The 55745-nt window shown below is 73.1% G+C and carries 51 protein-coding genes (2 of these 51 running past the window's edge); 31 read left to right on the top strand and 20 right to left on the bottom strand.

What is annotated here, in order from left to right; genetic code table 11:
• Positions 1–207: the final stretch of a DUF6114 domain-containing protein gene (locus ACGFZP_RS16040; RefSeq protein ID WP_392933482.1), read on the top strand. 294 nt of this gene lie to the left of the window's left edge; only the last 207 of its 501 coding nucleotides appear in the window; its start codon lies off the left edge, out of view; its stop codon occupies positions 205–207.
• Between the two features lie 187 nt (positions 208–394).
• On the opposite strand, the gene ACGFZP_RS16045 is transcribed toward ACGFZP_RS16040, so the two are convergent.
• From ACGFZP_RS16045 to ACGFZP_RS16070, 6 genes are all read right to left on the bottom strand, one after another.
• On the bottom strand, positions 395–538 hold the full coding sequence (locus ACGFZP_RS16045; protein WP_392932745.1) for a hypothetical protein: 144 nt from the start codon (positions 536–538) through the stop codon (positions 395–397).
• A 486-nt stretch (positions 539–1024) separates the two neighbouring features.
• Positions 1025–1714, bottom strand: a complete 690-nt coding sequence (locus tag ACGFZP_RS16050; RefSeq protein WP_392932747.1) for a DUF6294 family protein — start codon at positions 1712–1714, stop codon at positions 1025–1027.
• Positions 1715–1807: 93 nt separating this feature from the next.
• Positions 1808–2050 (bottom strand): hypothetical protein, encoded by a 243-nt coding sequence (locus ACGFZP_RS16055; RefSeq protein WP_392932750.1) that lies wholly within the window; start codon positions 2048–2050, stop codon positions 1808–1810.
• Between the two features lie 27 nt (positions 2051–2077).
• Complete coding sequence (locus tag ACGFZP_RS16060) at positions 2078–2584, bottom strand: hypothetical protein (protein WP_392932752.1); 507 nt, start codon at positions 2582–2584, stop codon at positions 2078–2080.
• 423 nt (positions 2585–3007) lie between these two features.
• Positions 3008–3553, bottom strand: coding sequence for a hypothetical protein (locus ACGFZP_RS16065; protein WP_392932754.1), 546 nt, complete (start codon positions 3551–3553; stop codon positions 3008–3010).
• Positions 3554–4368: 815 nt separating this feature from the next.
• Complete coding sequence (locus ACGFZP_RS16070) at positions 4369–5484, bottom strand: NAD(P)-dependent alcohol dehydrogenase (RefSeq protein WP_392932756.1); 1116 nt, start codon at positions 5482–5484, stop codon at positions 4369–4371.
• Positions 5485–5631: 147 nt separating this feature from the next.
• Here ACGFZP_RS16070 and ACGFZP_RS16075 point away from each other — a divergent pair, with 147 nt between their 5' ends.
• From ACGFZP_RS16075 to ACGFZP_RS16090, 4 genes are all read left to right on the top strand, one after another.
• On the top strand, positions 5632–6597 hold the full coding sequence (locus ACGFZP_RS16075) for a helix-turn-helix domain-containing protein (protein WP_392932758.1): 966 nt from the start codon (positions 5632–5634) through the stop codon (positions 6595–6597).
• 743 nt (positions 6598–7340) lie between these two features.
• Complete coding sequence (locus ACGFZP_RS16080; RefSeq protein WP_392932761.1) at positions 7341–14678, top strand: amino acid adenylation domain-containing protein; 7338 nt, start codon at positions 7341–7343, stop codon at positions 14676–14678.
• 1 nt (position 14679) lies between these two features.
• Positions 14680–15900 carry an FAD-dependent monooxygenase gene (locus ACGFZP_RS16085; RefSeq protein ID WP_392932764.1) on the top strand — a complete coding sequence of 407 codons (1221 nt, stop codon included), beginning with the start codon at positions 14680–14682 and terminating at the stop codon, positions 15898–15900.
• Positions 15901–15979: 79 nt separating this feature from the next.
• On the top strand, positions 15980–16417 hold the full coding sequence (locus tag ACGFZP_RS16090; RefSeq protein WP_392932767.1) for a nuclear transport factor 2 family protein: 438 nt from the start codon (positions 15980–15982) through the stop codon (positions 16415–16417).
• Positions 16418–16565: 148 nt separating this feature from the next.
• Here ACGFZP_RS16090 and ACGFZP_RS16095 read toward each other — a convergent pair whose 3' ends face one another.
• Positions 16566–17978, bottom strand: coding sequence for a selenium-binding protein SBP56-related protein (locus ACGFZP_RS16095; protein ID WP_392932769.1), 1413 nt, complete (start codon positions 17976–17978; stop codon positions 16566–16568).
• Between the two features lie 209 nt (positions 17979–18187).
• On the opposite strand from ACGFZP_RS16095, the gene ACGFZP_RS16100 reads away from it, so the two are divergent.
• The 3 genes from ACGFZP_RS16100 to ACGFZP_RS16110 all read left to right on the top strand — a co-directional run bounded on the left by ACGFZP_RS16100 (position 18188) and on the right by ACGFZP_RS16110 (position 21528).
• Positions 18188–19144: an alpha/beta hydrolase gene (locus tag ACGFZP_RS16100; protein WP_392932772.1), complete on the top strand. Its 957-nt coding sequence runs from the start codon at positions 18188–18190 to the stop codon at positions 19142–19144.
• A gap of 89 nt (positions 19145–19233) precedes the next feature.
• A complete protein-coding gene (locus ACGFZP_RS16105) occupies positions 19234–20028 on the top strand; it encodes a spermidine synthase (RefSeq protein ID WP_392932774.1) in 795 nt (264 codons plus the stop codon).
• A 669-nt stretch (positions 20029–20697) separates the two neighbouring features.
• Positions 20698–21528 (top strand): class I SAM-dependent methyltransferase, encoded by an 831-nt coding sequence (locus ACGFZP_RS16110; RefSeq protein WP_392932777.1) that lies wholly within the window; start codon positions 20698–20700, stop codon positions 21526–21528.
• A gap of 54 nt (positions 21529–21582) precedes the next feature.
• Here the strand turns inward: ACGFZP_RS16110 and ACGFZP_RS16115 are convergent, their stop codons facing one another.
• The 5 genes from ACGFZP_RS16115 to ACGFZP_RS16135 form a co-directional block, all read right to left on the bottom strand.
• Complete coding sequence (locus ACGFZP_RS16115; protein WP_392932779.1) at positions 21583–21801, bottom strand: DUF6296 family protein; 219 nt, start codon at positions 21799–21801, stop codon at positions 21583–21585.
• 85 nt (positions 21802–21886) lie between these two features.
• Positions 21887–22795: a Rieske 2Fe-2S domain-containing protein gene (locus ACGFZP_RS16120; protein WP_392932782.1), complete on the bottom strand. Its 909-nt coding sequence runs from the start codon at positions 22793–22795 to the stop codon at positions 21887–21889.
• A gap of 165 nt (positions 22796–22960) precedes the next feature.
• Positions 22961–23188, bottom strand: a complete 228-nt coding sequence (locus tag ACGFZP_RS16125; RefSeq protein WP_392932783.1) for a hypothetical protein — start codon at positions 23186–23188, stop codon at positions 22961–22963.
• A 123-nt stretch (positions 23189–23311) separates the two neighbouring features.
• A complete protein-coding gene (locus ACGFZP_RS16130; RefSeq protein ID WP_392932786.1) occupies positions 23312–24889 on the bottom strand; it encodes a CHAD domain-containing protein in 1578 nt (525 codons plus the stop codon).
• A 197-nt stretch (positions 24890–25086) separates the two neighbouring features.
• Entirely contained in the window at positions 25087–26460 is a 1374-nt protein-coding gene (locus tag ACGFZP_RS16135; RefSeq protein WP_392932787.1) for an MFS transporter, read from the bottom strand.
• Between the two features lie 554 nt (positions 26461–27014).
• Here ACGFZP_RS16135 and ACGFZP_RS16140 point away from each other — a divergent pair.
• From ACGFZP_RS16140 to ACGFZP_RS16150, 3 genes are all read left to right on the top strand, one after another.
• Positions 27015–27680, top strand: a complete 666-nt coding sequence (locus ACGFZP_RS16140) for a DedA family protein (protein WP_392932789.1) — start codon at positions 27015–27017, stop codon at positions 27678–27680.
• Positions 27681–27812: 132 nt separating this feature from the next.
• Positions 27813–28481 (top strand): O-methyltransferase, encoded by a 669-nt coding sequence (locus ACGFZP_RS16145; protein ID WP_392932792.1) that lies wholly within the window; start codon positions 27813–27815, stop codon positions 28479–28481.
• 62 nt (positions 28482–28543) lie between these two features.
• Positions 28544–29443, top strand: a complete 900-nt coding sequence (locus ACGFZP_RS16150; RefSeq protein ID WP_392932795.1) for a Gfo/Idh/MocA family protein — start codon at positions 28544–28546, stop codon at positions 29441–29443.
• A 50-nt stretch (positions 29444–29493) separates the two neighbouring features.
• On the opposite strand, the gene ACGFZP_RS16155 is transcribed toward ACGFZP_RS16150, so the two are convergent.
• Positions 29494–30588 carry a hypothetical protein gene (locus ACGFZP_RS16155; RefSeq protein WP_392932797.1) on the bottom strand — a complete coding sequence of 365 codons (1095 nt, stop codon included), beginning with the start codon at positions 30586–30588 and terminating at the stop codon, positions 29494–29496.
• Between the two features lie 133 nt (positions 30589–30721).
• Between ACGFZP_RS16155 and ACGFZP_RS16160 the strand changes: the two genes are divergently transcribed.
• From ACGFZP_RS16160 to ACGFZP_RS16170, 3 genes are all read left to right on the top strand, one after another.
• Positions 30722–31762: a phosphotransferase family protein gene (locus ACGFZP_RS16160; RefSeq protein WP_392932800.1), complete on the top strand. Its 1041-nt coding sequence runs from the start codon at positions 30722–30724 to the stop codon at positions 31760–31762.
• A gap of 3 nt (positions 31763–31765) precedes the next feature.
• The gene (locus tag ACGFZP_RS16165; protein WP_392932802.1) at positions 31766–32983 is read left to right on the top strand and encodes an acyl-CoA dehydrogenase family protein; all 1218 of its coding nucleotides are present in this window, start codon (positions 31766–31768) and stop codon (positions 32981–32983) included.
• Positions 32984–33141: 158 nt separating this feature from the next.
• Entirely contained in the window at positions 33142–34428 is a 1287-nt protein-coding gene (locus ACGFZP_RS16170) for an alpha/beta hydrolase family protein (RefSeq protein ID WP_392932804.1), read from the top strand.
• 31 nt (positions 34429–34459) lie between these two features.
• Here ACGFZP_RS16170 and ACGFZP_RS16175 read toward each other — a convergent pair whose 3' ends face one another.
• Positions 34460–34873 carry a winged helix-turn-helix transcriptional regulator gene (locus ACGFZP_RS16175; protein WP_392932807.1) on the bottom strand — a complete coding sequence of 138 codons (414 nt, stop codon included), beginning with the start codon at positions 34871–34873 and terminating at the stop codon, positions 34460–34462.
• A 128-nt stretch (positions 34874–35001) separates the two neighbouring features.
• On the opposite strand from ACGFZP_RS16175, the gene ACGFZP_RS16180 reads away from it, so the two are divergent.
• A complete protein-coding gene (locus tag ACGFZP_RS16180; RefSeq protein WP_392932810.1) occupies positions 35002–35865 on the top strand; it encodes an NAD(P)H-binding protein in 864 nt (287 codons plus the stop codon).
• Positions 35866–35939: 74 nt separating this feature from the next.
• On the opposite strand, the gene ACGFZP_RS16185 is transcribed toward ACGFZP_RS16180, so the two are convergent.
• Genes ACGFZP_RS16185 through ACGFZP_RS16195 form a run of 3 tightly spaced genes read right to left on the bottom strand, consistent with a single transcriptional unit; the run spans position 35940 to position 38466 of the window.
• Positions 35940–36926, bottom strand: a complete 987-nt coding sequence (locus tag ACGFZP_RS16185; RefSeq protein WP_392932812.1) for an NADPH:quinone oxidoreductase family protein — start codon at positions 36924–36926, stop codon at positions 35940–35942.
• Positions 36923–37711 carry an SDR family oxidoreductase gene (locus ACGFZP_RS16190; protein WP_392932814.1) on the bottom strand — a complete coding sequence of 263 codons (789 nt, stop codon included), beginning with the start codon at positions 37709–37711 and terminating at the stop codon, positions 36923–36925. Before ACGFZP_RS16190 ends, ACGFZP_RS16185 begins: the two co-directional genes overlap by 4 nt.
• The gene (locus tag ACGFZP_RS16195) at positions 37708–38466 is read right to left on the bottom strand and encodes an SDR family oxidoreductase (protein WP_392932815.1); all 759 of its coding nucleotides are present in this window, start codon (positions 38464–38466) and stop codon (positions 37708–37710) included. The genes ACGFZP_RS16190 and ACGFZP_RS16195 overlap by 4 nt, the downstream gene beginning before the upstream one ends.
• Positions 38467–38601: 135 nt before the next feature.
• Here ACGFZP_RS16195 and ACGFZP_RS16200 point away from each other — a divergent pair, with 135 nt between their 5' ends.
• Positions 38602–39231 (top strand): TetR/AcrR family transcriptional regulator, encoded by a 630-nt coding sequence (locus ACGFZP_RS16200; protein WP_392932817.1) that lies wholly within the window; start codon positions 38602–38604, stop codon positions 39229–39231.
• Between the two features lie 83 nt (positions 39232–39314).
• Here ACGFZP_RS16200 and ACGFZP_RS16205 read toward each other — a convergent pair whose 3' ends face one another.
• From ACGFZP_RS16205 to ACGFZP_RS16215, 3 genes are all read right to left on the bottom strand, one after another.
• The gene (locus ACGFZP_RS16205; protein WP_392932820.1) at positions 39315–40379 is read right to left on the bottom strand and encodes a M14 family metallopeptidase; all 1065 of its coding nucleotides are present in this window, start codon (positions 40377–40379) and stop codon (positions 39315–39317) included.
• Positions 40380–40385: 6 nt separating this feature from the next.
• A complete protein-coding gene (locus tag ACGFZP_RS16210) occupies positions 40386–40700 on the bottom strand; it encodes a hypothetical protein (RefSeq protein ID WP_392932823.1) in 315 nt (104 codons plus the stop codon).
• A 95-nt stretch (positions 40701–40795) separates the two neighbouring features.
• Positions 40796–41536, bottom strand: a complete 741-nt coding sequence (locus ACGFZP_RS16215) for a TetR/AcrR family transcriptional regulator (RefSeq protein ID WP_392932826.1) — start codon at positions 41534–41536, stop codon at positions 40796–40798.
• 294 nt (positions 41537–41830) lie between these two features.
• On the opposite strand from ACGFZP_RS16215, the gene ACGFZP_RS16220 reads away from it, so the two are divergent.
• From ACGFZP_RS16220 to hypE, 15 genes are all read left to right on the top strand, one after another.
• The gene (locus tag ACGFZP_RS16220; protein WP_392932829.1) at positions 41831–43507 is read left to right on the top strand and encodes an enoyl-CoA hydratase-related protein; all 1677 of its coding nucleotides are present in this window, start codon (positions 41831–41833) and stop codon (positions 43505–43507) included.
• A gap of 285 nt (positions 43508–43792) precedes the next feature.
• Positions 43793–44848 carry a hydrogenase expression protein HypE gene (locus ACGFZP_RS16225; RefSeq protein WP_392932832.1) on the top strand — a complete coding sequence of 352 codons (1056 nt, stop codon included), beginning with the start codon at positions 43793–43795 and terminating at the stop codon, positions 44846–44848.
• 91 nt (positions 44849–44939) lie between these two features.
• Entirely contained in the window at positions 44940–46721 is a 1782-nt protein-coding gene (locus tag ACGFZP_RS16230) for a nickel-dependent hydrogenase large subunit (RefSeq protein WP_392932835.1), read from the top strand.
• Entirely contained in the window at positions 46718–47212 is a 495-nt protein-coding gene (locus ACGFZP_RS16235) for a hypothetical protein (protein ID WP_392932837.1), read from the top strand. Before ACGFZP_RS16230 ends, ACGFZP_RS16235 begins: the two co-directional genes overlap by 4 nt.
• On the top strand, positions 47209–47862 hold the full coding sequence (locus tag ACGFZP_RS16240) for a DUF5947 family protein (protein ID WP_392932839.1): 654 nt from the start codon (positions 47209–47211) through the stop codon (positions 47860–47862). Before ACGFZP_RS16235 ends, ACGFZP_RS16240 begins: the two co-directional genes overlap by 4 nt.
• The gene (locus tag ACGFZP_RS16245) at positions 47859–48521 is read left to right on the top strand and encodes a DUF6084 family protein (RefSeq protein ID WP_392932842.1); all 663 of its coding nucleotides are present in this window, start codon (positions 47859–47861) and stop codon (positions 48519–48521) included. The genes ACGFZP_RS16240 and ACGFZP_RS16245 overlap by 4 nt, the downstream gene beginning before the upstream one ends.
• The gene (locus ACGFZP_RS16250) at positions 48518–49894 is read left to right on the top strand and encodes a hypothetical protein (protein WP_392932845.1); all 1377 of its coding nucleotides are present in this window, start codon (positions 48518–48520) and stop codon (positions 49892–49894) included. The genes ACGFZP_RS16245 and ACGFZP_RS16250 overlap by 4 nt, the downstream gene beginning before the upstream one ends.
• Entirely contained in the window at positions 49891–50490 is a 600-nt protein-coding gene (locus ACGFZP_RS16255; RefSeq protein ID WP_392932848.1) for a hydrogenase maturation protease, read from the top strand. Before ACGFZP_RS16250 ends, ACGFZP_RS16255 begins: the two co-directional genes overlap by 4 nt.
• Positions 50475–50576, top strand: coding sequence for a DUF6893 family small protein (locus tag ACGFZP_RS16260; RefSeq protein WP_392932851.1), 102 nt, complete (start codon positions 50475–50477; stop codon positions 50574–50576). Before ACGFZP_RS16255 ends, ACGFZP_RS16260 begins: the two co-directional genes overlap by 16 nt.
• Positions 50577–50700: 124 nt before the next feature.
• A complete protein-coding gene (gene hypA, locus ACGFZP_RS16265; protein WP_392932854.1) occupies positions 50701–51072 on the top strand; it encodes a hydrogenase maturation nickel metallochaperone HypA in 372 nt (123 codons plus the stop codon).
• Between the two features lie 5 nt (positions 51073–51077).
• A complete protein-coding gene (gene hypB / locus ACGFZP_RS16270) occupies positions 51078–51890 on the top strand; it encodes a hydrogenase nickel incorporation protein HypB (protein WP_392932857.1) in 813 nt (270 codons plus the stop codon).
• Positions 51887–54211: a carbamoyltransferase HypF gene (gene hypF / locus ACGFZP_RS16275; RefSeq protein WP_392932860.1), complete on the top strand. Its 2325-nt coding sequence runs from the start codon at positions 51887–51889 to the stop codon at positions 54209–54211. Before hypB ends, hypF begins: the two co-directional genes overlap by 4 nt.
• A 14-nt stretch (positions 54212–54225) precedes the next feature.
• The gene (locus tag ACGFZP_RS16280; RefSeq protein ID WP_392932863.1) at positions 54226–54588 is read left to right on the top strand and encodes a HypC/HybG/HupF family hydrogenase formation chaperone; all 363 of its coding nucleotides are present in this window, start codon (positions 54226–54228) and stop codon (positions 54586–54588) included.
• Positions 54585–55709 (top strand): hydrogenase formation protein HypD, encoded by a 1125-nt coding sequence (gene hypD / locus ACGFZP_RS16285; protein ID WP_392932866.1) that lies wholly within the window; start codon positions 54585–54587, stop codon positions 55707–55709. Before ACGFZP_RS16280 ends, hypD begins: the two co-directional genes overlap by 4 nt.
• A 19-nt stretch (positions 55710–55728) precedes the next feature.
• Positions 55729–55745 carry the beginning of a hydrogenase expression/formation protein HypE gene (gene hypE / locus ACGFZP_RS16290; protein WP_392933484.1) on the top strand. It continues 1069 nt past the right edge of the window, so 17 of the gene's 1086 nt are visible here — the first part of the coding sequence; the start codon lies at positions 55729–55731; the stop codon falls past the right edge of the window.

Raw genomic sequence — 55745 nt, forward strand, 5'->3', positions numbered from 1 at the left:
GCCCAGCGGCTGTTCTACTCGATCCTCGCCGTGCTGGGCTCGCTGGGCAGCTGGGTCACCTCCAACCTGGGCGGTTTTCTGCTCGGGATGATCCTCGGCGTCCTCGGCAGCTGCCTCACCTTCGGGTGGCTGCCCGACCAGCCCCCGCGCCGCCGACGGCTGCGCGGCCGCGCAGCCCGGACCAAGGCGGGCCCGGCCAGGGCGTGAACGGGCCGGGCCACGAAAGCGGCGCCCCGCCCCCGGTGATGGGAGAGCACCGGAGGCGGGGCGCCGTGACCGATTCTCTTCGCTCAAATGGCTTCCAGGGGAGCCGAGTTCATTGCAATCAACGAGATGCGCATCCGCTTCATTTGCTGGGCGTGTCACAATTTGTCACGAACCTTGGTGATCTTGCTTAGCCCAGCAGCTGGCCCAGCTTGTCCGAGCCGGCCTGAAGACTCTGCGGGTCAGGATGGACATAGACCCGCTTGGTGAAGGACAGGTCAGCGTGACCGGCCCAGGCGGAGACGACGGGGTCAGGGACGCCGTTGTTGGCCATCCACGAGAGGACGGCATGGCGGGCGTCGCAGAGGCGGACCTTACGTACGCCGGGCCTGCTGCATCAGACGGTGGGCCTCACGGCGGAGCTTGTCGGTCTTGAAGGGACGGCTCAGCTCGTCAACCAGGACATAGCCGCCGTCCTCGTAGGCCTCCCCTGCCGTGAGCTCTTCCCGCAGTTGCAGGGTTAAGGGTGAGACACCGGTCTTCTGGTGCGCAACCGCCCAACGCCGCGGGGGCGAAGCCCCGGGCGAGACGAAAACGATATCCATCGCATTTTCGAACCGGACAGGAGCTTCCTGGGCGAGAGGGGATAAAACCGTGACGGTGCCTGCTCAGGCAGTCACAACCTTCCTCCCAGAAGGCCCATTCATAGCATTTTCGGACGCACAACAAAACAGCATAAACCAGCATGTCAACAACACGAACGTCCTCTGAGACTTCACTCCGTGATCAACAACGAACGCCTCCAGGACCGTCGCTCCTCTCAACAATGGTCACGCCTGTTGACAATCGCAATCGATTCGAAGAATTGTTGCGGGAAAGTGAGGTTGTCATTTGTCCATACCTGTAGGCCTTGCCACAACGTTTGTGAGCAGAATCTTGGCCAGGCGAATAGCTCGCGACCGCCACTGTTAAGGAATGACAGTGTTACACAATAAGAATCGTTGTGGTAGATTGAGTTGACAACGCCTCGCCATGACGCACTGCCGTCGCTCCTGAGAGTCAAGTGGGCGCCGGCTAGGCCGCATCCGCCCAAATCACTCGGCGCTTCCCAATAAAAATCCGCCGAAGGCAGGTCGTGTTGGCCCGAGGTTGCCGACCTGCTAGCCGTGGCTAGATGACCAGGCTGAATGGCGGAGAGCCGCGAGTTGGCAGATGCGATCAGCTGGCTGGCCATCATATGCAGGGGATTCGACTCATCGAGTTTGAATTGTATGCGAACAAGCGGATGACTGTGCTCGCGGCAGGGCACTTGATCGATTACTTCGACCTTCCCGATGACCTCGGCGGGAACGTCTATCCATCCACTGTCGCAGGAGCCCGGGGCAAACGCGACGTATTTGTCCTTGTCCGACGCCTTGACCATGCCGGTGTACTGGTGATCGGACCGAAGCTTCCCGTCGGCCAGCGCTGCCGCCAGTGCCTCGCCGGAATCAAACCTATTCTCGGCCATAGCGATTCCTCTCGGCTAATAGCAGACTCCGCTAATGGTTCGCGGCTGGCGGCGCCGACGACCGGCCACGTCTCGATGCGCCTGTCAGGAGGTTTACTCCTTCAGCGGGGGCAGTGGCTGCGGGTTGAGAGCCACTTTCTCGGCTGCGGTCTCGTAGAGGCGAGCGGCGGCGAGGTATAGGGAGCGGCCCTCGTCAGCACCGCTCATGTTGGCCGAAATCTCAGCCAACACCACCGCAGTGAGGATGTCGCGCAACCAGGGCGGGCGGGGCGGCCGACCGGGCGCGGGTGTTCCGCACCAGTCGTCCATGTTCTGCACCAGCATGGTCAGGCTCATGTCTCCTCCTGGTGTCCTGCTGTCATTTCAAGATATCGGGGTGCCATCCGGGATGCCGACTCCGCCTACCAGAGACTCTGCATTGGTGCCACCGCCGACCGGGCTGAGCGAATCAACCATGAATGTGTGGTCGTGTGGGGCCACTGCGAACTCAGTATTTATGCTGCCGGCGGCGCTTTGTCGCAGGAAGTAAATCTGTGGACGAAATTGCATCAGCCCAGAACCCGCAAAGAGTGTTTGTCCGGCCCGTCCCAGGGCGAGGCCGAGCCATATCTGGGTTGCAGGGGCGCCGGGCATCTGCTGCCGTGTGTCGCCGTCGTGGTCGAACTGCTTGGTCAGTGCGCCGAACCGGTAGACGCAGAACTGCACGAAGAACTCCGAGGTCTGGAACGATGACCAGAAGCTCTGGTCCAGATTGAGGCCGAAGCGCAGCTCGACCTCTTCGTCCAAGCCAAACGTCGAATGCTGAGTGCCGTGAACGACGTCGGTCCACGAGATGCGGCAAAGTGGGCTGTTGAAGGTAGGACCTGCCATGACCATCCGCTTCCCTATTCGACTGAGCACGCCGATCCATAGGGCAGTAAGAGGGAGGTGTGAGCGTGCTCCTGGCGCCGCCACGGTGCCTGCCGGGCTGTAGTGGCTGTCGAAACTGCCGTGTCCAGAGACCTGGTCTAAGCGCCTTACCACACGACCGTATATCCGCAGTCTACGGTCTGCATCTTGACGCCGAACTCGGGCGCGGGGCGGTGTCCGCACCGGATGTTCAGGGGAACGGTTTCTGGCTGACTTCCGTGCGGCGGCCGCACTTCGCCCTCTCTGTCAACACGCCTCGTCATGATCGCGGTGGCCACTGTCATCCCCGCAGACACCCACCCGACACCCACCTCCGCGCTGACCAGCATCGCTCAGATCACGAACTACAGCTGCCCTGTTAGGCTGAGCCCCTTCATTGCGATCTCACTGCGTACTCGCAACCCGAGTCACATCCAGAATCCGACACGTCAACTTGGTGTCGGCCGGAATCGCCTTGAGCCCGTGGGCATCCTCGTCCGCGTTGTTAACGCTCTGACCAGGAGCAAGCTTGCTAACAATGCTCGCGCCAGTATCGAGCCTGTCTCCCTGGGTGTTCACAAACTCCACTTCAATGATGTAGTCAGACACCTTGCTTGAGTGGTTGGTGATCTTAAGATCCGCCACCCCGACGAACTTCCCACTGTGCGATCCGGAGTGATACGGGTCATCGGTGAGCACGCAGCCAACAAGCTGGACATCATCCTTGGGTGGGTTGAACTCGGTGGCACCTGGCGAGGCCGTCACGGTCTGGCTGGGCAGCGTGGGCGTGGCCGTCACGGTCACCGTCGCAGTGGGAAGTAGTGAGGCCTGGGCGGACTGACCAGTGTTGGTGGCACCTACCTCGTGCCCGCCAGAACCACAGGCAGCAAGCCCGAGGCCAAGTGCCCCGCTCGCCACGCTGAGAACAAGCCGTCCACACTTGCTGGTCATGGTTCTTCCTTCTACTCACAGGCTCCTGAGTACCGCTTCGCACTCCCGACACCGCCGGTCGTAGAGCTCAGGCGGGTACCAGGGCTCACCAGGCGCTGCTGGACGGTAGGGCTCATGCGCCATCCCACCTGTGTCCAGCCCGCAGAGCGTTCGAGCTAACGGATCCTCGGGAACATCAAGATCAGCGCCGGCTGCGTGTACCCACCGCACCCGAGCACTGAGGTCAGCCTCGGCTGGCTCGATCACCTCGGCGGAGGGATCCAGCTCCAGGAGGACGATGACGCTTCCCATACCTTTGAGGCTGCACTGCAGGCGGGCGCGGCGCATCCCGACGGGCTGAGCTCTGAACGGGCAACGTTAGGCTCTACTTGGGGCGCGGGGTGCTCATCCTGGATTCGACCCCTTGCCGGCTCTCGCGCCCCATCTGCAAAGCCGCCCCTGAGGCCGTGTAGATCCACTAAGCAGGCGCGAAGCGCCTTCATGATCACTAGCTCATCGTCGCCCCTGCTTGCGTCAGGGATGGTCTGATGGCTCCACACGACAATGTCAGAGCGCGAGACGACGAACAGCCCCTCCTGTAATAGGAAGGGCTGTCGCCTCTATACGGGGTGACCTTGACGGGAGAGGTCCGAGCGTCCGGCTGTGTCACGCATTTGTCGCGGACTCCGACTTGCCGGCTGGAGCACACCCCTCTGGCCCGGACGTTTGCCGGACCTCCTGGACAAGCTGGACGCCGGAATCCGGTAGTCCTGCCATGGGAGAGCACCGGGGCCGGGGCGTCGTGGCGGACGTCCGAGGGCTGGCGCCGCAGGGCGTCAGATCGTGGAGGCGTCGATCACGAAGCGGTAGCGCACGTCGCCGTCCAGTACTCGCTTGTACGCCTCGTTGATCCGGTCGGCGCTGATCAGCTCGACCTCGGCACCGATCCCGTGAGCCGCACAGAAGTCCAGCATCTCCTGGGTCTCCGGCAGCCCGCCGATCATCGAACCGGCCAGCGACCTGCGGCCGGTGAGCAGCGCGTGCGCGTTCACCGAGACCGGCTTCGACGGGGCGCCGACCTGGACCATCGTCCCGCCGGTCCGCAGCAGGCCGAGGTAGGCGCTCAGGTCGAGATCGGCGGAGACGGTGTTGACGATCAGGTCGAAGGTGCCGGCCAGTTCGGTGAAGGTGGCCGGGTCGGAGGTGGCGCGGTAGTGGTGCCCGCCCAGCCGCAGGCCGTCCTCCCGCTTGCGCAGCGACTGGCTGAGCACGGTGACCTCGGCGCCCATGGCGCGGGCGATCTTCACGCCCATGTGGCCGAGCCCGCCGAGGCCGACGATCGCGATCTTCCGGCCCGGACCGGCCTCCCAGTGGGAGAGCGGCGAGTACATGGTGATCCCGGCGCAGAGCAGCGGCGCCGCGACGTCCAGCGCCAGCGTGTCGGGGATGCGCAGCGCGTACCCCTCGTCCACCACCAGCTGTGCCGAGTAGCCGCCGTGGGTGGGCGCGCCGTCGCGGCCGACGCCGTTGTAGGTGAACACCATTCCGGTGCAGTAGTTCTGCAGTCCGGCCCGGCAGTTGTCGCACTCGCGGCAGGAGTCGACGAAGCAGCCGACCCCGACCCGGTCGCCCACCGCCCAGCGGGTCACGCCCGGGCCGACCTCGGAGACCACGCCGGCGATCTCGTGGCCGGGCACCATCGGGAAGATGCCGTCGCCCCAGTCCTCGTCGACCTGGTGGATGTCGGAGTGGCAGATGCCCGCGTACCGGACGTCGATCAGGATGTCGTGCTCGCGCAGTGCCCGGCGGGTGATGACGGTCCGCTCCAGCGGGGCCTTCGGCACGGGGGCCGCGTACGCGGCGACGGTCCTCGCCCCGGTCGTGCCCGCCGCATCGGTCGTGCTCGTCGTGCTCGCAGGGATCGTGCTGTTCGTGGTGGTCGTGTTCGTCATGTGCCCAAGGCTGCGCCCGTCGGGACGGGCCAACCAGACCAGGGATCAACGTACGCAGCACGTCCGTACCAGGCGCCCGCGTACGTCCGCCGTGCGTACCACCGGTGGTATCACCCTCGCCCGGGCGACCGCCCGCATACTGCTGGGATGGACCAGCGCACCGAACTCAGCGAGTTCCTCCGTTCCCGTCGCGCCCGACTGCGGCCCGAGGACGTGGGCCTGCCCGACCACGGCGGCCGCCGCCGGGTGCCCGGACTGCGCCGCGAGGAGCTCGCCATGCTGGCCGGAGTCAGCACGGCGTACTACACCCGCCTCGAACAGGGCCACGGCGAGAGCGTCTCGGCCGCCGTCCTGGACGCGATCTCCCGGGTCCTGCGGCTCACCCCCGCCGAGCGCGAGCACCTCGACCGGATCACCAAGCCCACCCGGCGCCGCCCGGCCCGCGCCGCCGCCCGCCCGCAGCGGGTCCGGCCCGCCCTCCAGCAGCTGCTCGACGCGATGGAGGGCGTGCCCGCGTACGTGCTCGGGCGGCGGCTGGACATCATCGGCTGGAACCGGCTCGGCAACGCGCTGGGCGGCGACTTCTCCGCGATGCCGGCCGAGCAGCGCAACATGGCCTGGCACGTCTTCCTCGACCCGGCGGCGCACGAGCTGTACACCGACTGGGAAGGCAAGGCCACCGACGTGGTCGGCATCCTGCGGCTGGACGCCGGACGCGATCCGGACGACCCTCGGCTGGCCTCGCTGATCGGCGAACTCTCCCTGAAGAGCGAGGACTTCAGGAGGCTCTGGGCCGCCCACGACATCCGGGACAAGGGGCACGGCACCAAGGAGCTGCACCACCCGGTGGTCGGCCGGCTGACCCTGCAGTACGAGACGCTGCGCCCGGCGGGCGACCTCGACCAGGTCCTGGTGACGTACCACGCGGAGCCGGGTTCGACCTCGGCCGAGTCGCTGCGGCTGCTGGCGAGCTGGGCGGCGACCGCCGCGACCGCCGGGTCGAGCGGGCCGGGCGACCCGGGCGGGCCGGGCGACCCGGCGGTCGCGGCGGTCGAATCCCTGGTGGACCACTCCCCGCAGAGCGGGCCGTCCGCACCGGGCTCGGCGCGATAGGGGTCGACAGCAGGCCGGTAGGGGGGTCCCCTCCGTCACGCGGCCGAATCCGCCGGTCGGCGCAGCGCCAACGGTAGGTTGGACGGGAGCCAATACATGGTTGGACGTCGGCCAATGCATCCGATTGCCCGAGGTCCAACAGGGATTCGGCCGGTGCCGCCAGGCATAGGGGGCCGCATTCGTTGCATCCCTCCGGCGGCCCCGGATAGGCTCCGGACCAGCCCGGTGAGTGGGCGAATAGCACGGGTTCCGGTCGCGGGGGCCCGCTGTTACGGGGTGAGTCGCGATATCCGTCGTGCCAGTTTCCGGGGGCCACAGTGAGTTTCTCGATGTTCGCTTAGCATGTCCCGGTCTTCCCGGGTCGGTGACACCGCCGGGCTCCTTCCGGCATGCCGAAAACTCCTCAACAGGACGCTCCGAAAAGAGCCGCTCAGAAAAGAGCGCTCGGAAAAAGAGCGCTCGAAACAGGGGTGCTTCGAAACGGCGCCCGGTGCCCGTGGCAGGCTCGAAGGCCGCGTCAGGGCCCGGGTGCCGGCCGCTCCGCCGCCCCGGGAGGGCGAGCCGGTTCATCGCCATGGATCCGCGGCCCCGTTGACGGCCGTCAAAGTGCGATCCGTTCCGCGTCGGCCGACGACATTTCGGCGGAATTCCCGACGACCGCCTTCGCCGAATGCGCCCCGTGCCGTCCGGCCGGCGCCGACCCCGACTTCACCGCGTCACACCACAGCTCAAGGGGGCCATCAATGACGAGGTCAGCAGTATTTCCGTTAACGGCTTACCAGCGGGATGTCTGGGCCGCCGATGCGCAAACCGATAATCTGCCCCAGTTCAATGTGATCGCCCATGAACGGATCGTCGGAAATCCGGACGTCGACGCCCTGCGGGCCGCCCTGCTGCACACCGTCCTGCGCAACGACGCGCTCCGGCTGAGGATCGACGAGGTCGACGGCACCCCGGTCCAGTGGACGGAGCCCGGCGCACCCGGGATCGAGCTGGTGGACCTCACCGCGGCCCCCGACCCCGCCGCCGCCTGCCGCGACTGGATCGACGCCACGCTGCACCGCCCGATGCCCCTGCTGCGCAGCCCGCTGTTCGAGGCCACCCTGCTCAGGGAGGGCGCGGACACCGTGCACATCGTCGCGAAGGCGCACCACATCGCGTCCGACGGCTACGGCGTGAGCACCATCCTGACCCAGGCCCGCGCGGCCTACGAGCGGGCGACGGGCGCGGACGTCCCCGAGCTCCCGGCCCCCTCCTACCAGCGGTTCCAGGAGGACGACGAGCGGTACCGGCACTCGGCCGAGTACGAGCAGGACCGCGGCTTCTTCCGGCAGTACCTCGACGGGGTCTCGCCCGCGCTCTTCACCCGGCGGGCCGCGCCCGGCGCCCGGCGCAGCGCCCGGCACTCCTTCCTGATCGAGAGCGCCGACCTCGCGCGGATCCGCGCCGGCGGGACGTCGGTCTTCGCGTACGTCGCCGCCGCCTTCGGCGAGTACCTCAACCGGATCCACCGGGGCGAGGAGGTCGTCCTCGGCGTGCCCTTCCTCAACCGGCGCACCGCCGTCGAACAGCAGATGGTCGGCCAGTTCGCCAACACCCTGCCGCTGCGGGTCGCCGCCCAGGGCGACCGGCCGCTCCGCGACAGCGCCGCCGTGATCAGCGGGGCGACCAGGCTGCTCAGGCCGCACGAGCGGCTCGCCCTGGGCGACGTGCTGCGGGACGCGGGCCCGGGCGACGGCGGGCCCCGGCGGCTGTTCGACGTCACGATCTCCTTCCTGAGCCTTCCCGGGGTCGAGAGCACCGGGGGCCTGTCCCGCGAGCGGACGGGGTACGCGCCCGCTCACGAACAGGACGCGCTGGCCGTCCTCGTCGTCCACTTCCGGGGATCCGACCAGGTGCGGGTGGATCTCAACCACGCATGCGACGTCTTCGACGAGGACCTCCCGATCGCGGAGGTGGCCGGACACCTCCGGTCGCTGATCAGCAGCGGTCTCGACCGGCCGGACGTCCCGGCCCGGGACCTTCCGCTGCTCACCGCCGCGCAGCGCGAGGCCGTGCTCGACGGCGGCCGCGGCCCGCAGGTGGCGTACGCCTCCGAGGCGACCCTGCACGGCCTGTTCGAGCAGCAGGCCGTGCGCACCCCGGATCGGACCGCGGTCATCGGGAGCGGCGCGGACGGGGAGCTGACCTACGCCGAGCTGGACGCCAGGGCCAACCAGGTCGCGAGGGCGCTGCGCGCGGCCGGCGTCGGCCCCGACGAGCGGGTGGCCGTCGTGCTGGAGCGCGGCCCGCAACTGCTCTGCGCGCTCCTGGGCGTGCTGAAGTCCGGCGGGGCGTACGTCCCGGTGGACCCGGGGTACCCGCAGGAGCGGATCGCCTTCCTGCTCGCCGACAGCCGCGCGAAGGCCGTCCTGGTCGACCGCTCCTCGGTCGGCGCCCCGCCCGTCCCCGAGGGCACGCGGGTGCTCGCCGTCGACGAGCTGCTGAACGGTCCGGACACGGCGCCGGAGCCGCTCTCCGGGGCCGGTGACCTCGCCTACGTCATCTACACCTCCGGCTCGACGGGCCGCCCCAAGGGCGCCATGGTGGAGCACAGCTCCGTGGTGAACCGCCTGGCGTGGATGCAGCGCCGCTACCCGATCGGCGCCGGTGACGTCATCCTGCAGAAGACGCCGACCTCCTTCGACGTCTCGGTCTGGGAGCTGTTCTGGTGGGCCGTCGAGGGCGCGACCGTGGCGCTGCTGCCCGCGGACGGCCACAAGGACCCGCGGGAGATCCTGCGCAGCATCACCGACCAGCGGGTCACCGTGCTGCACTTCGTCCCCTCGATGCTGGGCCCGTTCCTCGACCTGCTGGAGGAGTCGCCCGAGCTGCTCGGCGGCACGGACGGCCTGCGGTTCGTCTTCTGCAGCGGGGAGGCCCTGCCCCCGGCCCGGGTGGACCAGTTCAACCGGGTCTTCGCCGGCCCGGCCGGTGCGCCGCGGCTGGTGAACCTCTACGGCCCCACCGAGGCCACCGTCGACGTGTCCTGGTTCGACTGCCCCGCCGACCCCGCCCGCCCGGTGGCACGGGTGCCGATCGGCCGCCCCATCGACAACCTCCGGCTGTACGTCCTCGACCCGCAGGGTGAACCCCAACCGGCCGGACTCCCCGGCGAGTTGTGCATCGGCGGGGTCGGGGTGGCCCGGGGCTACCTGGACCGGCCGGAGCTCACCCGCGCGAGCTTCGGCGACGACCCCTTCACACCCGGCGGCCGGCTCTACCGCACCGGCGACCTGGCCCGGTGGCTCGCCGACGGCACCCTGGAGTACCTGGGCCGGATCGACGACCAGGTGAAGATCCGCGGCAACCGGGTCGAGCCGGGGGAGGTGCAGAACCGCCTGTCGGCCGTACCGGGCGTGCGCGCCGCGGCAGTTGTCGACCGGACGTCCGAGGCGCGCGGGACACACCTCGTCGGGTACTACGTCGCGGACGAGGCCGTCGACCCGGTGGACCTCCGTACGCACCTGTCCAGGGCGCTGCCGGAGTTCGCCGTCCCGGCGCACTTCGTGCGGATCGACCGGCTGCCGCTGACACCCAACGGCAAGCTGGACCGCCGGGCGCTGCCGGCCCCGCCGACCGAGAGCGGCCGGGCGCCGGCCGCGGCTCCGCGCGACGGCGTCGAGGCGGTGCTCGCGGCGGTCTGGGCGCAGGTGCTCCAGGTGGAGTCGGTCGGTGTGCACGAGAGCTTCTACGCACTAGGCGGGGACTCGCTGCTGATGCTGCGGATCCGGGCCGTGGCCGGGCAGCGCGGTGTGCACTTCTCGCTCGACGACCTGGCGCAGAACCCGACGGTGGCCGCGCTGGCCGCCCGCTCCCGCGCGTACCCGGCCGACGGCGCCGAGCCGGCCGTCGCCCCCTGGGAGCTGCTCGCCGACGCCGACCGGGCCCTGCTGCGCGGCGCCGCCGGCATCGAGGACGCCTTCCCGCTGACCCGGCTGCAACTGGGCCTGATCTACCACAGCCTGCGGGACGACCGCTCGGCGATGTACCACGACGTGTTCCGCTACACGCTGACGATGGCGTGGGACGAGGGCGCCTTCCGCGGCGCGTTCGACGCGCTGGTCGTGCGGCATCCCGCGCTGCGCTCCGCGATGGACCTGGGCGGCTGTTCGGAGCCGGTCCAGATCGTGCACTCCGGTGCGACCGGGGGCCTGGAGATCGTGGACCAGCGGGCGGTTCCGGACGCCGAGGCGGAGGCCGAGATCCTCCGGCACGTCGAGGAACGGCGCTACCGCCGCTACGACTTCAAGCAGGCGCCGCTCTACCTGCTGCGGGTGTACGTGCGGGCGTCGGGAGTCGAGGCGGTGCTGAGCTTCCACCACGCGCTCCTCGACGGCGGCAGCGTCGCCAACCTGATCCGCGAGCTGCTGCAGGACTACCTGCACGCCCTCGGGGCCGGCATCGCCGCCGTGGCCGAGGGGCCCGTCCCCTCACCCGCCAACCACGTCCGCGACGAGCGGCGCGCACTGGGTTCGCAGGCCGCCGGAGCGTACTGGCAGGGGGTGTTGGAGGGCGCCGAAGTCCTGCGCCTGGAGAACATCAGGACCGCCGAACCCCCCACCGCGACCGCCCCGGCCGCCCACCGACTCGACCTGCCCCGTGAACTCGGCGTCCGGATCAGGGCGTTCACCCAGGAGCACGCCCTGCCGGTGAAGTCCGTGCTGCTCGCGGCCCACTGCCTGACCCTGCGGCTGCTCTCCGGACAGCAGGAGATCAGCACCGGCCTGGTCACCCACGGCCGGGCCGAACAGGACGGCGCGGACCGCACCCTGGGCCTGTTCCTGAACACCGTCCCGATCCGGATCGGGTACGCGCCGCGGACGTGGCTGCAGGAGGCCCGCGAGGCGTTCCGCCGGGAGCAGGACGGCTACGCCCACCGGCACTACCCGCTCAGCGCCATCCAGAAGGACCACGGCGGCGACGCCCTGGTGGAGACGGCGTTCAACTTCATCCACTTCCACGTGATGGCACCCGTCCTCCAACTCCCGGGAGTGGAGCTGAAGTCGGTGCAGACCTGGGAGGAGACCAACTTTCGGTTGATGGTCAACGCGATGGTCGACCCGATCGACCACGGCATCCAGCTCCGGATCGACGCCGACAGCCGGACCACCAGCCCCACCCAGACCGACCTCTACGCGCAGGCCTACGTCCGGATCCTCCAGCAACTCGTCGAACACCCCCACGAGGAGGCCGACTTCGGCTTCCTCAGCCCCGAGTACCGGCAGCCCGAAGAGCAGCCCGCTCACCGGCAGCCCGCTCACCGGCAGCCCGAGGAGCTGAAGCCTGACGAGCTGAAGCCCGAGGAGCTGAAGCCCGCAGACCAACAGCCCGACGTGGTGGCCCGCTTCGACCACCAGGTCGACACCACCCCCGAGGCCGTCGCCGTCGCGTTCGGTCCGAGGCGCTGGACGTACCGCGAGCTCGGCCGGGCCGCCGACCAGGTGGCACACCGCCTGATCACCGAGGGTGCCCGACCGGGCGCCCGGATCGCCATCGCGATGGACCGCTCGCCGGAGACCGTCGCCGTGATCCTCGGCGTCGCCAAGGCCGGCGGCGCCTGCGTCCCACTGGACACCGGCTACCCGCGCGAACGCCTGACGGCGATGCTGGAGACGGCCCGCCCGTTCCGGGTGATCGCCGGCGCCCGGCACGCCGACCTCGTCGAGGACCGGTCCGTCCTGCTGCCCGCCGAGTCGCTTCGCGAGTCCGAGTCGCCCGGCACGCCCGAATCGCTCCGCACCCCCGAGTCGCTCGGCGCGTCCGGGGCCTCCCCGTTGCGCCCTGCGGTGCGGATCGCCCCCGACAGCACCGCGTACGTCCTCTTCACCTCCGGCTCCACCGGCCGCCCCAAGGCGGTCGCGATGTCGCACCGCGCGCTCGCCAACCTGGTCACCTGGCAGCTCGGGGTGCCCAGCGGAGCCGTCACCGGCCCGACCCTGCAGTTCGCGCCCCTCGGCTTCGACGTCGCCTTCCAGGAGATCTTCGCCACCCTCTGCGCCGGCGGCACCCTGCAACTCGTCGCCGAGGCGGACCGGCTCGACTCCGCGACCCTGCTGCGCCTGCTCGACGAGCAGCGGGTGGAACGCGTCTTCCTCCCCTACGTGGCACTCCAGCAGCTCGCGGAGACGGCGGCGGCGCTCGGGCTGGTCCCGCGCGGCCTGCGCGTGCTGGTCTCCGCCGGCGAACAGCTCAGGGTCACCGAGGAGATCCGCCGCCTGTGCTCCGCGCTGCCCGGCGTCCTCCTGGAGAACCAGTACGGCCCGACCGAGACGCACGTCGTCACGCACTTCACCATGACGGGGGAGCCGGACGCCTTCCCCGCGCTCCCGCCCATCGGCACCGCGATCGACGGCGCCGAGGTGCTCGTCCTGGACTCCCGGATGCGCCTGGTGCCGCCGGGGGTCACCGGCGAGATCCACCTCGGCGGGAGCTGCCTCGCCGACGGGTACGAGGGCCAGGCCGAGCTGACCGCCGAGCGCTTCGTCCCGCACCCCTACCGGCCGGGCGAGGCACGGCTCTACCGCACGGGCGACCTCGGCTACCGGCTGCCGGGCGGCGAGGTGGTCTGCCTCGGCCGCGCGGACTCGCAGGTGAAGGTCCGGGGGTTCCGCGTCGAACCCGCCGAGGTCGAACTCGCGATAGCCGCGGCCGCCACCGCCCCCCGGGCCCTGCGCGAGGTGGCGGTGGTCGCCCGGCGCCGCGGGCCCGAGTCCTTCCTCGCCGCCTACCTGGTCGGCGAGCCGGCCGAGGTGGACCTGGAGGCGGTCAAGCGGCACCTGCGCACGGTGCTGCCCGACTACATGCTCCCCGCGCACTTCGAGTGGCTCGCGGGCCTGCCGCTCACCCCCAGCGGCAAGCGCGACGACGCGGCCCTGCGCCGGATGCCGCTCGTCCAGACGGCCGCCGTCGCCTTCACCCCGCCCACCGACGCGTACGAGCGGGGCCTGGTGGCGATCGCCGCCGAGCTCCTGCAGCTGCCGGTCCTCGGGGTGCACGACAACCTCTTCGAACTGGGGGCCAGCTCGCTCACCGCGATGCGACTCGTCGTCCGGATCGAGCAGCGCTTCGGCCGGGCCGTCCCGCTGTCCGCCCTGATCGCCGCACCCACCGTCGCCGACCTGGCGCAGCGCCTGCGCTCCACCGAGACGGCACCGGCGGCCTTCGACCCCCTGGTGGCGCTGCGCGGCAGCGGCTCGCGCCCGCCGCTCTTCCTCGTCCACCCCACCGGCGGCAACGTGGTCTGCTACGTCCCGCTGGCCAGGCACCTGTCGCCGGAGCAGCCGCTGTACGGACTGCAGGCCGCCGGCGGCGAGGCCGGCAGCGAACCGCTCAGGACGGTCCCCGCACTCGCCCGCAGCTACGTCGAGGCGCTGCGACGGGTGCAGCCCCACGGCCCCTACGCCCTCGGCGGCTGGTCCTTCGGCGGGATCGTGGCCTTCGAGATGGCCGCCCAGCTCAAGCGGTCCGGTGCGGAGGTCTCACACCTCATCATGATCGACTCGATCGCGCTGGGCCCCGACGGCGGCCGTCTGGTCGGCGGCAAGTCCCTGCTCACCTGGTTCTTCTGGGAGATGCTCTGGCTCGGCGGCGGCAGCGACGTCCCGGCCGAGGACTTCCGGGAGTTCGACACCGAGGAGGAGACCTTCGCGCACATCGCCCGACTGGCGATCCGCACCGGCCTCCTGAAGCCGGGCGACTCGGACGCCGCGCTGCGCAGGCTCTTCGACGTCTTCCAGGCCAACTGGGAGGCGCTGGTCGGCAACCGCCCGGACACCATCGCGCAGGACATCACCGTGATCCGCGCCGAAGGCTCACTGCCAGAGGTGCTGAAGCCGGTGCACGACATCGCCGGCAGCCAGTACCGGGACCCGACGAACGGCTGGCAGCGCCTCACCACCGGCCGCATCGAGACGATCGCCGTTCCCGGCGACCACATCCAGGTCGTCGAGGAGCCGTACGTCCAGGACATCGCCGCGGCCATCACCGCCGTGCTGCGCACCGACCGGGCCGACCGGCCCACCGAACCCGGGGAGAACTGACATGACTGGAACGCGTCCGCTGAAGGCCCTCGTCATCGGGGCCGGAATCGGCGGCCTGACCACCGCCGTGGCGCTGCGCCGCGCCGGACTGGACGTCGAGGTGTACGAGCGGGCCGGCGAGCTCCGCCCCGCGGGCTTCGGGATCTCGGTCGGGAGCAACGCCATGGTGGCACTGCGCACCCTGGGGATCGACCTCGGACTCGACCGCCTCGGACAGGGCGTCGAGCACCTGGAGATCATGCACCCCGACGGCCGCAGGCTCTTCGCGCTGCCGCACAGCAAGCTCGACCAGGTGCTCAACAACGCCGCCAGCGTGTGCCTGTACCGCGGGGACCTCCAGGCCGCGCTGCTGGAGGCGGCCGGAGACTGCCCGATCACGCTCGGGGCCGTCGCCACCCGCTACGAGCGCGACGGCGACGGGGTCCGGGTGCGGTTCGAGGACGGCCGCGAGGCCCGCGGCGACGTGCTCATCGGCGCCGACGGTATCCACTCGGTGGTGCGCCGCCAGCTGACCGGGGCCACCGAGGGGGAGCCGCGCTACAGCGGCTTCATCGCCTGGATGGCCGTCACCCCGTTCTCCCACCCGCGGATGGTCACGGGGTACAGCGGCCACTACTGGGGCGCCGGCAAGCGCTTCGGCATCCACGACATCGGCCACGGCCGCACCTACTGGTGGGCGACCCGGAACATGCCGGTCGAGACCGCCCGCAGGTGGGTCGGCGGCAAGGGCGGCAAGGAGGAGCTCGGCCGCTCGTACGCGGGCTGGGCCGAGGAGGTCGGCCAGGCGATCCGGGTCACGCCCGAGCAGGACATCATGGCCGTGGCCGTGCAGGACCGCCCCTTCCTGGAGCAGTGGGGCGACGGGCCGGTCACCCTGCTCGGCGACGCCGCCCACCCGATGCTGCCCAGCCTCGCCCAGGGCGGCAGCTCGGCGATGGAGGACGCCGTGGTCCTGGCACAGAGCCTGGCCTCGGCGGACGACCCGTCACAGGCCCTGCGCCGCTACGAGGACACCCGGCGGGCGCGCGCCAAGTGGATGGTCAACACCTCGCACCAGATGGCCGGTATGGAGCAGTTGGAGGGGGCCGTTCCCAGGCTGCTCCGCAACGCCTACCTGCGGCTGGCCCCGAGCTCGCTGCTCACGCTCACGATGAAGAAGGCGCTCGCCTACCCCGGCGTCCCGGCCGACCAGGCCCCCGCCGCACACCTCGCCCGGCGCTGAGAGCCCCCGGGCCAAGGAGCACGACAGCCACGTCAACCGAGACCACCGAGTCAACCGACAGAAGCAGAAGGAGAACCCCATGACCGACAGCGCCACCGACTCGAAGAACGTCGTCCTGCGGTACCTGCGCGCACTGCGCGAGCGCGACATCCCCACCGTGCTGGAGGTCCTCGCCGAGGACGTCGAGTACTGGATCGCCGGGGACCTCCCGATCTCCGGCACCTGGACCGGCCGGGAGAAGGTCCTGACCGGCTTCTTCACCGAGATGACGGCCCTGCTGGACCCGGAGGCGGAGTACTCCATCGAGGTCCGCAACGTGATCGCCGAGGCGGGCCACGTGGTGATCGAGTGCGTGTCGAGTTCCGTCACCAGGCAGGGCACGCCGTTCGACAACCCCATCGTGGCGGTCTTCACCCTCGGCGGCGGCCGGATCACCGGCATGCGCGAGTACTTCGACACGCAGAACTTCGCGCGGGCGATCGGCGCGGAGCCCGCCGCCCGGGAGGACGCGGCCTGAGCCCCCGGGTGGCGCCCGCACCCGGCCACCCCGCCACCCGGGTCCGGACGCCACCCCGCCGTCACCCCGTCCCCGCCGTCACCCCGTCCCCGCCGTCACCCCGTCCGGAGCTGCCGGCCGGGGTGACGGCCTGGGTGACGGCGCCCGCTCAGCGGAAGCAGTAGGAGTCCGAGGAGGCGTCGCCGCCCGCCAGATGGGTCTGATGCACCCGCAGACCGCGGAAGTCCTCCCCGTGCGGGAAGAACCGCGGGTCCACCGCGAGCCCGCCCGCTTCGGTGTCCGCGTCCAGCTTGACGATCCACGGCTCGATGCCGTCCGGGTAGAACTGGTCGTCCCAGGCGCCGTACAGCGAGTTGGTGAGATAGAGCCGCCGCCCGTCCCGGCTGATCTCGACCATCTGCGGCGCCCCGCTCAGCGGGCGGCCCGGCTCGGCCGGGTGCGGCGTCCTCGCCGCGACCCCGCCGAGGCGCACCGAGCCGGCCAACCGCGGGTGGAACGGGTCCGACACGTCGTACTGGAACAGCTCGCCGGTGCCCCAGGCGGAGACGTACAGCCAGCGGTCGTCCACCGACAGGTTGATGTCGGTCACCAGCGGCGGCACCGCGCCGAACGGCTGCAGCGCGGGCGGCAGGTCCTCCGCCTTGGCCGGCTCGGCCGGTATCTCGATCACCTTGCGCGCGGTGAACGCCGGACCGTCCCGGTACCAGAGCCAGACCGAGGAGGAGAGGTCCTCGACGTTCGCCACCACACCGACGAACCCCCACTCCGCCTGCGGGTCGTGCGCCGGGCGCAGCTCCAGCACCATCTGGTACTGGTCCCCGAGGTCGACCCGCTGCAGGTGCCGGCCCGAGTCCAGCTCCCAGAAGTGCAGCGCGTGACCGTACTTGCGGCCCAGCAGCAGCTCGGGCACCACCCCGTCCTCGACCATCCACGGCGTCCCCCACTCGCTGGTGACGCCCACGTTGCTCCCCAGGTGCCACCACACGTCGTAGGAGAAGTGCTGCGGCCCGCGCTCCGTCTCCCAGGCCCGCAGCACGTCGAAGGTGGTGTGGTCGAGCAGCGCCACCCCGCCGGGCCCGTCCCCGTCCGCCGCGCCGAGGCAGGACAGGAAGACCCCGTCCGGCCCGCAGTGCAGCGTGTGCGGGCGCGAGTACCCCGCTCTGGCCGCCAGCTCCTCGGCCGCGACCGTCTTCACCAGCCGCGGGCGCACCGGATCCGGCCGGGTGTCCATCACGTGCAGGCGCGACGAGCGCAGCCCCGGCAGCAGGAGGTAGCGCCGCTCCGGGTTCTCGTGGCAGGCGTGCGCGAGCGCGCTGGAGCAGGCGTTCCAGCCGAAGTGGTGGAGTTCGTCGCCGAGCGTCGGCAACTCGGCGAAGTTCAGCACCCGCCCGTAGTCGGGGGATTGCGGATCGACGTCGACGGTGAGCAGCGCGTCCGGCCGCTGCGCCGACCGGTCGAACCCGGCGACGTAGGCCAGCTTCTCCGGCGGCGCCGCGATCGCCTCGGCGGGGGAGCGGTAGAGCGACGGATCGGTGTGCCGCGGGTGGTGGTCCGTGGTCATGTGACTCCTCAACTCGCCTTTTACGTCAGGGGAGTGACAGTGGTTCCGGTAGCGTTCCACAGGATCACGGGCGCACAGCAGGCGCACCGGGAGCGGGCGGGGGTCCGCCCGACCGCCCCGCCGCAAGGCCGTGAACGCATGGCGGGCATCACACCCCGACCGCCCCGCCGAAACCCGGGCGGCGGGCGCCCAGCCAGTACAGTCGGCCCGTGGAGTTCCGAACCGACATCCTGGGCGCCCCCTACGAGGCCGCCGAGCTGACGCTCGCCCCCGACGAGGAGGGCGCCGTCAACGCCACCCTCGTCCGCCGACTCGTCCCCGGCAGCACGCGCGCCGTCCTGTACGTGCACGGCTACGTGGACTACTTCTTCCAGACGCACCTGGCGGACCACTTCGCCGGGCTCGGCTACTCCTTCTACGCCCTCGACCTGCGCAAGTACGGCCGGTCGCTGCGCCCGCACCAGTCGCCGAACTTCGTCCGCGACCTCGCCGCCTACGACGAGGAGCTGGACGAGGCCGTCCGGATCATCCGCGAGGTCGACGGGCACACCCGGCTGCTGGTCAACGGCCACTCCACCGGCGGCCTGGTCACCGCCCTGTGGACCGCCCGCCGGGCAGGCCGCGGCGTGGTCGACGGGCTGTTCCTCAACAGCCCGTTCCTCTCGCTGCCGGCCGCGGCCCCGGTGCGGGCCATCGGCGCCCCCGCCGTGGAGGCCATCGGGCGCCTCGCCGCCACCCGCAAGCTGCCCTCCACGCTCAACCCGCACTACGTGCACAGCCTGCACCGGGACCACCGCGGCAGCTGGGACTTCGACCTGAGGCTCAAGCCCGCCGAGGGCTTCCCGCTGTACGCCGGCTGGCTGGCCGCCATCCAGCGCGGGCAGCGCCAGGTCCGCCGCGGCCTCGGCATCGACTGCCCGGTGCTGCTGATGGCCTCCACCTCCTCGATCGCCACCACCAAGTGGCAGGCCGCCCTGCACCACGCCGACGCGGTGCTGCGCGCCGACGACATCGCCGCGCTCGCCCCGCGCCTGGGCGGGCACGTCACGACCGTCCGGATCGAGGGCGGGATGCACGACCTCGTGCTGTCCGGGGAGGCGGCGCGCGCCCAGCTGTTCGAGGAGCTCGACCGCTGGCTCGGCGCCTACCTGCCGGTGTCCGCGTGACCTCCTCGGCTTCCGGAGGGGCCGGCGGTTCCGAGGCCGATGAGCCGGTGCCGGTCGGGCGGCGGACCGACCTCGGGTGGGCGAAGCTGATGCCCGACATCGACCGCGACGGCGGCTGGCTGCTCACCCTGGACGACACCCCGCAGTCCTACGTCGACCTCGCCGACCCGACCCACCTCGAGTTCGAGTACACCCAGCGGATCGGCCACCTGGCCGACGCCCTCGCCCCGGCCGGGCGGCCGCTCGACGCCCTGCACCTCGGCGGCGGCGCGCTCACCGTCCCGCGCTACCTGGCCGCCACCCGGCCGGGCTCGCGACAGCACGTGGTCGAGGTCGACGGACCGCTGCTCGCGCTGGTCGAGGAGCACCTGCCCTGGCGCGCGCCGGGCGCGGACATCACCACCGAGGTCGCCGACGCCCGCGCCGCGCTCGCCGCGGTGCCCGCCGGATCGCTCGACCTGGTGGTCGCGGACGTCTTCCACGGTTCGCGCACCCCCGCCCACCTGACCTCGGTCGAGTTCCTCCGGCTCGCCGCCACCGCCCTGCGGCCCGACGGCTGTTACGCGGCCAACCTCGCCGACGGCCCGCCACTGGCCTTCGCCCGCGCCCAGGCGGCGACGCTGCGCGCGGTGTTCCCCGAGACCTGTCTGATCGCCGAGGCCCCGGTGCTGCGCGGCCGCCGCTACGGGAACATCCTGCTGGTGGGCTCGGCCCGTCCGCTTCCGGTGGCGGACCTGACCCGCCGGCTGGCCGCCGACATCTTCCCGGCCCGGCTGACCGAGGGCCCGGACCTGGCCGCCCTGGTCGGCCGCACGCCTCCGGTCACGGACGCCTCGGCCACCGACTCCCCGCCGCCGCCGGACGGCGCCTTCAGCATCGGCTGAGGCCCGAGGCCCGAGGCCCGGGCCCCGAGCCCGAGCCCCGACGCCGCTCCGGCTTCCGAAGGCCCCTAACCCTGCCCGCCGAGGCCCTCGGCAGGGGGAGCGGTCACGCCGCCGTCGCCCGCGGGCGCCCGGAAGCCGGATGTCCGGAAGCCGGACGTCCGGCCCGCGGACACCGCGGGTGCGGGCCGCCCTCCCGACCGCCCCGGGACCGGTCGGCCGCCGAGGTCGCTGATGCCGCGCGGACGAAGGAGCCGTGCCCTGCTCGCGGGAGTCCTGGCGCTGGTCGTGGGCGCGGTTGTCGTGGTGGTCCTCACCAGCCGGCCCGGAGGCCCGCCTCCGGCGGCGGCGCAGAGCACCGCGCAGTCCCAGGCCGCCACGCAGACCCAGGCCCCTACGGGATCGTGGTCGCCAAGGGATCGCCGCTGACCAAGGCCGTCCATGGCGCGGTCCAGTCACTGATGGCCGATGGCACGTACAAGGCGATCCTGGAGAAGTGGGGCGTCGAGGGCGGCGCTATCGACACCTCCGTCATCAACGGTGCCCCCGGCTGAGCCGCCCTCGACCACCCGGCCCCGCGACGGCGCGTCGGACCGGCGCGCGCCGTCTTCGCCCGCCCCGGGTGTCAGAATCGGCGGATCCATGCCGGGATCGGGTCCTAGGGAGCGAGCAATGAGCAGCGGGGAGCGGCCGGAGCTGGAGGCGGTACCGGAGACGGCGCTGTGGACGCTGTACCAGCGCGCCGTGGAGGCCCGCCGTCCGGACGCGGTCCTGCACGACCCCAAGGCGGTGGAGCTGGTGGACCGGATCGACTACCCGTTCGCCGACCGCTTCGGCACCAGCGGCGTCCAGGCCCAGCTGCAGGCCCTGCGGGTGGCCTGCTTCGACCGCGAGGTGGCGGACTTCCTGGCCCGGGAGCCCCGCGGCACCGTGGTCTGCCTGGGCGAGGGGCTGGAGACCCAGTACTGGCGTGTCGACAACGGCCGCGCCCGCTGGCTGACCGTCGACCTGCCCGAGTCGGTGGCCCTGCGGGAGAGGCTGCTGCCGCCCGGCCCGCGCCAGCGCTACCTGGCCGCCGACGCCACCGACCTGGCGTGGGCCGACGAGGTGGACCGCGACCGCGCGGTCTGCGTCACGGCGCAGGGCCTGTGCATGTACCTCCCCCCGGCCCGCGTGAAGGACCTGATCGCGGGCTGCGCGGAGCGGTTCCCGGGCGGTTCGCTGGTCCTGGACGCGGTGCCGCGCTGGTTCGGGCGGCTCACGTCGAGCGGCCGGATGCGTACCGCCGGCTACCAGGCGCCCGCCATGCCGTGGGCGATGGACGCGGGCGAGCGCGACAGGCTCCGCACCGCGAGCCCGGCGGTCGCCGCCGTCCGCGATGTGCGCCCCACCGGCGGCCGCGGCCTCCTCGGGGCCCTGCTCCCGCTCGCCCTGACCGTGCCGCCGCTCGCCACCCGCCGCCCGTCCGTCACCGTCCTGGACTTCGCGGGCCCCGCGTCATGAGCGCCTGACCGGCGGGACGGTCTCCCGTGCGCGGAGCGCTGGTGAACGTGCTCGTCAGTCGAGGGGGTCGGCGCGCAGCGGTCCGTCCGGGCCGGCGGTCAGGAGCGAGGCGTGGCCGTCCGGAGTGATCTCCATCCGGACGGCACCGCTGGCATCGCTGTAGACGGGGTTGCCGAGCGGGGAGAGGTCGCCGGTCGCGGTGACGGTGACCTGGGCCTGCGGCGAGTGGGAGCCGACCGGGCCGGGGAGCGTGATCAGGTACGTGTGGTGCATGGCGTGTTCCGTGTGCGGTGTGGCCCCGTTCGAGCCGGGGACGCGGTGACTCCCATTGTCCTCCCCCGGTGCCGCGAGGCGGCCGCTACAGGCGGGCCTGCAGGTTGCCCTCGTCGTCCGTGCGGGTGACGAAGCGGGGCTGGGGGGCGGTGGCCGGGCCGTCGACGTTCCAGCCGTCCGACAGGCGGAAGACGCTGCCGTGCCAGGGGCAGGTCACGCAGCCGTCGGCGATGTCACCCGCCGAGAGCGGACCGGAGGCGTGGCTGCACCGGTCGGCCAGCACGTGGAACACGTCGGCGGCCTCCCGCACCACGAGGACCGGCACCTCGCCCACCGTCCGGCGCGCGGCCGCACCGACGGTGAACTCCTCCGGGCGTCCGAGCGTGTGCCAGCCCGGCTCCACCAGCTGCGGGACGGGCTCCGTCTTGTTCGCCCCGGCGGCCTGCCGGTAGGCGAGGTGCCCGCCGACCGCCGCTCCGCTCCCGACCGCCGTGAGTCCGAACAGGCCGAGAGCGCGTCCCAGCCCGTGGTGGCCGTGCGAGCGGGCCGCCCACGAGGCACCGAACAGGCCCGTTGCGGTCGCCATCGCCCCGGCGTGCAGCAGGCCGGTGCGCAGCTGCCGGTCGTGCTGCTCGGCCCAGTCGACCCAGCCCGTCAACACCGCCGGGGCCGCGGTGACGACGCCCACCGCGACCAGAAGGCGCGCGGCACGCGCCGAGCCGGGCACGAAGTCGAGGACGGCCGCGGATGTCCACGCGCCGATCGGCAGCTGCACGAGGGCCGGGTGCAGCGGGTGGCCCAGGGGCCGGCCGTGCAGGACCCCGCGCAGCCGCCCCAGCGGCAGTCCCCGGACGGCGCGCCGCAGCGGCACGGTGACCGCGTCGAGCTCCGCCGCCCCGCCCACGGCGTCGAGCGCCCGCAACGCGCGGACGCCGATCCCGTCGTCGCCGTCGGAGCGGGTGGCGGCGGCCAAACGCGCGATGAAGGTTCCCATGAGGACAACGGTGCCCGCGCCACGGTGCGGGCGCGGCCCGTGTTGAGCCGGACGGAGCAGGCGGACCAGGGGGATCAGGCGGACCAGGGGGGCCGGTGCCGCGGCAGCCGGCCGGGCGGCCCGCGCCCCCACCGCCGTCCTGGTGTGATCAGTCGGCCTCCGGGGTCAGTCCCCCTCGTAGTAGCGCCGTTCCTTCACGACCTCGTCGGCCCCCGTCCGGCCGAGTATCCGCCGCCGCCGGAGGACGCTGGCGTAGGTGACGAGGCCCAGCAGGCCGGCGGCCATCAGGATGATCCCCACGGCGTCGACGTTGACGCCGTGCAGGTGCCAGTCGACCCCGAAGGTGAGGATCGCGCCGAACGCGAAGATGATGATGCAGCCGCCGATTCCCATGGCCTGCCCTCCCTCTGCCGAAGGCCCGTCAGTTCTGCGGGCCGCCGACGCGCCTACCCCGGGGGCGCCACCGCATGCGGCGCCGTCGTTGCACCGACGGCGCCGTCGGGCGGCGGTGGCCGGTCAGCCGAGGTCGGCGAGCCTGCGCCGGTGCGCGCGGCGGCGCAGGCCCGGCAGCCGGTTCTCGGCGGCCCGGGCGCTGTCCTGCTGGATCCCGTACAGGACGCCGTAGGCGAAGGCGTGGCCGTCACCGTCCGTGGGGCCGGCCGCGAGCAGGGCCCGGCGGGCGATCACCGTGTCCTGGTGGGCCCCCAGGGTCTTCTGGAGGGCCTTCATCCGCTTGGCGAACCTCCCGGCGCGGTCGGGGGAGGCGGGGCGGGCGCTGTCGGCGGTGTAGCGGGCCCGCTTGGCGGCCTTGCGGGCGCGGTGGAGGGCGTCGTCGCGCTCGGGTCCGGGGTCGAGGCGGAGCGCGGCGTCGAGCCTCGTGACGGTTCGCCGCTGCTCCCGGCGCAGTGTCCGGCCGAGCCGCTCGGCCACCGCCGTGCCGGCGCCTGCCCCGGTCAGGGGCGGATCGTCGGCGAAGGCCTCCAGCGCGTCGAGCAGGGCGTAGTAGCGCGGGGTGGCGAGGTCGGCGGTCGCCTGCTCCCAGGCCCGCCGGTACCGGTCGGCGTAGCGGGCCGTGAGCCGGGCGCGCAGGTCGCCGCGTCGAACCTCCGGGGGCAGGCCCTCCACCGCTTCGACCAGGTGCTCGCCCAGCACCTCCTGGTCCCGGGCCTCGCCCAGCGACCGTCCGAGCCACCGCAGTTCGGCGGCGAGCGCATCGACCCACCCGCCGTCGAACAGTCGGCGGTGGGCCCTGAGGATGCTGCGCAGGCGCCGCGCCGCCACCCGCATGCGGTGCACCGAGTCCGGCTCGTCCCGGCGCACCTGCGGGTCGAGCGCGATCAGGGCGTCGAGCTGCTCGCGGATCCGGTCGGCGACCAGGGCGCCGACGCTTGGCGCTTCCTCGTCGGGCCGCACCCGGTCCGAGGCCTGCGGCCCCCGGGCCCCGGGCTCGCCCAGGGATCTGGCGAGCTTGGACGGGTGGTGCGACCGGGTGCCTCCGGCGGCCGTGATCGCCTCCTCGACGGTGTCGAGGAGGTCGGGCCCGCCGTTCTCCAGTTCGACCTCCGTCTCGGTCCAGGCCGTCACGTGTGTGCCGCCGGACCGGTCGGGGGGTTCGGTACCGCCGCCGACCCCGTCGGCCGGCTCCGGCTGGTGCATCGCCCGCGCGCTGACCTGGTCCTCGGTGATCTCCGCGAGCGTGGCCCCGGCCGCGTCGACGAGCAGCCGGCGGCGTCGGTGGGTGTGCAGGTGGGCGACGGGCACCAGGGCGCGGCCACGGACGAACACGGCCAGTCGGCGCGTCAGCGCCTCCGGCACCTGGTCCGCCGCCCCGCCGTCCAACGGTTCGTGGATCTCCTCGCGGGTGTCGGCGTCGCGGGGCAGTTTGAGGTGCCAGCCGGCGTCGTCGCCGCCGGTGCGCCGGCGAAGGGTGATGCGCCGGTGCAGCAGGCCCAGGTCCGGGGTGTCGTAGTAGACGGCGTCCAGGTCCTGCGGCTCGGCGGGGGCCACCTGTGCCACACCCGGAAGCCTGGCGAACCGCCCGGGTGGCCATCCTCCGTCGTACTTGCGCTCCCGCTCCATGTGTTCGGCGCTCATACCCGGCGCCTTCCCGCGGATCGCGGTTTCACGCAGGCGGGGCTCCCGCCAGGGTCCACGGGAACCCACGGCGCGGACCCGCACCGCGCGTCGGCGGTGGCTGCGGTGCGGGACGTCCGGCCGGAGGGTGCGGGAGGAGGTACAGCCCGGCCCGGGCCCGGTGGACGGGGTGGCCACCGGGCCCGGGCCGGTCGGTGTCAGCGCGCCGGTTGCGGCGTGCGCTGCGTCGGGACGGCCGGCCGGGTGCCGGTCGCCGCGGCGCCCAGCGCAGTCCCGCGCGTCTCCTCGGCCCACAGCACGCAGACCAGCAGGCCGACGGCCGTGGTGCCGGCCGCGATGAGCATGGTCGGGCCCGTCCCGAGCCCGGTCAGCGACAGGGGCAGCAGGTAGGTGCCGACGGCCGCGCCGATGCGGCTCACCGAGGTGGCGACGCCGACCGCGGTCGCCCGGATCTCGGTCGGGAACAGCTCGTTCGGGTAGGTCCAGTCGAGCACGTTGGGTCCGCCGCACAGGAAGGCGTACGCGCACAGCGCGATGACGGCGACGGCGGCCGGGGCGGCGGGCCAGACGCCCAGCAGCGCGAGCGGGACGATCATCAGGGCGAACGACCAGATGATCACCGGACGCCGGCCCCAGGTGTCGATCAGCCGCAGCGCGGGGAAGCAGCCCAGCAGGAACACCAGGCTCACCAGCCCCGTGCCGAGCGTGTCGAGCACCGTGCCGCCGGGCATGCCGAACGAGGAGAGGATCTGCGGGCCGAAGGTCAGCATCGCGAAGAGCGGTCCGACCTGGCAGAGGAAGAACAGGCCGCAGAACAGCGTGCGACGGCGGTAGGGCGGGGTCATCAGCAGCCGCAGACCGCTGCGGCTGCCGGCCTCGGCCGGGTCGGGCATCAGCTCGCGGCCGTCCACCCGGACCCCGAGGTGCTTCTCGACCACGCGCACGGCGTCACCGACCCGCCCGTGGGCGGCGAGCCAGCGCGGGGACTCCGGCGATCCGCGCCGGATCACCAGGAACACCACGCACAGGACGGTGGAGCTGGCCAGCATCCAGCGCCAGCTGCCCGTGCCGCCGAACCGCAGGAAGAGGTAGCCGGTCAGGTAGGCCAGGACGGAGCCGGCGTACCAGGCGATGATCTGCTGGCCGAGCAGGCGGCCGCGGTGGCGGGCCGGCAGCCACTCGGCGAGCAGCGAGGTCGCGATCGGGTAGTCGGCGGCCACCGCCAGACCGAGCACGAAGCGCAGCAGGGCGATCGCCCACACCGTGTCGACCCAGAACGAGAGCACCGAGCAGACGACCATCACCAGCAGGTCGGCGGTGTACATCACCTCCCGGCCGATCCGGTCGGTCAGCACGCCGAAGAGCGCGCCCCCGACGAACATGCCGAGCAGTGCGGCGGCACCGATCAGGCTGACCTCGGAGGTGGAGAGGCCGAGCTCGGGACGCATCCCGATCAGGGCCACGCCGACGATGCTCAGGATGTAGCCGTCGAGCAGCGGCCCACCGGAGCAGGCGAGGGCCAGTCTCCGGTGGAAGGCGGTATACGGGGCGTTGTCGATCGTTCGGGACATGGAATTCGGGTCCTCCGGAGCGCACGGCGGTGCTCCCGCACGGCGTGCGCCGGGTAGACGGCAGAAGTCGGGGCCGCCCGGCGGGCGGCCCCTTCGCCCGGACCAACCGGGCGACCGTTCACGGTTGCCCGGGTCGGACGGCTCCTCGCCTGGTCGAAGGTCCGTGGAATCGGTGACCTTGGTCCCGAACCGGACGGGCCCTGAGACCCTGCCGGAACGGCCTCCGCCCAGTCGTGCCGGGGCCGGGCGGGGCCTGCCCGGCCCGTCGCACGCCGCGGGTGAGCCTTCTCACCTCCGCCGGGCACCGCCGGCCCGCGGCCCGCGCCCGCCGGAACCGTCCAGCGACCCGCGGACCGGGTCCGACCAGGGAACCAAGCGGATGCCCCGTACGTCGTAGTCGAGGGTGATCGGCCGGGGGGACAGGCCGCCCGGCACGTTAGGCTGCCCTTTCGGGGAGCGGCCTGGTGCGCCGCCATTCGGAGAAACGTCGAGACCGCCGGCCGGAGCCGGCTCCTGCCACAGCGGGGTCTCGTCCTGTCACGGAGGTACTGGCCTTGCACATCGACGCCTGGATCGAGAGCGTCCCACCGGGCGCGGTGTACGCCCTGGTCGCGCTGATCATCGGGCTGGAGTCCCTGGGCATCCCGCTGCCCGGGGAGATCGCCCTGGTGTCGGCCGCGCTGCTGTCCGCGCGCGGCGTGGTCAGCCCGTGGTGGGTGGCGATCTGCGCGATCCTCGGCGCGATCATCGGCGACTCGATCGGCTACTCGATCGGGCGCAAGGGCGGCAAGCCGCTGTTCGAGAAGCTCGGACGGAAGTTCCCCAGGCACTTCGGGCCGGACCACCTGTCGAGCGCCGAGCGCTCGTTCCAGAAGTGGGGCATGTGGGCGGTCTTCTTCGGCCGCTTCATCGCGCTGCTGCGCATCTTCGCCGGGCCGCTGGCCGGCGCGCTGAAGATGCCGTACTGGAAGTTCCTGATCGCCAACGTGCTCGGCGGCGTGGTCTGGGCCGGCGGTACGACCCTGCTGGTGTACCAGGTCGGCAAGGTCGCCGAGCAGTGGCTGTCGAAGTTCTCCTGGGTGGGTCTGATCCTGGCCGCGCTCGGTGGCGCGTTCTCGGCGTGGCTGATGAAGCGCCGCGCGGCGAAGGCCAGGGCCGCGCACGAGGCCGAGGACGCGGCGGCCGAGTCGGCCCCCGTGAGCACGCCCGTCGCCGACTGACGATCCCGCAGGCCGCAGGCCCGCGACCGACGCCCTGCCGTCGGTCGCGGGCCTGCGGCGTTCCCGCCCGGCCGGGGTAGCATCTGGGCGTATCCCGGCGGTGACGGAGCGAAACAGCACGTGGAGGACCGGATGAGCCAGCAGACGTGGGACGCGGTGGACGCGTACTTCTCGGAGGCCCTGGTCGGCCACGACCCGGCGCTGGAGGCGGCCAGGGCGGCCGCGGACGAGGCCGGGCTGCCGCCCATCGCCGTCGCGCCCAACCAGGGCAAGCTGCTGCACCTGCTGGCCCTCACCCAGGGCGCCCGGCGGATCCTGGAGGTCGGCACGCTCGGCGGCTACAGCGCGATCTGGCTGGCCCGGGCGCTGCCCGCGGACGGCGAGCTGATCACCCTGGAGATCGACCCGACCCACGCCGGGGTCGCCCGCGGCAACCTCGCCCGGGCCGGCCTCGACAAGATCGCCGAGGTCAGGCTCGGCCGCGCCGCCGACTCGCTCGCCGCGCTGGTGGAGTCGGGCGCCGAACCGTTCGACCTGGTCTTCATCGACGCGGACAAGCCGAGCAACCCGGAGTACTTCACCTGGGCGCTGAAGCTCACCCGGCCGGGCTCGCTGATCATCGTGGACAACGTGGTGCGCGGCGGGGCCGTGGCCGACGCCGACAGCACCGACCCGGCGACCGTCGGCACCCGGCGGCTGCACGAGCTGATCGCCGCCGAGCCGAGGGTCTCGGGGACGTCGATCCAGACGGTCGGCACCAAGGGCTACGACGGCTTCACGCTGGTCCGGGTCCAGCACTAGGGCAACAAGGCAGCAGGGCAGCAGGGCACAGAGCAACAGAGCACCAAGGAGTTGACGAGGACGTGCGGATCGGACTGTTGGGCACCGGCCCCTGGGCGGAGCGGGTGCACGCGCCCGTGCTGGCCGAACACCCCGGGATCGAGTTCGCGGGCGTCTGGGGCCGCCGCCCCGAGGCGGCCGCCGCACTCGGCGCGGCGCACGGCGTGCCCGGCCACGCCGACCTCGACCGGCTGCTCGCCGAGGTCGACGCGGTGTCCATCGCGCTGCCCCCGGCCGTCCAGGCCGATCTCGCGGTGCGCGCCGCCGAGGCCGGCTGCCACCTGCTGCTGGACAAGCCGGTCGCGCTGACCGTCCCCGACGCCCGGCGGGTGGTGGACGCGACGCGGACGCACGGCGTCGCGTCGGTGGTCTTCTTCACCGTCCGCTTCGGCGGCGAGCAGATGCCGTGGATCGAGAAGCAGACGGCCCTCGGCGGCTGGTTCACGGGCCGCTCGGACTGGCTCGGCTCGGTCTTCGCCCCGGGCAGCAGCAGCCCGTACGCGGCCTCGCCGTGGCGCCAGGACAAGGGCGCCCTGTGGGACGTCGGCCCGCACGCGCTCTCGCTGCTGCTGCCGGTGCTCGGCGACGCCGCGCAGGTGACGGCGGTGGCCGGTCCGCTGGACACCGTCCACCTGGTCCTGCGGCACGTCGGCGGCGCCTCCAGCACCCTCGCGCTCAGCCTGACCGCGCCCGTCGCGGCCGGCGGGACGGGGATGGAGCTGCGCGGCAGCAACGGCGTCGCCCACCTGCCCGAGCGCGGCGAGGGCCCGCTCGCCGCACTGCACCGGGCCCTGGACGCCCTTCAGGACTCCGCCCGCACCGGCGAGCCCCACCCCTGCGACGCGGCCTTCGGCCTGCGGATCGTCGAGATCCTCGCCGCCGCCGAGCGCTCGCTGGCCGACGGCGGCCCGGTCGAGGTCTGAGCGGACCGGCTCCGGCCCGGGTCGTGAAGCTAGGGCTTGTCAGACAGGCCCTAGCTTTGGCGGGAGCCCGGGCGCCGGTCGGCCGGGCGGGCCGGGGGGATGGTGGCGGCGCGGAAGTCGCGGGGGCCGGTCCACAACGCGGGGACGGCGTCGCTGCGGCGGGCCAGTTCGTACGCGAGGGCCTCGTAGTTGACCCGCCAGCCGTGGAAGTGCGCCCAGGCCTCGGCGACCGGCCGCTCCCGGGGGAAGCCGGCCGCCGTGATCATGGCCACGGCGGCGTCGAACTCGGTGAGGCTCAGGCGTATCGGGGTCTCCGGCGTAGGGTCCGGGTCGAAGCCGATCCGCAGCGAGCGGGCGATGTCGCGCAGCGCGGTGAAGCCCGCGCGCAGCACCAGTCGGGCCTCCGGCGGAGCCGACCGCGGACTGACCGCCAGGTGTATCGCGGCCGCGTCCATGACCGCGATCAGCCCCACCACCCAGCTGCGCTGCGGTTGCGGGGAGCGGAAGGAGAGCAGGACGGGGTAGTTGGAGTGGCTCTCGCCGATGTCCGCGGCCAGCCGCTCCCAGTCCCGGTACAGCTGGGGCAGGGCCGTCTCGGTGTCCACCAGGGACTGGCGGGCGAGCAGCTCGGGGCCCCAGGCGGGCTCTCCGGCCCGGGACTGCAGCAGGGTCACCTCCACCTCGCGCCGGTTGTAGGCCGCGTAGAGCGTCGGCAGGTAGGAGATCTGCAGGGCGATCACCAGCGGCCCGCTGGCGGCGGCCATGAAGTCGATGGCGGACAGGTGCAGCCGCTCCCCGCTGGCGAAGCCCAGGGTGAAGAGGCTGGAGCCGGCCTCCCGGAAGGACACCGCCCAGTTCAGCTCCGAGGTGCCGTGCAGCAGCAGCGTGTACGCGATCAGCATCCCGCCCAGCCACACCCCGAGCATGCCCAGCAGCATCAGCGGCGCCAGCCAGGTCTGCACCCGGTCCTGCGCGCGGTAGGTGCCGAACGGCGCCGCGGACAGCCGCAGCAGCGGCCGCAACACCCGCCAGAGCCGGTGCGCCAGTGCCGAGTACAGGCCGCGCGGGACGACCAGGGTGCGCAGCACGCTCGCGACGGTGAGCAGCAGGAGCAGCACACCGGCCAGGGAGTGGATCAACCTCATGCCGCCCATTGTGGCGGTCGCGGCGCGGCGGTGGCGGGCGGGGTGCGCGCCGTGCGGGCATTGACACGGCGGCGTGCTCGGCTGAATGCTAAGCAAGCGCTTAGTCAGCTCTACCGACCTCAGGAGTGAGCCCATGCCCGACACCCCCGCCGACCCGGTCGCCGACCCGCCCGGCCTGGACCTGGGCCGACTCCGCGCCCACCTGGACCGCGAGCTGCCCGGCACCGTCCAGGGGCCGCTGCGGGCCGAGCTGATCGAGGGCGGCCGCTCCAACCTCACCTATCTGCTCGGCGACGGCACCGCGCGCTGGGTGCTGCGCCGCCCGCCGCTCGGGCACGTCCTGGCCACCGCCCACGACATGGGCCGCGAGCACCGGGTGATGACCGCACTGCGCGACACCGGCGTGCCCGTCCCCGCCACCCTGCTGCTGGACGCCGGGACGGAGGTGCTCGGCGCGCCCTGGTACCTGATGGAGTACGTGCCCGGCACCGCCCACCGCGACGCGGCCGCCCTCACCGCCCTCGGTGAGCAGCGGGTGCACGCCCTCGGCCGACGGCTGGTCGACACCCTCGCCGCCCTGCACCGGATCGACCCGGCCGAGGTCGGGCTCGCCGACTTCGGCCGCCCCGACGGCTACCTCGAACGCCAGCTGCGCCGCTGGTCCACCCAGCTGGACGCCTCCCGCAGCCGCGAACTGCCCGGCGTGGACCGCCTGCACGGCCTGCTGGCCGAGCGGCTGCCGGTCTCGCCGGCGCCCGCGCTGGTGCACGGCGACTACCGGCTGGACAACGTGCTGGTCGACGAGCACGACACCATCACCGCCGTCCTGGACTGGGAGATGTCCACCCTCGGCGACCCGCTCACCGACGTCGGCCTGCTGGTGATGTACACCGAGCTGGCCGGCGTCGGCGGCGGCATCATCCCGTCCGCCGCCACCGCCCCCGGCTTCCCGCCCGCCGGCGAGCTCGTCGCCCACTACGCGCGGAGCACCGGCCGGGAGGCGGCCGACCTCGACTGGTACGTGGCCTTCGCCTCGTTCAAGCTCGCCGTCGTCGCCGAGGGCATCCACTTCCGCTTCCAGCAGGGCCGCACCCTCGGCGCCGGCTTCGAACGGGCCGGCGAGATCGCACCGGTCCTCGTCGGGCACGGCCTCACCACCCTCAAGGAGCGCTGACCGATGGACTTCTCCTACGACGCCCGGACGCTCGAACTGCGCGAGCGGCTGCTGGCGTTCATGGACCAGCACGTCCACCCCGCCGAGCCGGTGCTGGAGGTCCAGCTGGCCGACCCGGCGCGGCCCGCCTGGTCCATCCCGCCGATCGTCGCCGAGCTCCAGGCCGAGGCGCGCAAGCAGGGCCTGTGGAACCTCTTCCTGCCCGACCGCGAGGAGGGTGGCGCCGGCCTGACCAACCTCCAGTACGCGCCGCTCGCCGAGATCACCGGGCGCAGCCCGCAGCTCGCGCCGCCGGCCCTCAACTGCGCCGCCCCCGACACCGGCAACATGGAGCTGCTCGCCCAGTTCGGCTCCGCCGAGCAGCGCGAGCGCTGGCTGCGGCCGCTGCTGAACGCCGAGATCCGCTCCGCCTTCGCGATGACCGAGCCGGAGGTGGCCTCCTCCGACGCCACCAACATCGCCACCCGGATCGAGCGGGACGGGGACGACTACGTCGTCAACGGCCGCAAGTTCTACATCACCGGGGCGATGAACCCGGAGTGCCGGATCCTCATCGTGATGGGCAGGACCGACCCGGACGCCGAACCGCACCGCCGGCAGAGCATGATCCTCGTCCCGCGGGACACCCCCGGTGTCACCGTGGTGCGCGGCATGCAGGTCTTCGGCTACGACGACGCCGACCACGGCGGCCACGCCGAGGTGCGGTTCGAGGACGTCCGCGTTCCGGCGGCCAACCTGATCGGCGAGGAGGGCTCCGGCTTCGCCATCGCCCAGGCCCGGCTCGGCCCCGGCCGGATCCACCACTGCATGCGCGCGATCGGCATCGCCGAACGCGCCGTCGAGCTGATGTGCCGGCGCACCCTGGACCGGGTCGCCTTCGGCCGACCGCTCGCCGAACAGGGCGTCGTCCAGGACTGGATCGCCGAATCCCGGGTCCGGATCGAGCAGTTGCGGCTGCTGGTGCTCAAGACCGCCTGGCTGATGGACACCGTCGGCAACCGCGGCGCGCACACCGAGATCCAGGCCATCAAGATCGCCACCCCGAGCACGGTCGAGTGGATCCTCGACAAGGCCGTCCAGGCGCACGGCGCGGCCGGGGTCGGGCAGGACACCCCGCTGGCCCGGCTCTGGGCGGGCAACCGCACGCTGCGGCTGGCCGACGGGCCGGACGAGGTCCACAAGCGCTCGCTGGCCCGGCGCGAACTCAAGCGCTACCGCTAGCCCCACCGGATGGCCCGGCCTCCGGACGTGTCATACCCAGGTAGCAGTCCCGGAGTTGGCCCTGCGGTATGACGATCGTGCACCACCCCGGCCCGTACCGTCACCCGTGCGGGCCGGCCGGTGGGCGGCGGGCAGCCGGGACAGGAGTTGGGGCAGCGATGGACAAGCTGGGACAGGCACGGGGGCAGCGGATCGGGATCGCCGCACTGATGGCGGCGACGGCGGTCCTGGGCGTGGCGGCCGCACCGGCGGCGCTGGCGGCACCGGGGGTGGAGCAGCGGCAGGCGCAGGCCTGGCTGCCGCAGCCCACCGGGCCGTACCCGGTCGGCACCACCGCGCTGCACCTGGTCGACACCGGTCGGCAGGACCCGTGGAAGCCCGCGCTGGTCCGCGACCTGATGGTGAGCTTCTGGTACCCGACCACCCGCCCGGCCCGCGGTGACGAGCGGGCCCGCTACATGGAGCCGCGCGCGGCCGCGCACTTCGGCGGCAAGGACGGCGCGTCCTCCTTCAACTACCAGGTGGAGCCCGGCCGGACGGACTGGTCCGGGATCCGCACCCACGCCCGGCAGGACGCGCCCGTGCTGCCGGGCGGGGCCCCGCGACCGGTGGTGCTCTACTCGGCCGGGCTGGGCGACCCCCGCACCTGGGGCACCGGACTGGTCGAGGACCTGGCCTCGCGCGGGTACGTGGTGGTCACCGTCGACCACACCTACGACGCCTCCGAGGTGGCGTTCCCGGACGGCGGCCTGGCCGACTCGGTGCTGTGGTCGATGTTCGGCCAGCCCGATCTGGACATCGGCGCCGTGCTGCGCAAGGCCTTGCAGGCCCGGGTCGACGACACCCGCTTCGTGTTGGACCGGCTCGCCGACCTGCGGACCGACGGGTGCCTGCCGGCCGGCCTCGGGGCGTCCCTGGACCTCGGGCGGATCGGTATGGTCGGCCACTCCGGGGGTGGCTCCACCGCTGTCCAGACCATGCACGACGACCCCCGGATCAAGGCGGGCGTCAACATGGACGGCCAGCTGCACTTCCCCGGGCCGGACGGCTCGGGCGTGTACCTGACCAGCGTCGCCGAGGACGGACTCGACCGCCCGTTCCTGCTGATGGGGAGCCAGAGCCCGGACTCCGGCGACTACCACCGCCAGCCCGGCTGGGCGGCGCTCTGGCAGCACTCCCGGGGCTGGCACGCCGACGTCACGCTGACCGGCTCCCGGCACGGCTCGTACACCGACGCGCAGTCCCTGCTGCCGCAACTCGCCCGCCAGGGAGCCGTCTCGGCGGACGTCCTGGCCGGGGACGTCGGTGAGATCCGTCCGGAGCGGGCGGTGCTGGCCACCCGGGCGTACGTCGCCTCCTTCTTCGACCGCTGGCTGCGCGGCCATGACGACCACCTGCTGGACGGGCCCTCGCCGCGCTTCCCCGAGATGGAGTTCGCCCGCTGAGCCGCCGAGCCGGGCCGCCGGCCCGCTGCGCTCAGCGGATCTCGGAGTCCGGGTTGGCGGTGTCCCACTCCTGCCGGGAGGCGACGATCGCGTCGTGGTGGTCGTAGGACCAGTCCGCCATCGCCCGGATCAGGTGGGTCAGGCTGTGGCCGAGCGCGGTCAGCTCGTAGTCGACCTGCGGCGGGATGGTCGGGTGGACGGTGCGCGACACCAGACCGTCCCGCTCCAGGCGGCGGACGGTGAGTGTCAGCATCCGCTGCGAGATGCCCGGCAGCGCCCGCTGGAGCTCGCGGAACCGCCTGACGCCCTGGGCGAGTTCGACCACCACCAGGACGGACCACTTGTCACCGACCCGGTCCAGCAGGTCGCGGATGCCGCAGTCCACGCCGTCCTCGCACCAGACCACCGGCCGGGGGGTGGTTACCGCGGTGTGCCCCACTGACATCGAAGTGCCTCCTTATGTCGAACGCCCAGGCTATCGATGATGGTCCCAGCGGACGGAACGTCCCGCCGAGGCGGACGGCCCGGCCGCACCGAACGCACCGAACGCACCGAATCAACGGAGGACCTCCCATGCTTCTCGTCACCGGCGTCAACGGCGGTCTCGGCCGACTCGTGCTGGAGCAGCTCACCGAGCGGGCGGACGTGGCCGACCGGCTGGTGGTCGGCACCCGCACCCCGGAGCAGGCCCCGGCCGGCCTGCCCGTCCGACGGGTGGACTTCGACGACCCGGCGACGCTCGGGGCGGCGTTCGAGGGCGTGCGGACCCTGCTGCTGATCTCGGCCGGCTACGGCGAGGACGACGTGGTGATCACCCGTCACCGCGCCGCCATCGAGGAGGCCGAGCGGGCCGGCGTCGAGCACGTGATCTACACCAGCCTCTCCGGGGACGGCGACCACCTGGCGTACGCCCTGGCGCACCGCTGGACCGAGCGACGGCTGCGGGAGTCGACCGCGCTGCGCTGGACGATCCTGCGCAACGGCCTCTACGCCGAGCTGCTGCGCGACCTGGCCGCGCCCGACGAGCACGGCGTGATCACCGCGCCGCTCGGCGACGGCCGACTGGCGGCGGTGGCCCGGGCCGACCTCGCGGAGGTCGCGGCGAAGGTCGCGCTCGCCCCGGCCGAACACGCCGGGCGGGTCTACGAGCTGGTCGGCGAGCAGGCGGTCGGCGGCGCCGACGTGGCCGAGGCGCTCAGCCGCTCCGGCGGCCGGACGGTGGCCTACCGGCCGGGCACCCTCGCCGAGGCCCGGGCCGCGGTGGCCGCCTCGGGCGCCCAGGCCTTCCAGGTGCCGATGGTGACCGGCACCTACTCCGCCATCGCCAACGGCTTCCTGGCGGGCGCCGTGGCGCAGGGGGACCTCCGTACCCTGCTCGGCCGTCCGGCCCGGCCGGCCCTTGAGGTCATCGCGGCGGGTGCCGGCGCCGGCCGGTGAGACGCCCGGGGCGGCGCGCCCGAGGGCCCCGCGGTGACCGGCCCGGCCTCCCCAGGGGGCCGGTGCCCCGGCTGCTACGTCCCGAGTACCACCACCCGGCCGGTGCTGCGCCCGTCCGCCACGCGCTGGACGGCCTCGGCCGCCGCCGCCAGCGGGACCCGGTCGCTCACCAGCGGGCGGACCACGCCCGCCTCGGCGAGCCTGGTCAGCTCCTGGTGGGCGGCCAGCACGGCCTGCGGGTCGCGGGCGTTGTAGAGCCCCCAGTGCAGGCCGAGGATGCCGTAGTTCTTCACCAGCGCGTGGTTGAGCGCAGGCGCCGGGATCCGGCCGCCGGCGAAGCCGACCACCAGGATCCGGCCCTCGAAGGCGATGCAGCGGGTGGACCCGGTGAAGGCGTCCCCGCCGACCGGGTCGAAGACCACGTCGGCGCCGCGGCCGCCGGTGGCCTCCCGGACGACGGCGACGAAGTCCTCGGCCGTCCGGTCGATCACCAGGTCGGCGCCCAACCCGCGGGCCACCGCCGCCTTTTCGGCGCCGCCCACGACGCCGATCACCCGGGCGCCGGCCGCCCGGCCGAGCTGGACCGCAGCGCTCCCGACCCCGCCGGCCGCGGCGTGCACCAGCAGTGTCTCGCCCGGCCGCAGCGCGGCCCGCCGGTGCAGGCCGAACCACGCGGTCTGGTACCCGATGTGCAGTGCGGCCGCCTCGGCGTCGTCCAGTGCGTCGGGCGCCCGGAAGGCGGCCGACGCCTCCAGCAGGGCGTACTCGGCGAAGGCGCCGCAGGGCAGCACCGGATTGCCGACCACCCGCTCGCCCGCCGTCCGGCCGGCGCCCTTGCCCGCCGCCACCACCTCGCCGCACAGCTCCACGCCGGGGGTGAACGGCAGCGGCGGCTTCACCTGGTACTCGCCGCGCACCATCAGCGCGTCGGGGAAGTTGACGGCGGCGGCCCGCACCCGGACCAGCAGCTGCCCGGGCCCGGGCTCCGGCCGCGCCACCCCGTCGGCGAGCCGCATCACCGTACGCGGCTCACCCGGCTCGCCCACCTGCCAGGCCCTCACAGCGCCTCGCTCCTCTCCAGCCCCTGCTGGAGCCGGTTCATCGCGGTGAGCCAGCGGTCCGGGTCGGTGGCCCTGGCGGTGTAGTACTCGGCGACCTCGGCGTGCGGCAGCAGCAGGAACCGCTCCGCGCGCAGCCCGTCCAGGGCCGCCGCGGCGACGTCCTCGGCCTCGATCGCGGTCGGTGCCAGCAGCGCCTCGCCGACCGCGCCGGTCGAGGTGAGCATGTCGGTGCGCACGCCCTGCGGGCAGAGCGCGTGCACCCGCAGGCCCCGGTGGCGGTAGGTGGCGGAGAGCCACTCGGCGAAGGCGAGCGCGCCGTGCTTGGAGACGGCGTACGGCGCCGAGCCCAGCATGGTGAGCAGCCCGGCCGCCGAGACGGTGGCGACGAACCGGCCGCTGCCGCGCTCCAGCCAGCGGGGGAGCAGCAGTTCGGCGGCCCGGACGTGGGCGAGCACGTTGACCTCCCAGGCGCTCGTCCAGGCGGCGGTCGGCGCATCGGCCCCGCCGACCGGGGCGACCCCGGCGTTGGCGCACCAGACGTCGATCTCGCCGAGTACGTCCCGGGCCTGCCCGACCAGGGCGGCGAGGCCCTCGGCGCCCGCCGCGTCGCCGGGCACGGCGCTGCCGCCGCACTCGGCGGCGACCGCGCGGGCGGCCTCGGCGTCCAGGTCGTTGACCACCACCCGGGCGCCCCCGGCCGCGAAGGCGCGGGCGAGCGCGGCGCCGATGCCCCGGCCCGCGCCGGTCACCACGACGCCCTGCCCGGCGAACCCGGGGGTGCTCACAGCCCGCCGCCGAGCGTGATGCCGCCGTCCACGACCAGGGTCTGGCCGGTGATCCAGGAGGCGTCCGAGGAGAGCAGGAAGGCGACCGCGCCGGCGACGTCCTGCGGGACACCGAGCCTGCCGAGCGGGTACGCGGCGGCGACCTCCTCCTCCCGGCCCTCGTAGAGCGCCTCGGCGAACCGGGTCTTGACCACGGCGGGTGCGACGGCGTTGACCCGGATGCCCTGGCCGCCGAGGTCGGCGGCGAGCTCCATGGTCAGGCGCATCAGCGCGGCCTTGCTCACCCCGTACATGCCGATCCCGGCCGAGGCGCGGACTCCCGCGATGGAGGCCACGTTGACCACCGAGCCGCCGTGCTCGCCCATCCAGGCGGCGTGCGCGCGGCGGGTCCAGGCGAGCGGGGCGAGCACGTTGACGGCGAGGATCTTGGCGGCGGCCGCCTCGTCGGTGGTCAGCACCGGGCCGTAGACGGGGTTGATGCCGGTGTTGTTGACCAGGTGGTCGAGTCGGCCGAAGGCCGCCATGGTGGCGGCGACGGCCTCCTCCTGGTGGGCCGGGTCGTCGGCCTTGCCTGCGATGCCGAGGGCGACCTCCGGGCCGCCCAGGTCGCGGACGGCCTCGGCGAGCGGCTCCGGGTTGCGCGCGGTGAGGCAGACCCTGGCCCCCCGGGCGACCAGCTCCCGTGCGATCCCGAGGCCGATGCCCCGGCTGGATCCGGTGACGACGGCCACCTGGCCCTTGAAGGAGTGCACCACGGAGGGTCCTTTCGACGTGGCTGACTAAGCGCTTGCTTAGCATGGTGTCGGTGGGGGAACCTGTCAACAGTCCGCAGCCCCGCCCCGGGGTGCTCCGGCCGGGAGGCCGATATGACTTTCTGGGAGGATGGCGCCATGACCAGCACGCCGATCGCCGACCTCTGGCCCACCCTGCCCGGCGGCTCCGACGCCCGCCCCGAGGCTGCGCGCCGGTTGCTGCAGGCCGCCGTCGAGTCCTTCGCCGAGCGCGGTTTCCACGCCACCACCACCCGGGACATCGCCACCGCCGCCGGGATGAGCCCGGCCGCGCTGTACATCCACTACCCGTCCAAGGCGGCGCTGCTGGCGGAGATCAGCCGGGCCGGGCACGCGGCCACCCTGGAGCTGGTCCGGGCGGCGGCGGCCGGCGAGGACGACCCGGTGGCGCGGATGCGCCGGGTGATGGAGGAGTTCACGGCCTGGCACGCCCGGGCCCGGACGGTCGGCCGGGTGGTCAACTACGAGCTCCACGCGCTGCCCGAGGACGCCTACGCCGTGGTCGCGGTGCTCCGCCTGGACATCGAGCGCGAGGTGAGCGACCTCATCGCGGCGGGCGTCGCGGCCGGCGCCTTCGAGGTCGCCGAGGTGCGTACGGCGGCCCGCGCCGTGACCTCGCTGGGCATCGACGTCTCCCGCTGGTACACCGACCGCAGCAGCGAGACGCCGGAGGAGCTCGGCCGCCGGTACGGCGAGCTGGTGCTGCGGATGCTGGGCGCCCGGGTCTGACCGGACCGGCCCGACGGGGGCGGGGCGCAGCCGGCCCCGCCCCGGCGAGCCGCTCTCGCTAGCCAGACGTCAGACGTCAGGCGTCAGGCGGCGCTCAGGCAGAACTGCACGAGCCCGGCGTCGACGTCGAGGACGATGTTCCTCATCTCGGCCCACGGCGGGTGGAAGCTCGTGCCCCACTCGATGGTGAAGGCGAGGATCCTCCCCTTGTCCCGGTCGACGAGATGGCGCGAGAACGCGTAGTCGTCGCTGGTCCCACTGGTCGGGTACAGGTGGAACGCGGACATCGGGGTGTACGGGCGGCCGCGCACGCCCTGCAGGCCCTGGCAGAACTGCTCGGCGAGCAGCACGGCGGCGTCGGCGTCGGTCTTCGGGATGAACTCCGCGTAGGCGAGGTCGCCGGCCACGCCGCGCCTGCCGTCGAAGGCGGGGTTGCGGAAGTTCATCAGGGGCTGCACGGACTGGTTCTCGTCGTCGCCCCAGACGAACAGCATGTCCTCGGAGTAGCTGTGCACGTCGACGAACCAGCGGGTCCGCGGGAACTCGTCGAGCAGCCAGCGCACGTTGCGGGTCTCGGGCTCGGAGAAGGGCTCCGGGCCCTCGTAGACCTCGTCCAGCGGATCGGCCGACGTTCGCGGGCCGGCGGCCGGTGCGAACGCGGTGGTGAAGTCGAAGAGGAAGTCGTAGTTGCGGTTGATGTCGACCCCGATCCGCTCCGGGTCGCCGCCGGAGTTGGCCGGGTTGCGGTTCTTGCGCCACATCGGGTCGACGGTCTGGCTGTAGTGGCGGCCGTCCGGGTTGACGAGCGGGAAGACGACGACGTCCAGCTCGTTGAGGATGCGCTGCACCTGGTCGGAGCTGAAGGAGGTGCCGCCGTAGGCGAGGCCGGTGCCGGAGGTGTAGGCCTCCAGCAGGTCGGCGGCGAAGTGGACGAGGATCTCGCAGCTGCCCCATTCACGGGCGTGCACCCCGCCGATCAGAACGACGTCGTCCTTGGGGGCCAGCGACTCCGCGCCGATCCGCAGGGCGTGGCAGGTGCGGCCCTCGACGGACCGCTCGGGCAGCTCGATGAGCCCGGTGAGCTGGGGGAACGCGGCGGCGAGGCCGACGGTGGCGGACTCGACCTCGGTGGTGTTGAGATACGGCATGGCGGGTCAGTCCCTCACCTTGGCGGCCAGGCCGCGCGGATAGGCGTCCTCGGGAGCGAACCGGTCCCCCCGGCCGACGTCGGCCTGGGCGGCGCGCCCGGCCTCGGTGGCGTTCCCGGTGTCGACCGCCTCGACGCCCTCGCGGGAGAGGGAGGCGATCCGCTCGGCGGGGACGTAGGCGTCGATCGTGAACGAGCCGTCCTCCCCCGCGCGGGCGCGGCCGCCGACGTCGGGGCGGACCTCGCGCAGGAGTGCGCGCAGGGTTTCCGCGTCCTTGGCTGTCACCCGGACACGGTGGATGTCATAACGGGCAGTGGACATGGCGACCTCTTTCGGGCGCCGTCGGGTCTCACATCAGCGATTCCGACGGCACGGGGCGCTGACGTACGTATATGTCCGATGCGTACCTTGTATCCTCAGCCTGCGCTTCCGCCGTAGAAGGCGTCAAGGGGTGCCTCGGGCATCCCGTCCAGCAGGCTGTCCAGGCCGTCCAGCATCTCCCGCCGGTCGTCGTAGTCGGCGAGCCGCGGGACGAGCGCGCGCAGCCGGGGGTACTCGGCGGCGGGCAGCCGGTGCAGGCCCAGGCGCAGCAGCGGGTCCGGCTCGTCGGGGTTGTCGACCACCTGCCGCTTGTCCACCAGCAGGCAGCCGAGGTTCCAGGCCACGAACGCGCGGTAGACCGTCAGCGCGGTGGGGTCGTCGAAGCCGGCCCGGCCGAGCACGGCGAGGATGTGCTCGGTGAGCTGCAGGGCCGGGGCCGGCCGCCGGGCCACCGGGACGCTGAGCGGCCGGGTGGCGACCAGCGGCAGGATCTCCGGATGGGCGTGCGCCACGACGGCGAAGGCACTGGCGATCCGCCGCAGTTCGGCCCGCCAGGCGGGGACGGCCGGCTTGGCGCGGCCCTCCTCCCGGTCGTCGTCGGCCGAGGTCCGCAGCCGCTCGTTGACCTCGGCGAAGAACGCCTCCACCAGGCCGTCGACCAGGGCCTCCTTGCCCGGCGTGTACCGGTAGATCGCCATCGACTCGACGCCCAGGTCGGCGGCCAGCCGCCGCATGGTCAGCGCCGCCAGCCCCTCGCGGTCGACCAGGGCGACGGCCGTGGCGAGCACCAGTGGGCGGCTCAGTCGCCGCCGCTCGGCGCCGTCCTGTTCCACCATGTCCGCACTCCTCACGTGCGCGCCGCCATCGGGGGCCTCACCTGGACCGGACCCCGCGTCGGCCGGGCCGGTCCGTGCCGCTTCGGGCGGACAACCCCAAGGATACAAGGTAAATTTCCGGCATATCGTACGCCCGTCGGCCGCATCGGCACCGGACCGGGCTCCCCAGGGCGCCGGGCGCCGGGCCGCTGCGCCGGGCGGGTGACCGCGACCGCCGCGTTCCTTCGGCCCGGCCTCCGGGTGATACAGCATCGGCCCGGTGACTGACTGGTCGAAGCAGCCCGGAGGCGGTTGATGAGGATTCTGCTGGTGGCGACCGCGTTCAACAGCCTGACGCAGCGCGTGTTCGCGGAGCTCCAGGACCGTGCGCACGGCGTGACGGTCCATCTGGGCACGGCCGAGGACGGCCTGCGCGCGGCGCTCCGGTCGTCCGGCGCGGAGCTGGTGGTGGCGCCCATGCTGACCACGGCCCTGCCCGAGAGCGTCTGGTCGAGGACCACCTGCCTGATCGTGCATCCGGGCCCGCCCGGTGACCGCGGCCCCTCCGCGCTGGACTGGGCGCTCCACGAGGGCGCGGCCCGGTGGGGCGTGACGGTGCTGCAGGCCGGCGCGGTGATGGACGGGGGCGACATCTGGGCCGACGCCGAGTGCGACCTGCCCGAGGCGGCCAAGAGCGACCTGTACCGCGGCGAGGTCACCGAGGCGGCCGTCGGCGCCGTCCTGCTCGCCGTCGAACGCTTCGCCGACGGCCGGTGGCGGCCCCGCCCGCAGTACGGCCCCGACGCGCCGCCGGCGATCCGCACCCGGCCCCACCTCGCCCAGGACCTGCGGCGGATCGACTGGGGGAGCGACCCCACCGACCTCGTCCTCGACCGGCTCCGGGCCGCCGACTCCCGGCCCGGGGTGCTGGACACGCTGCTGGGCGAGCAGTGGTACCTGCACGGCGGCCGGCGGGAGGGCCGACTGCGCGGCCGCCCCGGCGAGCTGATCGCCACCCGGTCGGGCGCGGTGTGCCGGGCGACGGTGGACGGCGCGGTCTGGATCCCCGAGCTGCGCCGCCGCCGCAGCCCGGGCGGGCCGGCCACCTTCAAGCTCCCCGCGGTGTCGGCCCTGGGCCCCCTGCTGCCGGAGCTGCCCGAGGTGGCGGCGCCGCTGATGCCGCAGGACGGGGACGACAGCTGGACGGACATCCGCTACTCCGAGGACGGCGCCGTCGGCCGGCTGCACATCGACCTCCCCGGCGGGGCGATGAGCACCGACCACTGCCGCCGGATGCTGGCGGCCTACCGGTTCGCCTGCGGGCGGCCGACCTCGGTGCTGGTCCTGGGCGGCGGGCGCGGCTTCTTCTCCAACGGCATCCACCTGAACGTGATCGAGGCGGCGGCCGATCCGGCGGCCGAGTCCTGGGCCAACATCAACGCCATCGACGACCTGGTCCTGGAGGTCCTGACCAGCACGGACCGCCTGGTGGTGGCGGCGCTCGGCGGGAACGCCGCGGCCGGCGGGGTGATGCTGGCCCTCGCGGCCGACGAGGTCTGGTGCCGCGAGGGCGTCGTGCTCAACCCGCACTACCGGCTGATGGGCCTGTACGGCTCCGAGTACTGGACGTACTCGCTGCCGCGCCGCGCGGGCACGGCCGAGGCCGCCCGGCTCACCGGGCGGGCCCTTCCGCTGACGGCCGGCGCCGCACACCGGATCGGCCTGGTCGACCGGGTGATCGAAGCCGCCCCGGGGGACTTCACGGCGCAGACGGCGCGGTTCGCCCGGCTGCTCGCCGCCTCCCCGGCGCTCCAGGAGCGGATCGCCGCCAAGAAGGCCGCCCGCGAGGCCGACGAACGCGCCCGGCCGCTGGCGGCCTACCGGGCGGAGGAGCTGGCCGTGATGCACCGCCAGTTCTTCTCCCCAGACGAGCCGTACCACGCGCTGCGCTCGGCCTTCGTCCGCAAGCTGCCGCCGCCTCCGGCGGGGTAGGGCCGCTCTTTCGGATCTCGCCGGGTGGTCGACGCCGGAGCACACACGCCCCCGGCCTTCGGCACTCCAACGCCGCCCACTGATCCGACGTCATCCGAAAGAGAGGCCCAGGGCCCGGCCTGGGCCCGGCCTGGGTCCGGCCGCGGTCGCCCGGACGGACCCGCCGGGTTGCGGCCGTCCGGGCGACCGCTTCGGCCCTCCGGACCGGCGTGTCCGCTCCACGGCTGCTATGACTCTTGAGAGCCCATATTGTCCGGCTCACCCCTTTTGCGAGGAGGCATCCTCATGGGTGCTGCGACAACGAGCGCCACCGAATCCGACGTGGTGCACATTCTCTGGATCAACGCGGGTCTGAGCTGCGACGGCGACTCCGTCTCGCTCACGGCCGCGATGCAGCCGAGCATCGAGGAGATCGTCACCGGCGCGCTGCCGGGCCTGCCGAAGATCGCCGTGCACTGGCCGCTGATCGACTTCGAGTGCGGTCCGGTGCAGGGCGCGGACAACTTCGTCGAATGGTTCTTCAAGGCCGACCGCGGCGAGATCGACCCCTTCGTGCTGGTGGTCGAGGGGTCCATCCCCAACGAGCGGATCAAACCCGAGGGGTACTGGTGCGGCTTCGGCGACGACCCGGCGACCGGCCAGCCGATCACCACCAGTGAGTGGCTCGACCGGCTGGCGCCGAAGGCCACCGCCGTCGTGGCGATCGGCACCTGTGCGACCTACGGCGGCATCCACGCCATGGCCGGCAACCCGACCGGCGCCATGGGCGTACCCGACTACCTCGGCTGGGACTGGAAGTCCAAGGCCGGCCTGCCGATCGTGTGCGTCCCCGGCTGTCCGATCCAGCCGGACAACTTCTCCGAGACCCTGACGTACCTGCTGTACCAGCTGGCGGGATCCGCGCCGATGATCCCGCTGGACGACAAGCTCCGCCCGACCTGGCTGTTCGGCGCCACCGTGCACGAGGGCTGCGACCGCGGCGGCTACTACGAGCAGGGCCAGTTCGCCACCGACTACGGCACGCCCGAGTGCCTGGTCAGGCTCGGCTGCTGGGGCCCGGTGGTGAAGTGCAACGTCCCCAAGCGGGGCTGGATCAACGGCGTCGGCGGCTGCCCCAACGTCGGCGGCATCTGCATCGCCTGCACGATGCCCGGCTTCCCCGACAAGTTCATGCCGTTCATGGACCCGCCCCCCGGGTCCACCGTCTCCACCGCCGCCAGCTCGGCGTACGGCGCGGCGATCCGCCGGCTCCGCTCGATCACGCTCCACACGGTCGACCGGGAGCCCAAGTGGCGGCACCCCGGCGACCGCCTGACCACGGGCTACCGACCGCCCCGGTGACCCGGCGCGGGGCCGCCCGCCACGCGCGGGCGGCCCCGTCCCGGCCACCTCCCGATCCTCCCGTTTCCCCCAGAAGGGCGCAGCAGGCACGATGACACAGACGACGAGGGCGGCCGGCGACGGCAGCGGCCTGACGGAGATGTCCTGGGATCCGATCACCCGGATCGTGGGCAGCCTCGGCATCCACACGAAGATCGACTTCAAGCAGAAGAGGGTCGCGGAGTGCTACAGCACCTCCTCGGTCTTCCGCGGCTACAGCGTGTTCATGCGCGGCAAGGACCCGCGCGACGCGCACTTCATCACCAGCCGCATCTGCGGGATCTGCGGGGACAACCACGCCACCTGCTCCGTCTACGCGCAGAACATGGCGTACGGGGTGAAGCCGCCGCACCTCGGCGAGTGGATCATCAACCTCGGCGAGGCCGCCGAGTACATGTTCGACCACAACATCTTCCAGGAGAACCTGGTCGGGGTGGACTACTGCGAGAAGATGGTCCGCGAGACCAACCCGGGCGTCCTGGACCTCGCCGAACGCACCCCGGCCCCGCACGCCGGCGACCACGGCTACCGGACGATCGCCGACATCATGCGCTCGCTCAACCCCATCGAGGGGGAGTTCTACCGCGAGGCGCTCCAGGTCAGCCGCTACACCCGGGAGATGTTCTGCCTGATGGAGGGGCGCCACGTGCACCCGTCCACGCTCTACCCGGGCGGTGTCGGCACCGTCGCCACCGTGCAGCTGTTCACCGACTACCTGACCCGGCTGATGCGGTACGTGGAGTTCATGAAGAAGGTCGTGCCGCTCCACGACGACCTCTTCGACTTCTTCTACCAGGCGCTCCCCGGGTACGAGGAGGTCGGCCGGCGGCGCGTCCTGCTCGGCTGCTGGGGCGCGCTCAACGACCCGGACCACTGCGACTTCACCTACCGCAACATGTCGGACTGGGGCCGGCGGATGTTCGTCACCCCGGGCGTGGTGGTCGACGGCAAGCTGGTCACCAACGACCTCACCGAGATCAACCTCGGCATCCGGATCCTGCTCGGCAGCTCCTACTACCAGGACTGGGAGGGCAAGGAGCAGTTCGTCACCCACGACCCGCTCGGCAACCCGGTCGACCCCCGCCACCCCTGGAACCAGCACACCATCCCCGCCCCGCAGAAGCGCGACTTCGACGACAAGTACAGCTGGGTGATGTCCCCGCGCTGGTTCGACGGCAAGGACCACCTGGCCCTGGACACCGGCGGCGGCCCGATCGCCCGCCTCTGGTCCACCGCCCTCTCCGGCCTGGTGGACATCGGCTACGTCAAGGCCACCGGCCACAGCGTCCAGATCAACCTCCCCCGCTCGATGACCAAGCCCGAGGTCAGCTTCGAGTGGAAGATCCCGCAGTGGTCCAACGCCATCGAGCGCAACCGGGCCCGCACCTACTTCCAGGCCTACGCCGCGGCCGCCGCACTGCACTTCGCGGAGAAGGCGCTCGCCGAGGTCCGCGCCGGCCGCAGCCAGACCTGGGAGCGGTTCGAGGTGCCCGACGAGTCCATCGGCTGCGGCTTCACCGAGGCCGTGCGCGGCGTCCTCTCGCACCACATGGTGATCCGCGACGGGAAGATCGCCAACTACCACCCGTACCCGCCCACCCCGTGGAACGCCAGCGTCCGCGACAGCTACGGCACACCGGGCCCGTACGAGGACGCGGTGCAGAACACGCCCATCTTCGAGGAGAACTCCCCGGAGAACTTCAAGGGCATCGACATCATGCGCGCCGTCCGCAGCTTCGACCCCTGTCTGCCCTGCGGCGTGCACATGTACGTGGGCGGCGGGCGCACCGTGCAGAAGATGCACGTCCCCACCGGCCTGAGCGGGCTCGCGTGACCACGGCCGAGCAGACCGGCCGGCGGGTCCAGGAGGCCCTGGACTCGCTGGCCGGGCGCGGCCAGTCCGCCGTGGCCGAGGACCTGGTGCGCGAACTGATGGCCTTCTACGGCGAGGGGCTCGCCCGGATCGTCGCGCTGCTCCCCGAGCACGCGCTCTCGGCCGTGCTCGACGACCCGGCCGCCGCCGGCCTGCTGGTGCTGCACGACCTCCACCCGGAGCCGGTCGCCGCCCGGATCGAGCGGGCGCTCGCGTCGCTGCCCGAGCACCCGGTGCGGGTCCTCGGCTTCGACCCCGAGGACGGCACCCTGCGGCTCGCCCGGTCGGCGAGCGGCGGATGCGGCTGCGCCGGGACGGAGGAGGCCGCGCGCGAGGCGATCGAGGGCGCGCTCGCCTGCCACGCCCCGGAGGTCACCATGGTCGAACTGGCCCGCGCCCCGCAGCTGTTGCAGATCGGCACCCGCCCGCCGGCCCCGGCCGAGGCCCGGTGAGCGCCGTCCGGCCGGCACCGGCCAGGCCGGGAACGGCGCTGCTGCGCAGGCTCCGCGAGCCCTCGCCCCCGCAGCCGGAGCGCTGCTCCTTCTGCGGCCTGGCCCTGCCGCCCGGGCACCGGCACCTGGTGGACACCGAGGAGCGGTCACTGGTCTGCGCCTGCACGGCCTGCGGGCTGCTGTTCCGGGAGCCCGGCGCCGCCGCCGGCCGCTACCGGGGCGTGCCCGACCGGTACCTCGCCGACCCCGGGAGGGTGCTGGACGAGGAGGCCTGGGCCACCCTGCGCATCCCGGTCGGCACCGCCTTCCTCTTCCGCAACGCGGCGCTCGACCGCCTGGTCGCGCTCTACCCGAGCCCGGCCGGCGCGACCGAGAGCGAGCTGGACGAGGAGACCTGGCAGACGGCGCTCTCCGGCAACCGGCTCGCCGGGCTGCTGGAGCCGGACGTCGAGGCACTGCTACTGCGCCGGTCCGCCGGGCGGATCGAGTGCTTCCTCGTCCCGATCGACGTCTGCTACGAACTCGTCGGCCGGATGCGGCTGTTCTGGCAGGGCTTCGACGGCGGGGCCGAGGCCCGCGGCGAACTCGACGCGTTCTTCGCCCGCGTGGCCGGCCTGGCCAAGGCGCTGCCCGAGGAGGAGCCGGCATGAGCGAACAGGCGATCGGGGCCGGCCTGCGGTTCGACTGCACCGGCGTGCGGGCCGACCCGTACGCCGCCGGGCCGACCCTGGTGTTCCGGCTGCGGATCACGGCGCCCGAGGGGGTGCGGGTGCACGCCCTCGCCCTCCGCTGCCAGCTGCGGATCGAACCGGCCCGGCGCGGCTACGACGAGGCCGAAGGCGGCCGCCTGGCCGACCTGTTCGGCGAGCGCGAGCGCTGGGCGACCACGCTCCACCCGATCCAGCTCGCGCAGGTCGCCCTGATGGTCCCGGGCTTCACGGGCACCACCGAGGTGGACCTGCCGGTGCCCTGCACCTACGACCTGGACATCGCCGCCACCCGCTACCTGCGGGCGCTCGACGGCGGCGAGGCCCCGGTGCTGCTGCTCTTCTCGGGCACCGCGTTCGCCGGACCGGGCGGCTTCCAGGTCGTGCCGGTGCCCTGGGACCGGGAGGCCGCGGTGCGGCTGCCGGTCGCGGTCTGGCGGGAGATGATCGAGCAGCACTTCCCGGGGTGCGGCTGGCTGCGGCTGCCGGGCGACCTGATGGACGAGCTGCTCGCCTACCGCTCCAGCCGGGCGCTGACGTCATGGGAGGCGACGCTCCGCGAACTCCTCGGAGCCGCCCGGATCGAGGAGGGTGTCCGATGACGGCCGTACCGGAGGAACGGGTGGACCGCTTCGCGACCGCCCGGCAGATCGCCGACGCGGTCCTCCTGGAGGGGTACGTCCTCTACCCGTACCGCGCCTCGGCGGCCAAGAACCGGCTGCGCTGGCAGTTCGGGGTCCTCGTGCCGCCCGGGTACGGGCGGGACGCCGCCGAGCACTCGCACCAGCGCACCGAGTGCCTGATGGAACCGCGCCGCGGCGACCGCCTCGCGGTCGAGCTGCGGTTCCTGCACGCCCGCCGACGCACCGTCCAACGGGCCGTCGGATCCCGGGCTTTCGAGACGGTGGAGGAGCTCGCGCTGGCCGACCGGGTGCTGGTGCCCTGGGACGAGGGCGTCGAGGAGAGGATCGAACTCACCTTCCCGGTAGACGAGTTGGCGGCCGGTGAGGTGGTCAGGGCGGTTCGGCTGGCGGCCGGCGAGGAGCAGGAGACCGTCCAGGAGGACGGCCGCCCGGTCGGTCGGCTACTGCGCCGCCACGAACAGGTCGACGCAGTCCTGCGGTTGAGCGTGCAGGAGGTGCCGGGCCCGTACGGGACGCTGCGGCTGACGGCGGTGGTGGAGAACACCTCCGACTGGCGGCCGCCGGCCGGCGCCGGACGCGATGCGGCGCTGGCCCGCTCGCTGGTCTCGGCGCACCTGCTGCTCGGCCTCGAACGCGGGCGCTTCCTCTCCGCCACCGACCCGCCCGAGTGGGCCAGGGAGGCGGCGGCCGAGTGCCGCAACGAGCACACCTGGCCGGTCCTGGCCGGCGGCGACGGGCGCGCCGACGTCCTGCTGTCCTCGCCGATCATCCTGGAGGACCACCCGCAGGTGGCCCCCGAGAGCCCGGGCGAGCTCTACGACGCGACCGAGATCGACGAGATCCTCGCCCTGCGCACGGCCGCCCTGACCGACCGGGAGAAGCGGGAGGCCCGGGGCACCGACCCGCGGGCCGGCGCCGTCATCGACCTCGCCGACTCGATGCCCCCCGAGGTGCTGGAGCGCCTGCACGGCGCCGTCCGCGCGCTGCGCGACGTCACCGGGGCCCCGGCCGACCCGGCCGACGGGCAGCCCTGGTGGGACCCGGGCGGCGACCCGGGCGTCGACCCGGACCGGGACCGGGTCCAGGTGGGCGAGCACTCGGTCGGGGCGGGCAGTCGCGTGCTGCTGAAGCCCGGTCGGCGCCGCACCGACGCCCAGGACCTCTTCCTGCACGGCCGCACGGCGCTGGTGGAGGCCGTTCTGCACGACGTCGACGGCTCGGTGCACCTGGCCGTCACGATCGAGGGCGACCCGGGCGCCGACCTGTGGCGGGCGCAGGGCCGCTTCCGGTACTTCCAGCCGGACGAGGTCGAACCGCTGGAGGAGCCGTGAGCGGCGGCCGCGTCCTGGTCGCCGGGGTCGGCAACATCTTCCTCGGCGATGACGGCTTCGGCGTGGAGACCGTGGGGCGGCTGGCGGCCCGGCCGCTGCCCGACGGCGTCGAGGTGGTCGACTTCGGCGTCCGGGGCGTCCACCTCGCCTACCAACTCCTCGACGGATACCGGACGTTGATCCTGGTGGACGCCACCATGCGGGGCGGGCCACCCGGCACCGTGTACCTGATCGAGGCCGACGCCGGCCCGGTGGAGCCGGCGGACGCCGCCCTGCTGGACGGGCACCGGATGGGTCCGGACGCGGTGCTCGCCCTGCTCGCCACCCTGAGCGCCGGAACGGGCGGCACCCCGCCCGGCCGGATCCTGGTGGTGGGGTGCGAGCCGAAGTCCCTGGAGGAGGGGATCGGGCTGAGCCCGGCGGTGGACCAGGCCGCCGACCATGCCGTGGACCTGATTCTGCGGACCGTGGAGGAGGAGCGGGCGCCTGACGGGCGGGCGGGGCAGCCCGGCGAACGGGCCGAGCAGCCCGGACAACGAGACGAGCGGCCCGGCGAACGGGCGGACAGAAAGGCTTCACCATGCGGAAGTTCGTGATCGGCGCGGTCGTGTTGGCGGCCGCCTGCGCGATCGTGCGGAACCTGGACGACCTGCGGCGATACGTGCGGATCTCGCGGATGTGAGAGGCCCGTGGATCCACTACTGCAAACGGATTGACCTCGGGTGCGGTGGCGGCGCGGCTCGAAGCCCGTGCCGCCACCGCGCTCTCTACTGGAGCGGTTGTCCAGCGACCCGGGAGTGAGGCCGATGCACGAGATGTCCATCGCGGCGGCCGTCGTGGACCAGGTGGCCGAGGCCGCCCGCGAGGCCGGTGCGGACGGGGTCAGGGCGGTCCGGCTCCAGGTCGGCGAACTCGCCGGCGTGGTGCCCGACGCCCTGGCCTTCTGCTTCGAACTGGCCTGTGCGGACACGGTGGTGGCCGGTGCGGAGCTGGTCACCGAGACCGTTCCGGCGCGCGCCCGCTGTGGCGGCTGCGACACCGAGTGGGCGGTCGGGATGCCCCCGGACCTCACCTGCCCGCACTGCGCCTCCGGACAGGTCGCCCTGTTGTCCGGCCGGGAGCTGCGGATCCTCAGCGCCGAGTGGGCCGACCACTCGGCCATCGTCCGGGAGGGCTGAACGCCATGTGCCGAATGGTCGAGTTGCACCAGGCCGTACTCGCCAAGAACGACGCCGGCGCACAGGAGTTGCGCGCCGAGCTGGCCGGACGGAACTGCGCGGCCGTCAACCTGCTGTCCAGTCCGGGCAGCGGGAAGACCGCGCTGCTGGAGGCCGAACTGGCGCTGGCGGGTGAGCGCGGGGTGCCGGTCGCGGCCCTCACCGCGGACCTTGCCACCGAGAACGACGCGCTGCGGCTGGCCCGTTCGGGCATGCCGGTCAAGCAGGTCCTCACCGACGGGCTGTGCCACCTGGAGGCATCCATGCTCCGCGGCCACCTGGTCGGCTGGCTGCCCGCCGACACCCGGCTGCTCTTCGTGGAGAACGTCGGCAACCTGGTCTGTCCGGCCTCCTACGACCTCGGGGAGTCCCTGCGGGTGGCGCTGGCCTCGGTCACCGAGGGCGAGGACAAGCCGCTCAAGTACCCGACGGCCTTCGGCCTGGCCAACCTGGTGGTGGTCACCAAGACCGACCTGGCCGAAGCGGCCGAGTTCGACCGGGAGGGGTTCCTGGCCAACGTCGAGCGGGTCAACCCGGGTGTCGAGGTGCTGTTCACCTCGGCCCGCACCGGGCAGGGGCGCGGCGAGCTGCTGGAGCGCGCGCTCGCGGTGCTCGCGGGCGGGCCGGTGCACCGCCCGGTGCTGGCCTGCGCGCCGGGGCACACGCACGGGGACGGGCACACGCACGGGGACGGGCATGAGCACGGGCACGGGCATGAGCACGGGCACGGGCACGATCATGGGCACGAGCACGAGCACACCGCGGCGGGCCGGCCTTGACGACAGGTGGGACCGCGACCGAGCGTCGGCGCCTCGCCGTGCGCGGAGTCGTCCAAGGGGTGGGCTTCCGGCCGTTCGTCTTCTCGCTGGCCACCGAACTCGGGCTGACCGGCCATGTCACCAACACCGGTGAGGGCGTGGTGGCGGAGATCGAGGGCACGGTCGAGGCGCTGGACGCCTTCTGCCACCGGGTCCGCGCCGACGCCCCGCCGCTGGCCGAGGTCACCGCGGTCGAGCACCGACCGCTGAGCGCCACCGGGGCGCCGGGGTTCACCATCGTCGCCTCGCTGGCCGGCGGGCCGCGGCGCGCCCTGATCCCGCCGGACACCGCGACCTGCGCCGACTGCCTGCGGGAGCTCGCCGACCCGGGGGACCGGCGCCACCGGCACCCGTTCATCACCTGCACGAACTGCGGCCCGCGGTTCACCATCGTCACCGCGCTCCCGTACGACCGGGCGGCCACCACGATGGCCGGGTTCCCGATGTGTCCGGACTGCGCCCGCGAGTACCGCGACCCGGCCGACCGGCGGTTCCACGCCCAGCCCGTGGCCTGCCACGCGTGCGGGCCGCGGCTCTCCCTCGTCCGCCCCGGCGGCCCGGCCCTGGCGGGGGAGGAGGCGCTGACGCGGGCCCGGCGGATGCTGGCGGACGGCGCGGTGCTCGCGGTGAAGGGACTCGGCGGCTACCACCTGGCCTGCAACGCCGCCGACCCGGTGGCCGTGGCGACCCTGCGGCGGCGCAAGGGCCGCGCCGACAAGCCGTTCGCGCTGATGGCCCGCTCCATCGAGGAGGCCGAGGCGCTGGCGTGCGTCGGACCGGTCGAGCGGGAGCTGCTGACCGGACCGGTCCGCCCGATCGTCCTGCTGCGGCGCGCCACCGGCCGCCCGCCGGGCGGGGAGGCGCTCGCGGAGGCGGTGGCCCCGCGGAGCCCGGACCTCGGGGTGATGCTGCCCTACACGCCGCTGCACCACCTGTTGCTGGGACTGCCGGGCGATCCTCCCGGCGCCGGGCCGCTGGTGATGACGAGCGCCAACCTCTCCGGCGAGCCGATCATCACCGACGACCGCGAGGCCCGGGAGCGGCTGGCGCCGCTGGTGGACGCCTGGCTCCTGCACGACCGGCGGATCCACGTCCCCTGCGACGACTCGGTCCTCCGGGTCGTCGACGGCGAGCCGCTGCCCGTCCGCCGGTCGCGCGGCTACGCGCCGCTGCCGCTGACGCTCCCCCGACCCGTCCGGCCGGTCCTCGCGGTGGGCGGAGACCTCAAGAACACCTTCGCGCTGGCCCGCGGCCGCCACGCCTGGATGTCCGGGCACATCGGGGACATGGACGACCTGGCCACCCTGGACGCCTTCGGGCGGGCGGTGGAGCACCTGGGCGCCGTGACCGGGGTCGAAGCCGAACTGCTGGTCTGCGACCGGCACCCCGGCTACCGGTCCGGGGCACTCGCCCGGCGCACGGCGCAGGGCCGGCCGGTGCTCCCCGTCCAGCACCACCACGCGCACATCGCCTCGGTGATGGCCGAGCACGGACTCGACGGCACCGGCCCCGTCCTCGGAGTGGCCTTCGACGGGACCGGCTACGGGGACGACGGCGCCGTCTGGGGCGGCGAGTTGCTGCTCGCCGACTACGACGGATTCGAGCGGTTGGCGCACCTGGCCTACGTGCCGCTGCCCGGCGGTGATGCCGCGGTCGCCCGGCCGTACCGGGTCGCGCTGGCGCACCTGCGGTCGGCGGGCATCGCCTGGACGGCCGACCTGCCCTGCGTGTGCGCCTGCCCGGACGAGGAACGGCGGCTACTGGAGCGCCAGTTGGAGCTCGGACTGAACTGCGTACCGACCTCCAGCATGGGCCGGCTGTTCGACGCCGTCTCCGCGCTGGCCGGGGTGTGCCACCGGGCGGGGTACGAGGCCCAGGCGGCGATCGAGTTGGAGGCCTCGGCGCAGGCGCATGGCCCGGCCGACGGCTACGCCTTCGAACTGAGCTCCGCCGCAGGGACGTTGGTGGCCGACCCGGCACCGGTGCTGCGCTCGGCGGTGGCGGACCTGCGCTCCGGAGCCCCGGCCGGTCTCGTCGCGGCACGGTTCCACGCCGGGGTGGCGGACCTGGTCCGGTCCTGGTGCGCGGCGGCCCGGGACCGGCACTTCGTGCAGACGGTCGCGCTCACCGGGGGCGTCTTCGCCAACGCGGTGCTGCTCTCGGCCTGTACACGCGGACTGCGGGAGGACGGCTTCACCGTGCTGCGCCACCGCAGGGTGCCGCCCAACGACGGAGGGCTGGCCCTGGGCCAGCTCATGGTGGCCGCGCGGTCGGCCGACTGAGAGGAGGGGCGCCCATGTGCCTGGCGGTGCCTGGAAGAGTGGTGGACGTCGAGGAACGCGACGGCACCCGGATGGCGGTCATGGACTTCGGCGGTGTCGTCAAGGACGTCTGCCTGGAGTACCTGCCGGATCTCGTGGTGGGCGACTACGCGATCGTGCACGTCGGGTTCGCGCTGCAGCGGCTGGACGAGGAGTCGGCCCTGAAGACGCTGGAGCTCTTCGCGGAACTCGGGCTCCTGCAGGAGGAGTTCGGCGACCCGTGGGAGGCGGCCGCGGGTGCGGCCGGCTTCGCGGGTGCTGGTGCTGACGGGGCTGGTGCCGGCGGTGTGGCCGGTGGCCCGGCCGGGGCCGGGGCGATCGAGGAGGCGGGGCGGTGAAGTACCTGGAGGAGTTCCGCAACCCGGAGTTGGCCCGGGGCCTGCTCGACGACATCAGGGCGACGGTGACCAGGCCGTGGGCGCTGATGGAGGTCTGCGGCGGCCAGACGCACACCATCATCCGCCACGGCATCGATCAACTCCTCCCGGACGAAGTGGAGTTGATCCACGGCCCGGGCTGCCCGGTGTGCGTCACGCCGTTGGAGGTGATCGACAAGGCCCTGGAGATCGCCTCCCGGCCGGACGTGGTCTTCTGCTCCTTCGGCGACATGCTGCGGGTGCCCGGAACGGACCGGGACCTCTTCCGGGTGCGCGGAGAGGGCGGCGACGTCCGGGTGGTGTACTCGCCGCTCGACGCGCTGCGGATCGCCCGGGAGAACCCGCGCAAGCAGGTGGTGTTCTTCGGCATCGGGTTCGAGACCACGGCCCCGCCCAACGCGATGGCGGTGCACCAGGCCAGGAAGCACGGCATCGGCAACTTCAGCATGCTGGTCTCCCATGTGAGGGTCCCGCCCGCCATCGAGGCGATCATGCAGTCCCCGGACTGCCGGGTGCAGGGGTTCCTGGCCGCCGGGCACGTCTGCAGTGTGATGGGCACCGGGGAGTACCCGGCGCTCGCCGAGCGGTACCGGGTGCCGCTCGTGGTCACCGGGTTCGAGCCACTCGACATCCTGGAGGGCGTCCGGCGGGCCGTGCACCAGCTGGAGCGGGGCGAACACACCGTGGAGAACGCCTACCCGCGCGCCGTCCGAGACGAGGGCAACCCGGCGGCCCGCGCGATGCTGGAGGACGTGTTCGAGGTGGCCGACCGGGCATGGCGCGGTATCGGCGTCATCCCGCAGAGCGGCTGGCGGCTGTCCGAGCGCTACCGCGAGCACGATGCCGAGTACCGCTTCGACGTGGCCGGCATCAACACCCGCGAGCCCTCGCAGTGCCGCAGCGGCGAGGTGCTGCAGGGGCTGATCAAGCCGAACCAGTGCGAGGCCTTCGGCACGACCTGTACGCCGCGGACCCCGTTCGGCGCGACGATGGTCTCCAGCGAGGGTGCCTGCGCCGCGTACTACCTCTACCGCCGGCTCGGTGTGCCGGCCGTTTCCCGGGAGGCGAGCCCCGTTGGCTGACAGCGACATCCTCACCGACATCCTCACCGAGCCGCA

This window comes from Kitasatospora sp. NPDC048239, from assembly GCF_043202015.1.
Classification (GTDB): domain Bacteria; phylum Actinomycetota; class Actinomycetes; order Streptomycetales; family Streptomycetaceae; genus Kitasatospora.

What these genes read in the sequence shown, in the direction of transcription:
- ACGFZP_RS16045 (WP_392932745.1), bottom strand. Translation starts at nt 538, where the DNA reads ATGGCCAACAACGGCGTCCCTGACCCCGTCGTCTCCGCCTGGGCCGGT.
- ACGFZP_RS16050 (WP_392932747.1), bottom strand. Translation starts at nt 1,714, where the DNA reads ATGGCCGAGAATAGGTTTGATTCCGGCGAGGCACTGGCGGCAGCGCTG.
- ACGFZP_RS16055 (WP_392932750.1), bottom strand. Translation starts at nt 2,050, where the DNA reads ATGAGCCTGACCATGCTGGTGCAGAACATGGACGACTGGTGCGGAACA.
- ACGFZP_RS16060 (WP_392932752.1), bottom strand. Translation starts at nt 2,584, where the DNA reads ATGGCAGGTCCTACCTTCAACAGCCCACTTTGCCGCATCTCGTGGACC.
- ACGFZP_RS16065 (WP_392932754.1), bottom strand. Translation starts at nt 3,553, where the DNA reads ATGACCAGCAAGTGTGGACGGCTTGTTCTCAGCGTGGCGAGCGGGGCA.
- ACGFZP_RS16070 (WP_392932756.1), bottom strand. Translation starts at nt 5,484, where the DNA reads ATGACGAACACGACCACCACGAACAGCACGATCCCTGCGAGCACGACG.
- ACGFZP_RS16075 (WP_392932758.1), top strand. Translation starts at nt 5,632, where the DNA reads ATGGACCAGCGCACCGAACTCAGCGAGTTCCTCCGTTCCCGTCGCGCC.
- ACGFZP_RS16080 (WP_392932761.1), top strand. Translation starts at nt 7,341, where the DNA reads ATGACGAGGTCAGCAGTATTTCCGTTAACGGCTTACCAGCGGGATGTC.
- ACGFZP_RS16085 (WP_392932764.1), top strand. Translation starts at nt 14,680, where the DNA reads ATGACTGGAACGCGTCCGCTGAAGGCCCTCGTCATCGGGGCCGGAATC.
- ACGFZP_RS16090 (WP_392932767.1), top strand. Translation starts at nt 15,980, where the DNA reads ATGACCGACAGCGCCACCGACTCGAAGAACGTCGTCCTGCGGTACCTG.
- ACGFZP_RS16095 (WP_392932769.1), bottom strand. Translation starts at nt 17,978, where the DNA reads ATGACCACGGACCACCACCCGCGGCACACCGATCCGTCGCTCTACCGC.
- ACGFZP_RS16105 (WP_392932774.1), top strand. Translation starts at nt 19,234, where the DNA reads ATGCCCGACATCGACCGCGACGGCGGCTGGCTGCTCACCCTGGACGAC.
- ACGFZP_RS16110 (WP_392932777.1), top strand. Translation starts at nt 20,698, where the DNA reads ATGAGCAGCGGGGAGCGGCCGGAGCTGGAGGCGGTACCGGAGACGGCG.
- ACGFZP_RS16115 (WP_392932779.1), bottom strand. Translation starts at nt 21,801, where the DNA reads ATGCACCACACGTACCTGATCACGCTCCCCGGCCCGGTCGGCTCCCAC.
- ACGFZP_RS16120 (WP_392932782.1), bottom strand. Translation starts at nt 22,795, where the DNA reads ATGGGAACCTTCATCGCGCGTTTGGCCGCCGCCACCCGCTCCGACGGC.
- ACGFZP_RS16125 (WP_392932783.1), bottom strand. Translation starts at nt 23,188, where the DNA reads ATGGGAATCGGCGGCTGCATCATCATCTTCGCGTTCGGCGCGATCCTC.
- ACGFZP_RS16130 (WP_392932786.1), bottom strand. Translation starts at nt 24,889, where the DNA reads ATGAGCGCCGAACACATGGAGCGGGAGCGCAAGTACGACGGAGGATGG.
- ACGFZP_RS16135 (WP_392932787.1), bottom strand. Translation starts at nt 26,460, where the DNA reads ATGTCCCGAACGATCGACAACGCCCCGTATACCGCCTTCCACCGGAGA.
- ACGFZP_RS16145 (WP_392932792.1), top strand. Translation starts at nt 27,813, where the DNA reads ATGAGCCAGCAGACGTGGGACGCGGTGGACGCGTACTTCTCGGAGGCC.
- ACGFZP_RS16155 (WP_392932797.1), bottom strand. Translation starts at nt 30,588, where the DNA reads ATGAGGTTGATCCACTCCCTGGCCGGTGTGCTGCTCCTGCTGCTCACC.
- ACGFZP_RS16160 (WP_392932800.1), top strand. Translation starts at nt 30,722, where the DNA reads ATGCCCGACACCCCCGCCGACCCGGTCGCCGACCCGCCCGGCCTGGAC.
- ACGFZP_RS16165 (WP_392932802.1), top strand. Translation starts at nt 31,766, where the DNA reads ATGGACTTCTCCTACGACGCCCGGACGCTCGAACTGCGCGAGCGGCTG.
- ACGFZP_RS16170 (WP_392932804.1), top strand. Translation starts at nt 33,142, where the DNA reads ATGGACAAGCTGGGACAGGCACGGGGGCAGCGGATCGGGATCGCCGCA.
- ACGFZP_RS16175 (WP_392932807.1), bottom strand. Translation starts at nt 34,873, where the DNA reads ATGTCAGTGGGGCACACCGCGGTAACCACCCCCCGGCCGGTGGTCTGG.
- ACGFZP_RS16180 (WP_392932810.1), top strand. Translation starts at nt 35,002, where the DNA reads ATGCTTCTCGTCACCGGCGTCAACGGCGGTCTCGGCCGACTCGTGCTG.
- ACGFZP_RS16200 (WP_392932817.1), top strand. Translation starts at nt 38,602, where the DNA reads ATGACCAGCACGCCGATCGCCGACCTCTGGCCCACCCTGCCCGGCGGC.
- ACGFZP_RS16205 (WP_392932820.1), bottom strand. Translation starts at nt 40,379, where the DNA reads ATGCCGTATCTCAACACCACCGAGGTCGAGTCCGCCACCGTCGGCCTC.
- ACGFZP_RS16210 (WP_392932823.1), bottom strand. Translation starts at nt 40,700, where the DNA reads ATGTCCACTGCCCGTTATGACATCCACCGTGTCCGGGTGACAGCCAAG.
- ACGFZP_RS16215 (WP_392932826.1), bottom strand. Translation starts at nt 41,536, where the DNA reads ATGGTGGAACAGGACGGCGCCGAGCGGCGGCGACTGAGCCGCCCACTG.
- ACGFZP_RS16220 (WP_392932829.1), top strand. Translation starts at nt 41,831, where the DNA reads ATGAGGATTCTGCTGGTGGCGACCGCGTTCAACAGCCTGACGCAGCGC.
- ACGFZP_RS16225 (WP_392932832.1), top strand. Translation starts at nt 43,793, where the DNA reads ATGGGTGCTGCGACAACGAGCGCCACCGAATCCGACGTGGTGCACATT.
- ACGFZP_RS16230 (WP_392932835.1), top strand. Translation starts at nt 44,940, where the DNA reads ATGACACAGACGACGAGGGCGGCCGGCGACGGCAGCGGCCTGACGGAG.
- ACGFZP_RS16245 (WP_392932842.1), top strand. Translation starts at nt 47,859, where the DNA reads ATGAGCGAACAGGCGATCGGGGCCGGCCTGCGGTTCGACTGCACCGGC.
- ACGFZP_RS16250 (WP_392932845.1), top strand. Translation starts at nt 48,518, where the DNA reads ATGACGGCCGTACCGGAGGAACGGGTGGACCGCTTCGCGACCGCCCGG.
- ACGFZP_RS16260 (WP_392932851.1), top strand. Translation starts at nt 50,475, where the DNA reads ATGCGGAAGTTCGTGATCGGCGCGGTCGTGTTGGCGGCCGCCTGCGCG.
- hypA (WP_392932854.1), top strand. Translation starts at nt 50,701, where the DNA reads ATGCACGAGATGTCCATCGCGGCGGCCGTCGTGGACCAGGTGGCCGAG.
- hypB (WP_392932857.1), top strand. Translation starts at nt 51,078, where the DNA reads ATGTGCCGAATGGTCGAGTTGCACCAGGCCGTACTCGCCAAGAACGAC.
- ACGFZP_RS16280 (WP_392932863.1), top strand. Translation starts at nt 54,226, where the DNA reads ATGTGCCTGGCGGTGCCTGGAAGAGTGGTGGACGTCGAGGAACGCGAC.